General features: G+C 70.2%; 58 protein-coding genes, 1 tRNA gene and 1 pseudogene (2 of these 60 cut by a window edge). 29 read left to right on the forward strand and 31 right to left on the reverse strand.

Annotation, left to right across the window (positions count from 1 at the left end; all coding sequences use genetic code 11):
• The 3 genes from KV097_RS14625 to KV097_RS14635 all read left to right on the forward strand — a co-directional run.
• Positions 1–579: the 3' portion of an SDR family NAD(P)-dependent oxidoreductase gene (locus KV097_RS14625; protein WP_220343362.1), read on the forward strand. It extends 180 nt beyond the left edge of the window; the window shows 579 of its 759 coding nt (coding positions 181–759); its start codon lies off the left edge, out of view; it ends in the stop codon at positions 577–579.
• Positions 580–651: 72 nt separating this feature from the next.
• Positions 652–1,791 (forward strand): acyl-CoA dehydrogenase family protein, encoded by a 1,140-nt coding sequence (locus KV097_RS14630; RefSeq protein WP_220366282.1) that lies wholly within the window; start codon positions 652–654, stop codon positions 1,789–1,791.
• 7 nt (positions 1,792–1,798) lie between these two features.
• Positions 1,799–2,557 (forward strand): SDR family NAD(P)-dependent oxidoreductase, encoded by a 759-nt coding sequence (locus KV097_RS14635; RefSeq protein ID WP_220343360.1) that lies wholly within the window; start codon positions 1,799–1,801, stop codon positions 2,555–2,557.
• Here the strand turns inward: KV097_RS14635 and KV097_RS14640 are convergent.
• Positions 2,517–4,121, reverse strand: coding sequence for a DHA2 family efflux MFS transporter permease subunit (locus tag KV097_RS14640; RefSeq protein WP_220366283.1), 1,605 nt, complete (start codon positions 4,119–4,121; stop codon positions 2,517–2,519). The genes KV097_RS14635 and KV097_RS14640 overlap by 41 nt on opposite strands.
• A 224-nt stretch (positions 4,122–4,345) precedes the next feature.
• Here KV097_RS14640 and typA point away from each other — a divergent pair, with 224 nt between their 5' ends.
• On the forward strand, positions 4,346–6,220 hold the full coding sequence (gene typA, locus KV097_RS14645) for a translational GTPase TypA (RefSeq protein ID WP_220346038.1): 1,875 nt from the start codon (positions 4,346–4,348) through the stop codon (positions 6,218–6,220).
• A gap of 17 nt (positions 6,221–6,237) precedes the next feature.
• Here the strand turns inward: typA and KV097_RS19915 are convergent.
• Positions 6,238–7,082: pseudogene (locus KV097_RS19915) on the reverse strand (SDR family NAD(P)-dependent oxidoreductase).
• On the opposite strand from KV097_RS19915, the gene KV097_RS14655 reads away from it, so the two are divergent.
• Positions 7,013–7,558 (forward strand): MarR family winged helix-turn-helix transcriptional regulator, encoded by a 546-nt coding sequence (locus KV097_RS14655; protein WP_220366285.1) that lies wholly within the window; start codon positions 7,013–7,015, stop codon positions 7,556–7,558. The pseudogene KV097_RS19915 and the gene KV097_RS14655 overlap by 70 nt on opposite strands.
• Here the strand turns inward: KV097_RS14655 and KV097_RS14660 are convergent.
• The 4 genes from KV097_RS14660 to KV097_RS14675 form a co-directional block, all read right to left on the reverse strand.
• The gene (locus tag KV097_RS14660) at positions 7,555–8,184 is read right to left on the reverse strand and encodes an alpha-ketoglutarate-dependent dioxygenase AlkB (RefSeq protein ID WP_220366286.1); all 630 of its coding nucleotides are present in this window, start codon (positions 8,182–8,184) and stop codon (positions 7,555–7,557) included. The two genes, KV097_RS14655 and KV097_RS14660, sit on opposite strands and share 4 nt — an antisense overlap.
• Before the next feature lie 70 nt (positions 8,185–8,254).
• Complete coding sequence (locus KV097_RS14665) at positions 8,255–8,542, reverse strand: DUF2516 family protein (protein WP_220343354.1); 288 nt, start codon at positions 8,540–8,542, stop codon at positions 8,255–8,257.
• Positions 8,543–8,603: 61 nt separating this feature from the next.
• Positions 8,604–9,584 (reverse strand): hypothetical protein, encoded by a 981-nt coding sequence (locus KV097_RS14670; protein WP_220366287.1) that lies wholly within the window; start codon positions 9,582–9,584, stop codon positions 8,604–8,606.
• Complete coding sequence (locus tag KV097_RS14675) at positions 9,581–10,000, reverse strand: helix-turn-helix domain-containing protein (protein ID WP_220343352.1); 420 nt, start codon at positions 9,998–10,000, stop codon at positions 9,581–9,583. Before KV097_RS14675 ends, KV097_RS14670 begins: the two co-directional genes overlap by 4 nt.
• Positions 10,001–10,085: 85 nt before the next feature.
• On the opposite strand from KV097_RS14675, the gene cysC reads away from it, so the two are divergent.
• The 5 genes from cysC to KV097_RS14700 are packed head-to-tail and all read left to right on the forward strand — an operon-like array spanning position 10,086 to position 15,117.
• Positions 10,086–11,246 carry an adenylyl-sulfate kinase gene (cysC, locus tag KV097_RS14680; protein ID WP_220343351.1) on the forward strand — a complete coding sequence of 387 codons (1,161 nt, stop codon included), beginning with the start codon at positions 10,086–10,088 and terminating at the stop codon, positions 11,244–11,246.
• Positions 11,243–12,199 (forward strand): sulfite exporter TauE/SafE family protein, encoded by a 957-nt coding sequence (locus tag KV097_RS14685; RefSeq protein WP_220366288.1) that lies wholly within the window; start codon positions 11,243–11,245, stop codon positions 12,197–12,199. Before cysC ends, KV097_RS14685 begins: the two co-directional genes overlap by 4 nt.
• Positions 12,196–12,867, forward strand: coding sequence for a lysoplasmalogenase (locus KV097_RS14690; RefSeq protein ID WP_220366289.1), 672 nt, complete (start codon positions 12,196–12,198; stop codon positions 12,865–12,867). The genes KV097_RS14685 and KV097_RS14690 overlap by 4 nt, the downstream gene beginning before the upstream one ends.
• 49 nt (positions 12,868–12,916) lie before the next feature.
• A complete protein-coding gene (gene cysD, locus KV097_RS14695; RefSeq protein WP_220343348.1) occupies positions 12,917–13,828 on the forward strand; it encodes a sulfate adenylyltransferase subunit CysD in 912 nt (303 codons plus the stop codon).
• Positions 13,828–15,117, forward strand: coding sequence for a sulfate adenylyltransferase subunit 1 (locus KV097_RS14700; protein WP_255559655.1), 1,290 nt, complete (start codon positions 13,828–13,830; stop codon positions 15,115–15,117). Before cysD ends, KV097_RS14700 begins: the two co-directional genes overlap by 1 nt.
• Positions 15,118–15,203: 86 nt before the next feature.
• Here the strand turns inward: KV097_RS14700 and manA are convergent, their stop codons facing one another.
• The 5 genes from manA to KV097_RS14725 all read right to left on the reverse strand — a co-directional run bounded on the left by manA (position 15,204) and on the right by KV097_RS14725 (position 21,032).
• Positions 15,204–16,349 (reverse strand): mannose-6-phosphate isomerase, class I, encoded by a 1,146-nt coding sequence (gene manA, locus KV097_RS14705; protein ID WP_220366290.1) that lies wholly within the window; start codon positions 16,347–16,349, stop codon positions 15,204–15,206.
• Positions 16,350–16,352: 3 nt separating this feature from the next.
• Positions 16,353–18,128, reverse strand: a complete 1,776-nt coding sequence (locus tag KV097_RS14710; protein WP_220343346.1) for a DEAD/DEAH box helicase — start codon at positions 18,126–18,128, stop codon at positions 16,353–16,355.
• A gap of 82 nt (positions 18,129–18,210) precedes the next feature.
• Entirely contained in the window at positions 18,211–19,524 is a 1,314-nt protein-coding gene (locus KV097_RS14715) for a UDP-glucose/GDP-mannose dehydrogenase family protein (protein ID WP_220366291.1), read from the reverse strand.
• Positions 19,525–19,546: 22 nt separating this feature from the next.
• Complete coding sequence (locus KV097_RS14720; RefSeq protein WP_308289441.1) at positions 19,547–20,530, reverse strand: folate-binding protein; 984 nt, start codon at positions 20,528–20,530, stop codon at positions 19,547–19,549.
• On the reverse strand, positions 20,523–21,032 hold the full coding sequence (locus tag KV097_RS14725; RefSeq protein WP_220366293.1) for an FABP family protein: 510 nt from the start codon (positions 21,030–21,032) through the stop codon (positions 20,523–20,525). The genes KV097_RS14720 and KV097_RS14725 overlap by 8 nt, the downstream gene beginning before the upstream one ends.
• 47 nt (positions 21,033–21,079) lie before the next feature.
• Here KV097_RS14725 and dtd point away from each other — a divergent pair, with 47 nt between their 5' ends.
• Complete coding sequence (gene dtd / locus KV097_RS14730; protein WP_220343342.1) at positions 21,080–21,523, forward strand: D-aminoacyl-tRNA deacylase; 444 nt, start codon at positions 21,080–21,082, stop codon at positions 21,521–21,523.
• A gap of 97 nt (positions 21,524–21,620) precedes the next feature.
• Positions 21,621–22,736, forward strand: coding sequence for an LCP family protein (locus KV097_RS14735; protein ID WP_220366294.1), 1,116 nt, complete (start codon positions 21,621–21,623; stop codon positions 22,734–22,736).
• A gap of 85 nt (positions 22,737–22,821) precedes the next feature.
• Here the strand turns inward: KV097_RS14735 and KV097_RS14740 are convergent, their stop codons facing one another.
• The 6 genes from KV097_RS14740 to KV097_RS14765 all read right to left on the reverse strand — a co-directional run bounded on the left by KV097_RS14740 (position 22,822) and on the right by KV097_RS14765 (position 26,422).
• On the reverse strand, positions 22,822–23,127 hold the full coding sequence (locus tag KV097_RS14740; RefSeq protein ID WP_220343340.1) for a DUF1416 domain-containing protein: 306 nt from the start codon (positions 23,125–23,127) through the stop codon (positions 22,822–22,824).
• A 4-nt stretch (positions 23,128–23,131) separates the two neighbouring features.
• Positions 23,132–23,980, reverse strand: a complete 849-nt coding sequence (locus KV097_RS14745) for a sulfurtransferase (RefSeq protein WP_220343339.1) — start codon at positions 23,978–23,980, stop codon at positions 23,132–23,134.
• A gap of 56 nt (positions 23,981–24,036) precedes the next feature.
• The gene (locus KV097_RS14750) at positions 24,037–24,534 is read right to left on the reverse strand and encodes a DUF4395 domain-containing protein (RefSeq protein WP_220343338.1); all 498 of its coding nucleotides are present in this window, start codon (positions 24,532–24,534) and stop codon (positions 24,037–24,039) included.
• Positions 24,535–24,727: 193 nt separating this feature from the next.
• Positions 24,728–25,207, reverse strand: coding sequence for a thioredoxin family protein (locus tag KV097_RS14755; RefSeq protein WP_308289442.1), 480 nt, complete (start codon positions 25,205–25,207; stop codon positions 24,728–24,730).
• Between the two features lie 64 nt (positions 25,208–25,271).
• Positions 25,272–26,096: a hypothetical protein gene (locus tag KV097_RS14760; RefSeq protein WP_220366295.1), complete on the reverse strand. Its 825-nt coding sequence runs from the start codon at positions 26,094–26,096 to the stop codon at positions 25,272–25,274.
• Entirely contained in the window at positions 26,093–26,422 is a 330-nt protein-coding gene (locus tag KV097_RS14765) for a MoaD/ThiS family protein (RefSeq protein WP_220343335.1), read from the reverse strand. The genes KV097_RS14760 and KV097_RS14765 overlap by 4 nt, the downstream gene beginning before the upstream one ends.
• Positions 26,423–26,499: 77 nt before the next feature.
• On the opposite strand from KV097_RS14765, the gene KV097_RS14770 reads away from it, so the two are divergent.
• From KV097_RS14770 to KV097_RS14795, 6 genes are read left to right on the forward strand one after another with little or no spacing between them, the layout of a single operon-like run.
• Positions 26,500–27,276: a response regulator transcription factor gene (locus KV097_RS14770; RefSeq protein WP_220343334.1), complete on the forward strand. Its 777-nt coding sequence runs from the start codon at positions 26,500–26,502 to the stop codon at positions 27,274–27,276.
• A gap of 16 nt (positions 27,277–27,292) precedes the next feature.
• A complete protein-coding gene (locus KV097_RS14775; RefSeq protein ID WP_220366296.1) occupies positions 27,293–28,744 on the forward strand; it encodes a carboxyl transferase domain-containing protein in 1,452 nt (483 codons plus the stop codon).
• On the forward strand, positions 28,741–29,586 hold the full coding sequence (gene mshD / locus KV097_RS14780) for a mycothiol synthase (RefSeq protein ID WP_220366297.1): 846 nt from the start codon (positions 28,741–28,743) through the stop codon (positions 29,584–29,586). The genes KV097_RS14775 and mshD overlap by 4 nt, the downstream gene beginning before the upstream one ends.
• Positions 29,587–29,635: 49 nt before the next feature.
• The gene (locus KV097_RS14785) at positions 29,636–30,298 is read left to right on the forward strand and encodes a hypothetical protein (RefSeq protein ID WP_220366298.1); all 663 of its coding nucleotides are present in this window, start codon (positions 29,636–29,638) and stop codon (positions 30,296–30,298) included.
• A gap of 43 nt (positions 30,299–30,341) precedes the next feature.
• Positions 30,342–32,537, forward strand: a complete 2,196-nt coding sequence (locus KV097_RS14790) for an RNA degradosome polyphosphate kinase (RefSeq protein ID WP_220343330.1) — start codon at positions 30,342–30,344, stop codon at positions 32,535–32,537.
• Positions 32,534–33,451: an NUDIX hydrolase gene (locus KV097_RS14795; protein WP_220343329.1), complete on the forward strand. Its 918-nt coding sequence runs from the start codon at positions 32,534–32,536 to the stop codon at positions 33,449–33,451. The genes KV097_RS14790 and KV097_RS14795 overlap by 4 nt, the downstream gene beginning before the upstream one ends.
• Here KV097_RS14795 and KV097_RS14800 read toward each other — a convergent pair.
• Positions 33,360–34,622 carry an MFS transporter gene (locus KV097_RS14800; RefSeq protein ID WP_220366299.1) on the reverse strand — a complete coding sequence of 421 codons (1,263 nt, stop codon included), beginning with the start codon at positions 34,620–34,622 and terminating at the stop codon, positions 33,360–33,362. The genes KV097_RS14795 and KV097_RS14800 overlap by 92 nt on opposite strands.
• Before the next feature lie 61 nt (positions 34,623–34,683).
• Between KV097_RS14800 and KV097_RS14805 the strand changes: the two genes are divergently transcribed.
• The 5 genes from KV097_RS14805 (at position 34,684) to pstB (ending at position 39,338) form a co-directional block, all read left to right on the forward strand.
• Positions 34,684–35,070: a MerR family transcriptional regulator gene (locus KV097_RS14805; protein ID WP_220343327.1), complete on the forward strand. Its 387-nt coding sequence runs from the start codon at positions 34,684–34,686 to the stop codon at positions 35,068–35,070.
• A gap of 150 nt (positions 35,071–35,220) precedes the next feature.
• Positions 35,221–36,318, forward strand: coding sequence for a phosphate ABC transporter substrate-binding protein PstS (pstS, locus tag KV097_RS14810; protein ID WP_220366300.1), 1,098 nt, complete (start codon positions 35,221–35,223; stop codon positions 36,316–36,318).
• 85 nt (positions 36,319–36,403) lie between these two features.
• Positions 36,404–37,369, forward strand: a complete 966-nt coding sequence (pstC, locus tag KV097_RS14815; RefSeq protein WP_220366301.1) for a phosphate ABC transporter permease subunit PstC — start codon at positions 36,404–36,406, stop codon at positions 37,367–37,369.
• On the forward strand, positions 37,366–38,475 hold the full coding sequence (gene pstA / locus KV097_RS14820; RefSeq protein ID WP_220346020.1) for a phosphate ABC transporter permease PstA: 1,110 nt from the start codon (positions 37,366–37,368) through the stop codon (positions 38,473–38,475). Before pstC ends, pstA begins: the two co-directional genes overlap by 4 nt.
• A complete protein-coding gene (pstB, locus tag KV097_RS14825; RefSeq protein ID WP_255559656.1) occupies positions 38,472–39,338 on the forward strand; it encodes a phosphate ABC transporter ATP-binding protein PstB in 867 nt (288 codons plus the stop codon). The genes pstA and pstB overlap by 4 nt, the downstream gene beginning before the upstream one ends.
• 80 nt (positions 39,339–39,418) lie before the next feature.
• On the opposite strand, the gene KV097_RS14830 is transcribed toward pstB, so the two are convergent.
• The 5 genes from KV097_RS14830 to KV097_RS19820 form a co-directional block, all read right to left on the reverse strand.
• Positions 39,419–40,429: an inorganic phosphate transporter gene (locus KV097_RS14830; RefSeq protein WP_308289443.1), complete on the reverse strand. Its 1,011-nt coding sequence runs from the start codon at positions 40,427–40,429 to the stop codon at positions 39,419–39,421.
• 2 nt (positions 40,430–40,431) lie between these two features.
• A complete protein-coding gene (locus KV097_RS14835; RefSeq protein WP_220343323.1) occupies positions 40,432–41,049 on the reverse strand; it encodes a DUF47 domain-containing protein in 618 nt (205 codons plus the stop codon).
• Positions 41,050–41,176: 127 nt separating this feature from the next.
• Positions 41,177–41,344 carry a hypothetical protein gene (locus KV097_RS14840; protein ID WP_220343771.1) on the reverse strand — a complete coding sequence of 56 codons (168 nt, stop codon included), beginning with the start codon at positions 41,342–41,344 and terminating at the stop codon, positions 41,177–41,179.
• A gap of 136 nt (positions 41,345–41,480) precedes the next feature.
• A complete protein-coding gene (locus tag KV097_RS14845; protein ID WP_308289444.1) occupies positions 41,481–42,368 on the reverse strand; it encodes a serine hydrolase domain-containing protein in 888 nt (295 codons plus the stop codon).
• A 37-nt stretch (positions 42,369–42,405) separates the two neighbouring features.
• Complete coding sequence (locus KV097_RS19820) at positions 42,406–42,588, reverse strand: hypothetical protein (protein WP_220366303.1); 183 nt, start codon at positions 42,586–42,588, stop codon at positions 42,406–42,408.
• Positions 42,589–42,616: 28 nt separating this feature from the next.
• Here KV097_RS19820 and KV097_RS14855 point away from each other — a divergent pair, with 28 nt between their 5' ends.
• Positions 42,617–43,087 (forward strand): MarR family winged helix-turn-helix transcriptional regulator, encoded by a 471-nt coding sequence (locus KV097_RS14855; protein ID WP_308289445.1) that lies wholly within the window; start codon positions 42,617–42,619, stop codon positions 43,085–43,087.
• Positions 43,088–43,125: 38 nt separating this feature from the next.
• On the forward strand, positions 43,126–43,506 hold the full coding sequence (locus KV097_RS14860) for a DUF4440 domain-containing protein (RefSeq protein ID WP_220366304.1): 381 nt from the start codon (positions 43,126–43,128) through the stop codon (positions 43,504–43,506).
• A gap of 33 nt (positions 43,507–43,539) precedes the next feature.
• Here the strand turns inward: KV097_RS14860 and KV097_RS14865 are convergent.
• Positions 43,540–43,612: transfer RNA gene (locus KV097_RS14865), tRNA-Lys, on the reverse strand.
• A gap of 135 nt (positions 43,613–43,747) precedes the next feature.
• On the opposite strand from KV097_RS14865, the gene KV097_RS14870 reads away from it, so the two are divergent.
• From KV097_RS14870 to KV097_RS14880, 3 genes are read left to right on the forward strand one after another with little or no spacing between them, the layout of a single operon-like run.
• Positions 43,748–44,656, forward strand: a complete 909-nt coding sequence (locus tag KV097_RS14870; protein ID WP_220366305.1) for an ATP-grasp domain-containing protein — start codon at positions 43,748–43,750, stop codon at positions 44,654–44,656.
• A complete protein-coding gene (locus KV097_RS14875; RefSeq protein WP_220346017.1) occupies positions 44,653–45,933 on the forward strand; it encodes a glycosyltransferase family 2 protein in 1,281 nt (426 codons plus the stop codon). Before KV097_RS14870 ends, KV097_RS14875 begins: the two co-directional genes overlap by 4 nt.
• Complete coding sequence (locus KV097_RS14880) at positions 45,918–47,081, forward strand: hypothetical protein (protein WP_220346016.1); 1,164 nt, start codon at positions 45,918–45,920, stop codon at positions 47,079–47,081. Before KV097_RS14875 ends, KV097_RS14880 begins: the two co-directional genes overlap by 16 nt.
• Here the strand turns inward: KV097_RS14880 and KV097_RS14885 are convergent.
• Positions 47,032–48,819 (reverse strand): cell wall metabolism sensor histidine kinase WalK, encoded by a 1,788-nt coding sequence (locus tag KV097_RS14885; protein ID WP_220366306.1) that lies wholly within the window; start codon positions 48,817–48,819, stop codon positions 47,032–47,034. The two genes, KV097_RS14880 and KV097_RS14885, sit on opposite strands and share 50 nt — an antisense overlap.
• The gene (locus KV097_RS14890; protein ID WP_308289446.1) at positions 48,816–49,847 is read right to left on the reverse strand and encodes a PIG-L family deacetylase; all 1,032 of its coding nucleotides are present in this window, start codon (positions 49,845–49,847) and stop codon (positions 48,816–48,818) included. The genes KV097_RS14885 and KV097_RS14890 overlap by 4 nt, the downstream gene beginning before the upstream one ends.
• A 129-nt stretch (positions 49,848–49,976) precedes the next feature.
• Here KV097_RS14890 and KV097_RS14895 point away from each other — a divergent pair, with 129 nt between their 5' ends.
• Positions 49,977–51,203: an SGNH/GDSL hydrolase family protein gene (locus tag KV097_RS14895; RefSeq protein WP_220366307.1), complete on the forward strand. Its 1,227-nt coding sequence runs from the start codon at positions 49,977–49,979 to the stop codon at positions 51,201–51,203.
• 30 nt (positions 51,204–51,233) lie between these two features.
• On the opposite strand, the gene KV097_RS14900 is transcribed toward KV097_RS14895, so the two are convergent.
• The 5 genes from KV097_RS14900 to KV097_RS14920 form a co-directional block, all read right to left on the reverse strand.
• A complete protein-coding gene (locus tag KV097_RS14900; RefSeq protein WP_220343315.1) occupies positions 51,234–52,241 on the reverse strand; it encodes a sugar phosphate isomerase/epimerase in 1,008 nt (335 codons plus the stop codon).
• Positions 52,238–53,437, reverse strand: coding sequence for a Gfo/Idh/MocA family protein (locus KV097_RS14905; protein WP_220366308.1), 1,200 nt, complete (start codon positions 53,435–53,437; stop codon positions 52,238–52,240). The genes KV097_RS14900 and KV097_RS14905 overlap by 4 nt, the downstream gene beginning before the upstream one ends.
• Before the next feature lie 75 nt (positions 53,438–53,512).
• Positions 53,513–54,559 carry a substrate-binding domain-containing protein gene (locus KV097_RS14910; RefSeq protein ID WP_220366309.1) on the reverse strand — a complete coding sequence of 349 codons (1,047 nt, stop codon included), beginning with the start codon at positions 54,557–54,559 and terminating at the stop codon, positions 53,513–53,515.
• 18 nt (positions 54,560–54,577) lie between these two features.
• Positions 54,578–55,588 (reverse strand): ABC transporter permease, encoded by a 1,011-nt coding sequence (locus KV097_RS14915; protein ID WP_220346011.1) that lies wholly within the window; start codon positions 55,586–55,588, stop codon positions 54,578–54,580.
• Positions 55,585–56,216 carry the final stretch of a sugar ABC transporter ATP-binding protein gene (locus KV097_RS14920; protein WP_220366310.1) on the reverse strand. Its footprint extends 919 nt past the window's final position, so 632 of the gene's 1,551 nt are visible here — the last part of the coding sequence; its start codon lies beyond the right edge, outside the window — the gene reads right to left on this strand; its stop codon occupies positions 55,585–55,587. The genes KV097_RS14915 and KV097_RS14920 overlap by 4 nt, the downstream gene beginning before the upstream one ends.

A 56,216-nucleotide genomic window follows, 5' to 3' on the forward strand; every position in this document is an offset into this window, starting at 1 on the left:
GACGTCACCGACCAGGCGTCGGTCGACGCGCTGGCCGCAGCGGTCGGTCCCGAGCTGGCCGTCCTGGTCAACAACGCCGGTGGCGCCGTCGGCCAGGAGCCGATCGAACGGACCAGCCCCGAGGCGTGGCAGCAGATGTACGACTCCAACGTCATCGGCACGCTGCGGGTGACCAAGGCCCTCCTCCCCGCACTGCGCGCCAGCGGCGCGGGCACCGTCCTCAACGTCGGATCGATCGCCGGCCACCTCGCGTACGAAGGGGGCGCCGGATACACGGCGGCCAAGCACGGTGTCGCGATGATCACCGAGACGCTGCGTCTCGAGCTCAACGGCGAGCCGGTCCGGGTCACCGAGATCGCGCCGGGGATGGTGCACACCGACGAGTTCTCTCTCGTCCGCTTCGGCGGCGACCAGGCGCGGGCCGAGGCCGTCTACGAGGGGGTCGCGGAGCCCTTGACCGCCGACGACGTGGCCGACGCGATCAGCTGGATGGTCACGCGCCCGCAGCACGTCAACATCGACCTCATGGTCATCAAGCCGATCGCGCAGGCGGCGCCGTGGAAGGTCTCACGCACCTGAGCCGGTGACGCGAGGAGCCCCTCGTAGGCTTCTCGTACGCGCCAACGCCGTCGCGACCCCGAGAGAGGTGCCATGCCCGTCGAGCGACTGATGCCGAGCGAGGAGTCCGAGGACCTCATCGCTCTGACCCGAGCGATCGTCGACAAGGAGCTCCGTCCCCGGGTGGACCAGGCCGAGCGCACCGCGACCTTCCCCCGCGAGGTCTTCCGGACGCTCGGACAGGCCGGCCTGCTGGGCCTGCCGTACCCCGAGGAGTACGGCGGCAGCGGGCAGCCGTACGAGGTCTACCTGCAGGTGGTCGAGGAGATCGCCACCGCGTGGGCGTCGGTCGGTGTCGGGACCAGCGTGCACGCACTCTCGTGCTTCGGGCTGTTCACCGCGGGCACCGACGAGCAGAAGGCACGGTGGCTCCCGGACATGCTCGGCGGCGACCTGCTCGGCGCCTACTGCCTCTCAGAGGCGCACGCCGGCTCGGACCCGGCAGCGATGCGCACCCGCGCGGTGCGCCACGGCGACGAGTACGTCATCGACGGCGCGAAGGCGTGGACCACCCACGGGGGCGAGGCCGACTTCTACAAGGTCATGGCCCGGACCTCCGAGGGCGGTCGCGGGATCTCCTGCTTCCTCGTGCCCGCAGGCACGCCAGGGCTGTCGGTCGACAACCCCGAGGACAAGATGGGCCTCATGGGCTCGACCACCGCGACGATGCTCTTCGACGGAGTCCGCGTCCCGGTCGAGCGCCGCCTCGGCGCCGAGGGTCAGGGACTTCCGATCGCGCTGGCCGGGCTGGACTCGGGCCGCCTCGGGATCGCCGCGGTGGCGACCGGCGTTGCGCAGGGCGCGCTCGACGTCGCGCTGGCGTACGCGCGGGAGCGCGAGACCTTCGGCAAGCCGATCATCGAGCACCAGGGCCTGGCCTTCCTCCTCGCCGACATGGCGGCCGCCGTCGAGTCGGCCCGCGCGACGTACCTCGCCGCAGCGAGGCTCAAGGACGCTGGGCGCCCGTTCCGCACGCAGGCGTCGATCGCGAAGCTCGTCGCCACCGACAACGCGATGAAGGTGACCACCGACGCCGTCCAGGTGCTCGGCGGCGCCGGCTACACCAAGGACTTCCCCGTCGAGCGCTACATGCGCGAGGTCAAAGTCATGCAGATCTTCGAGGGGACCAACCAGATCCAGCGGCTCGTCATCGGCCGCGACCTCGCACGCTAGGAGAGACATGGACCTCGTCAACACCGCCGCCGTCGTCACCGGTGGAGCCTCGGGCCTCGGTGCCGCCACCGTGGCTGCCCTCGCTGAGCGCGGCGCCACGGTCTTTGCCCTGGACCTCGCGGGCTCGATCGAGAACGCCCCTGCGGTGGAGGGCGTCACGTACGTCGAGACCGACGTCACCGACCCCGCCTCGGTACGCAACGCGGTGACCGCCGCGACCTCCGGCGGCGCCCCGCTGCGGACGGTCGTGAGCTGCGCAGGGATCGGCCCCTCGGCGCGGATCCTCTCCAAGCGCGGCCCGCACGACCTCGACCTCTTCGCCAAGGTCGTCCAGGTCAACCTCGTCGGTTCCTTCAACGTGATGACCGTCGCCGCCGAGGCGATCGCGGCCACGGAGGCCGACGAGGACGGCCAGCGCGGGGTCATCGTCAACACCGCGTCGATCGCCGCGTACGACGGTCAGATCGGCCAGGCGGCGTACGCGGCGTCCAAGGGCGGCATCGTCGGGCTGACGTTGCCCGCCGCGCGTGACCTGGCGCAGTACGGGATCCGGGTCTGCACCGTCGCCCCGGGCATCGTCGACACCCCGATGCTCGCGACCGTGTCGGACGAGTTCCGCGCCGGTCTCGCCGCCGGCGTGCCGTTCCCGCAGCGGCTCGCGAGGCCGTCGGAGTTCGCCGACCTGGTGACGATGATCGTGGAGCACGACTATCTGAACGGCGAGGTCATTCGGATGGACGGAGCCCTGCGGATGGCTCCTCGCTGACCGCCGCCGAGTCCGCGGGGGTCTCCGCGCCCTCTGGGCCCACGGGGGTCTCCGCGGGACGACGCCGTGGCAGGAACGCCACCGGGATCAGCGCGAGCAGCAAGAGCACCCAGGCGACCCAGAAGGTCTGCGCGAACGCCTCACCGGCGTCGGCGAGGACCGCGTCCACGGCGGCCTGACCACCCAGTCGCGGGATGATCTCCGGGTTCTCCCAAGAACCCACCACGGCGTACCAGATGCGCTGTGTCGGCAGCCAGGCCGTCAGCAGGACCGACATCACGGCGACGCCGACCGAGCTCGCGATCTGCTGGTTGATGTTGATGAGTGTCGTCCCGCGCGCGACCTCCTGGTGGGAGAGCGTCTTGAGGGCCGAGGTGAACACCGGCATCATCGTCGCGCCCATGCCGAGACCCATCACGAACAGCGCGGCGATGATCTTCCAGTAGGCGGTCTCCGAGGTGATCTGAGTCAGCGGGAACAGCCCCACGAGGATTCCCAGGAACCCGAACGGGACGATCCGCCCCACCGGGATCCGGTCGACGAGCCGGCCGGCGATCGGCATCGTGAGCATCGCGCCGATGCCCTGCGGCGCGACCAGGAGACCGGCGTCGAGCGTCGACTCTCCGCGGACCTGCTGGAAGTAGGTCGGGACCAGGAGCAGGCTCCCGAAGAACGCCGCCACGAACAGGAACATCACGATCACCGAGATCGTGAGGTTGCGGTGCCTGAACAGCCGGAGGTCGAGCAGCGGGTGCTCGGGACGGAACGAGTGCCGGACGAAGGCCAGCATGAGAGCCGCGCCGACGAGCATCGGGATCCAGACCCGCGTGTCGGCGACCGTCCCCTTCTCCGGGATCGAGGAGACGCCGAACAGGAACAGCGCGAGCCCGGGCGACAGCAGCAGCATGCCGAGGAAGTCGAACGACTCCGAAGGCTCCGGCCGGTCTCCCGGCAGGGCGAACCACGCGTAGACGATCGTCGCGACGCCGATCGGCAGGTTGATCAGGAAGATCCAGTGCCAGCTCGCGTGCTCGATGAGCCAGCCGCCGACGATGGGGCCGAGGATCGGACCCAGCAGCATCGGGATGCCGAGGATCGCCATCAACCGACCCATGCGGTGCGGGCCGGCGGCACGGGTCAGGATCGTCATCCCGAGGGGCATGATCATGCCGCCGCCGAGGCCCTGGAGGACCCGGAAGGCGATCAGGGTGTTGATGTCCTGAGCAGCCGCGCAGAGCACCGAGCCCGCCGTGAAGAGGGCGATGGCGGCGATGAAGAGCCTCTTGGTGCCGAACCGGTCGGCCGCCCACCCGGTCAGCGGGATCACGGTCGCCAGAGCGAGGGTGTAGGCAGTGACGGTCCACGCGACGTGCGAGTACGCGAGCGGGTCGGCCGCCGAGCCGAACTCTTGCTGGAACGTCGGCAGGGCGACGTTGACCACCGTGATGTCGAGGATCGACATGATCACCCCGAGGATCACCACTCCGGCGATCTTGAGGACCGCGGCGTCGATGTTCTCCGGGTAGTCGGGCGTCTGCGAGGTCGAGCGCTGCGTGTCGGTCATGTGGTCTGCCTTCCGTGACAGGTTGGCACCCCCCGGTGTCGCACCGTCCACAGTGACCCCTGGCACCGACAGATGTCATCGGAATTTGCGGAGAGCGAACACGAGAGCCACGTCACACCGGGCCGGATGGAGCGACCGTTGTGCCCCTCTCGGTAAGATGGACGATGCTCCGCGCCGTGCGTACTGTCCGGCGCCTCTCCCACGCAAGGACCGAACGCCAGCGCATGCCCATTCGCTCTGACCTCCGCAACGTCGCCATCGTCGCGCACGTCGACCATGGCAAGACCACACTCGTCGACGCGATGCTCCAGCAGCAGGGAAGCTTCGACGAGCACCACCAGCTGGCAGAGCGCGCGATGGACTCCGGTGACCTCGAGCGCGAGAAGGGCATCACGATCCTCGCCAAGAACACCGCGGTGCAGTACGCCGGCCCTGGCGCGCCCGAGGGCGGCGTCACGATCAACATCATCGACACCCCGGGGCACGCCGACTTCGGCGGCGAGGTCGAGCGCGGGCTCTCCATGGTCGACGGCGTGGTGCTCCTCGTCGACGCGTCCGAGGGTCCCCTGCCGCAGACGCGCTTCGTGCTCCGCAAGGCGCTGCACGCCAAGATGCCGGTCGTCCTCGTCGTCAACAAGGTCGACCGTCCCGACGCCCGCATCAGCGAGGTCGTCGAGGAGGCGTACGAGCTGTTCATGGACCTGCTCGACGACTCGACCGATACCGAGGCGCTCGACTTCCCGGTCGTGTACGCGTCGGCGAAGGCCGGACGCGCCTCGCTCACCCAGCCCGCGGACGGCGGTCTGCCCGACAGCGAGGATCTTGCCCCGCTGTTCCAGACGATCCTCGACACCGTCCCCGCCCCGACCTACACCGAGGGCGCCCCTCTCCAGGCGCACGTCACCAACCTGGACGCCTCGCCGTTCCTCGGCCGTCTCGCGCTGATCCGCGTCCACGAGGGCACGCTGCGCAAGGGCACTCAGGTCGCGTGGTGCAAGCGCGACGGCTCCGTCGACCGGGTGAAGATCACCGAGCTGCTCCGGACCGAGGAGCTCGAGCGTGTCCCCGCCGAGGAGGCGAACCCCGGTGACATCGTCGCCGTCGCCGGTATCCCGGAGATCATGATCGGCGAGACGCTCGCCGATCCGGACGACCCGAAGCCGCTCCCCCTCATCCAGATCGACGAGCCGGCGATCTCGATGACGATCGGCACGAACACCTCACCGCTCGCCGGTCGCGAGAAGGGCACCAAGGTCACCGCTCGCCTCGTCAAGGACCGCCTCGAGCGTGAGCTGGTCGGCAACGTGTCGATCAAGGTGCTCCCGACCGAGCGCCCGGATGCCTGGGAGGTCCAGGGCCGTGGCGAGCTGGCGCTGGCGATCCTCGTGGAGCAGATGCGCCGCGAGGGTTTCGAGCTCACCGTGGGCAAGCCCGAGGTCGTCACCCGCATCGTGGACGGCAAGGTCCACGAGCCCGTCGAGCGGCTGACCATCGACTGCCCTGAGGAGTACCTCGGCACCGTCACGCAGCTCCTCGCCGTCCGCAAGGGCCGCATGGAGCAGATGACGAACCACGGCACCGGCTGGGTCCGCATGGAGTTCCTGGTCCCGGCGCGCGGCCTGATCGGCTTCCGTACGGAGTTCCTCACCGACACCCGCGGCACCGGCATCGCGCACCACGTCTTCGAGGGGTACGAGCCGTGGCTCGGCGAGATCTCGACGCGCCCGAGCGGATCGCTCGTCGCGGACCGCGCCGGTGCGGCCTCGGCGTACGCGATGACGAGCCTGCAGGAGCGCGGCGTGATGTTCGTCGACCCGACGACCGAGGTCTACGAGGGCATGATCGTCGGCGAGAACAGCCGCGAAGACGACATGGACGTGAACATCACCAAGGAGAAGAAGCAGACCAACGTCCGCTCCGCCACCTCCGACAACTTCGAGAAGCTGATCCCGCCGCGCAAGCTGTCGCTGGAGCAGAGCCTGGAGTTCTGCCGTGAGGACGAGTGCGTCGAGGTCACGCCGTCGAACGTCCGGATCCGCAAGGTGATCCTGGACGCCGGCGAGCGCGCCCGGTCGAAGCGCCGCGGCCCCAAGGGCTGAGGCTCTGACGCTCCACGTCAACGGGTGGTGAATGCACCCCCGTTGACGTGGACCGTCTGGCCCGTGATGTGGCGAGCGCCGGCCGAGGCGAGGAAGAGCACGGTCTCCGCGACGTCGGCGGGCAGCCCCGCACGCTTGTCGTGCGTGGCCTCGACGAGCGTCGTGCGGCGCTGCGGCGTGAGCCGGCCTTTGAAGTAGCCCGTGTCCTCGATGTAGCCCGGGGACACGGAGTTGACCGTGATGCCCCGCGGGCCACCTCCCGTGAAAGGCCTGCCGTCCATGCCTGGACGGCCGCCTTCGCGACCCCGTACGAGGTGCTGGCGTACTCCGCGCCGATCGACCCGACGTTGACGACCGCACCGCCTGGACGCATGTCGCCGAGGGCGGCGGTCGTCACGAGCACGGTGCTCAGCAGATTGGTGTCGAGGTTCGTCCGCCAAGTGTCGGCGACGTCGTCGAGCCTGGGGTGATCCACACCCTGCCGGTCGAAGTCGGCGTTGCCACCCGACATGTTCACCAGCACGTCGACCGAGCCGCCGACCTGACGGACGAGCGCCTCGACCTCCTCCGGCCGCGTGGGGTCGCAGACGACCGGACGAGCGCCTGACCTCTCGACCGAGGCGACGAGCCGCCCTTCGTCCCGCCCTGTGACGACGACCCGGTCACCGATCTCGACGCAGCGTCGCGCCAGCTCCTGTCCGATCCCTCCAGATCCCCCGGTGATCAGCACGTCTCGTGGCATCCGCTGTCCTTCCTCGCTATGTTTAGACCTAAACATAGCGAGGAGCAGCCATGAGCGAAACCGGGGAATCGCCCCTGGACGATGTGGGTCCACTGTCGGCGGAGGAGATCGCCCGAGCATGGGAGCGCGAGCTCCCTGGCGTCGCCACCTCGTCGATCCTCCTGCTCACCCCGCTCTGGCGGGTGGCCAAGCTGCTGGCCGACCAACGTCGACGGACGCTCCGAACCCTCGGCATGGACGCCGGCACCCTGGACCTCGTGAGCACGCTGCGACGGTCAGGGCCGCCGTACTCGCTCACGACGCGACAGCTCGGCGAGCAGTCCCTCGTCACGGCAGGGGCGATCTCGCAGCGAGTCGCACGCGCCGAGGAGGACGGACTCGTCGTCCGCGAGCCGTCGGCCGCGGCACGGCGGGCCGTCGCCGTCACACTCACGGCGGCCGGGCACGCCGAGGTGGAGCGCGTCGTCGTCTCGCTGCTGGCACACGAGGAACGCGTCCTCGAACGTCTCACGCCCGCTCAGCGCGCAGCCCTGGAGGACGGTCTCGCCTCCCTGCTCGACGACCTGCTCGGCGACGACCCCACCGAGCCCGCCTAACCGACGCCCCGTGGCCTGAGCTGGACGCTGATGCGCGGCCCGACGGGCTTCGACGTCTTGGGGATCGCGTGCTCCCAGGTGCGCTGACACGACCCACCCATCACCAGCAGGTCGCCCGACCCGAGGGTGAAGGACAAGGAGGTGCCGCCACCACGCGGTCGCAGCGCGAGCCTCCGGGGCGACCCGAGGGACAGGATCGCCACCACCGTGTCCTGCGTACGACTGCGACCGATGCGATCGCCATGCCAGGCGACGGAGTCGCGGCCGTCGCGATAGAGGCACAGCCCGGCCGTCGCGAAACGCCCCCCGAGCTCCGTCTCGTAGTGGTCGCCGAGCCGCTCGCGGGCCTCGTCGAGGGCCGGGTGCGGCCAGGCGCTGCGCTCACCGAACCACGCCAGGAGCCGAGGCACCGCGACGATGCGTTCGTACATCTCACGCTCGTCAGCACGCCACGAGACGGTGTCGTGGAGATGCGCGAAGAGGTCGTCGGCGCCGTCCACCCAGCGAGGGCGGACGTCGACCCAGGCGCCGTCCGCCAGGTCGTGGCGCACAACCTGACCCTTGAGCGGACCCAGCGTGGGCTCGTCGGCGGAGTCGAAGAGCGAGCCCTGGAACTGCACGGACATGGCCCCAGCGTACCGCCAACCGTCGAACACGTGTTCGACGGTGGCGTCGTACGGCGGGTCTCGCCGCCCCTCAGCGTCCGCTGACCTGCTGGAGCGCGGGACGCGCGTCGGCCAGATAGACGAGAGCCGCCACGATCCCGGCGAGGTTGAGGATGCCGATGGGCTGCCAGATCAGCAGGTTCGCCACGAGGGCCAGCGCGAGCAGGATGACCCAGAACGGCTTGGTCTGCTTGTCGGCCGCAACGAAGGCCTGCGGCGAGCGCGAGACCGCGTCGACAACGGCGAACCCCTTGGCCGCGATCATCAGCACGGTGATGATCAGCTCGACGAGGCTCTGGACGGCGAAGAGATCGAACACCCCCCGAGCGTAGCCCGTCGGAGCGCGTTGCCGTCAGCCGTGGACGCGCTCCGACGACACGTCAGCGACCGTCGCCGGCCGTCCCCGGGCCGGCCGGAGTCGACGGCGCCGCCCTCTTGACCGGCGTCTTCGTGGCAGCCGACGGCGTCGACGGCGCCTTCTTCGCCGTGGAGGACTTCTTGGCGGGGACCTTCTTCGTCGGGGAGGCCGTCGCGGGCGCGGCCGGCGCCGTCTCGGCTGCCGCCTTCTTGGCGGAGGCGGACTTCTTGGCCGTCGGTGCCTTCTTGACCGCCGGGGACTTCTTTGCGGCGGCCTTCGCGGCCGTCGTCGCGGTCGGTGTCGACGAGGCCTTCTTCGCGGTCGGCGTCGTCTTCTTCGCCGGGGACTTCTTTGCCGTGGGCGTCGTCTTCTTCGCCGCGGGCTTCTTGGCCGTCGGCGTCGTCGTCTTCGTCGCGGGCTTCTTCGCCACCGGAGTCTTCTTGGTTGTCGACGTCTTCTTGGTTGTCGACGTCTTCTTGGCCGCGGGAGCCTTCTTGACGGCCGGCGCCTTCGTGGCCGACGCCGCCGCAGCGGCGGCGGTCGGGGCGTCACTCGCCTTCGTGGCCATCGGCGTCTCGCTGGTCACCGTGGCCTTGGACGCACGCTCGGGCGCACCGTCGGTCTGCGCGCCCTTCTTGCCCAAGGGCGAGCCGGAGGCGACGTCGGCAGCCGCGTTGCGGGCCACAGCGGCCAGCATGACGACGAGCTCCTTGACGTCGTCGGCGATGTCCTCGAGCTTGTGCTCGATCCGGTCCTCGAGGTCGTCGAAGATCTCCTCGACGTCGACGTCCTTCAGGCGGCCCATCGTGTCGAAGTAGAGCGCGCCGGCCTGGCCCGGGAGGGCCCTGGCATCGGCCTCGATCCTCTTCTGCACGTCATCGAGGTCGAGCTCGCCGAGCTGCGCGAGGAGCGACGCCGCTGCGGACTGCGCCTGCCCGACGAAGGCCAGCGCCTGGAGGGGAAGGCCCATGACGGTCTTGGTGATGGTGTCCTGGATGCTCATGATGGGGTCTCCTGGGTCTTGGTTCGGTCGGTCCCGTCGTCTGGCGCGGCCGACGTCGTCGGCGAGTCGCCGACGAACGAGCGGTAGATCTCGAGCAGCGCTCGGCGCTGAGGCTCCTCGAGCCGAGGATCGGTCGCGATCGCCGCCTCGACACCTCCGCCGCTCACGGAGTCGTCGGGGTCGAGCAGCCCTGCCTGCACGTAAACCGACTCGGCCGAGATGGCGAGGGCCTTCGCGATCTGCTGGAGCACCTCGGCCGAGGGCCTGCGCAGTCCACGCTCGATCTGGCTCAGATACGGGTTCGAGACGCCGGTGAGGTCCGCGAGCTGCCGCAGCGACAGCTGCGCCTGGCGACGCTGCTCACGCAGGTAGCCGCCCAGGTCCTCCACGGTCTTGCCGACACTGATCCTTGCCACCCTTCCATCGTGCTTGCAAGAGCAAGCAGATGCAAATGCCCGGCGTCGATGATGGGTCCCGATGCCGCGTGAAACAATCGCCGTCGTGAGTGACGCGCAGTGGACCCCCGACGCACGGGAGCTCGCCGATCTCGAGCTCGTTCTGCTCGGTGCGTGGCCTGCCGACCGCCGGCTCGACGTCGCGGTCCCGGACGAGGTCCACGGACCCGTCGAGCTTCTCGATCCCGAAGGCCTTCCCCTGGCGACCTACGACCGGGAGTCGCGCACCGTTCGAGCCCTGGCCCGTCCGACCTACGGCGCCTTCCGCCGGCTGCACCTCGCTCCCGCCGACGTCCGTGCCGAGCACCCGCACGCGATCGCCGTCCTCGTCGAGCAGCCTCTGACCGTCGACGACGTCGAGGCGGTCGTCGACGCCGAGGAGCGGACCGGACGCCGCGCCGTGCTGATCGTCCGCACCGGCCCCGACCCGCGCCGTACGCTCACGGCACCCGCACTGGTGAGAGCCGCACTCGCCGCCCTCCCGGACCGTCCGGTCGTGGCGGTGGCGCTGGCCCGTCGGCCCGAGCCGACCGACGACGCCGACCTCACCGCCGCCGTCCTCCGCGCCTACGCCGACGAGGTGCTCGCCGTCACGGGCACAGGTCGGCTGACCGACCGGGTCGCTGCCATCGTCTCCGCCGACCAGCCGCCGTTGGACGAGCGAGGCCTCGTCGTCTTCTTCACCGGCCTCTCGGGCTCAGGCAAGTCGACGATCGCCCGGGCCCTGTACGACCTGGTTCTCGAGGACGGTCGTCGTACCGTCACCAGCCTCGACGGGGACGTCGTGCGCCACCACCTCAGCAAGGGTCTCGGCTTCTCCAAGCAGGACCGCGAGACCAACATCGCGCGCATCGGCTGGGTGGCTGCCGAGATCGCGCGCCACCGCGGCGTCGCGATCTGCTCACCGATCGCTCCGTTCGACGCCACGCGCAAGCAGGTACGTGCCATGGTCGAGGAGGCCGGTGGCTCGTTCGCGCTCGTCCACGTCGCGACACCGCTCGAGGAGTGCGAGCGTCGCGACCGCAAGGGCCTGTACGCCAAGGCCCGTGCCGGAGCCATCCCGGAGTTCACCGGCATCTCCTCCCCGTACGAGGTGCCGGACGACGCGCTCGTCTCGGTCGACACCACCGGCCGGACCGTCCCCGACGTCCTCGACGAGGTGGTGGGCGCGCTCGTCGCCGCCGGTCTGTGGGACGGCCGCGCATGACCGACATCCTCACCTACGGCGCGCTGTCGATCCTCGCGGTGAGCTTCGGGGTCGGCATCGTCGTCGGCCTCACCGGGATGGGCGGCGGAGCCCTGATGACGCCCGCGCTCATCTTCCTCGGGATCAACCCCACGGCGGCGGTCGCGAACGATCTCGTCGCCGCCTCCGTCAACAAGTCGGTCGGAGCCGCCGTGCACGCGCGCGAAGGCTCGCCCAACTGGAGGCTGGCCGGCTGGCTCATGCTCGGCTCGGTCCCCACGGCCGCCGCGGGCGCCTTCATCATCGAGGCGGTCGGGGGCGCGGGCGACCAGACGGCGTTCGTCAAGACGGCGATCGGCGCCGCGCTCGTCCTCACCGCGGCGACCTACACGCTGCGCTCCTTCCTCAACGTCCGGGCCGTCCGTCAGGGCCGCCCGGCGTCCACCGACGACCCCACGCTGCGGCCGGTCCCGACGGTGCTCGTCGGCGCCGTGGGCGGGCTCCTGGTCGGCGTGACCTCCGTCGGCTCCGGCTCGTTGATCATGGTCTCGCTGCTGCTGCTCTATCCGGCGCTCACCGCCGTACGCCTCGTCGGGACCGACCTGGTCCAGGCCGTGCCGCTGGTCCTCTCCGCCGCGATCACGCACGTCCTGATCACCGGGGTCGACCTCGAGGTGCTGGTGCCGCTGATCCTCGGAGGAACGCCCGGCACCTACATCGGCGCGCGCATCGCCAACCGCGTCCCCCAGGGCATCGTCCGCCGCGGCATCGTCGTCGTGCTGACCTTGACCGGCCTCACCCTGCTCGGCGTCGACCCGGTCGCGGTCGGTCTCATCGCTGCGGGGATGGTGATCCTCGGGCCGATCGCCTGGGCGCTGCTCCGTGACCGCATCGGCGTGCCCGAGGGCGTCGACCTCTTCGCCGAGAAGCGCGACGTCGACCGGGCTCGCCGTGCGGACGAGGAGACTCGATGATCCCGTACCTGGCGCTGAGCGCCGTCCATCTCGCCCTGGTGGCGGTCGACGACAGCCTGGCCACCTCGGTGACCAAGGCCCTGCTGATGCCGGCGCTCGCCCTCTGGGTCTACCGTGCCGGCGGTCCGCGGCTGCTCCTCGCGGCGCTCGCGTTCTCCTGGGTCGGAGATGTGGCGCTCGAGGTCGACGGGCTGTTCGTCCTCGGGATGGTGGGCTTCGGCGCCGCTCACGTCTGCTACGTGACCTGGTTCGTCCGCCAGGGCGCCCTGCGCGGCCTGCGACGGCGCTGGTGGGTCCCCATCGCGGGTCTCGTCGCGTGGTCGGCGGCGATCGGTGTTCTGTGGGGGCCGCTCGGCGAGGAGGAGCCGGCGCTGCGGATCCCGATCGTGGTCTACTCGCTGCTTCTCACCGCCACCGCCGTCACGGCCTTCGGCATCAGCCTCGCGGCCGGGCTGGGCGGTGCGCTGTTCCTTCTCTCGGACACCCTGATCGCCATGGGCCTCGCCGACGTCGCGCGGCCCGAGCCCGCCGGCGTCTGGATCATGCTGACCTACCTCGCGGGCCAGCTCTTGCTCGCCGTCGGTATCGTCCGTCACGACCGCCCGAAGGGCGTCCGCGGCCAGGATGCGGCGCCGTTCTCGGTGAGGGAGGAGCGGTCGGTAGGATGATTTCTTCGCTCCGCGATCGAAACCCCCAGGAACGACGGGAGAACCCCTGGTGACCCCCATGCATGACTACCGGCTGAGCCAGCTCGACCAGCTGGAGGCCGAGTCGATCCACATCTTCCGCGAGGTCGCGGCGGAGTTCGAGAAGCCCGTGCTGCTGTTCTCCGGCGGCAAGGACTCCATCGTGATGCTCCGTCTCGCCGAGAAGGCCTTCTACCCCGCCCGGATCCCGTTCCCCGTGATGCAGGTCGACACCGGGTTCGACTTCCCCGAGGTCCTGGAGACCCGTGACCACTGGGTCGAGCGGTTGTCCCTGCGGATGATCGTCGCCTCGGTCGATCAGGCCATCGCCGACGGCGTCGTCGTGGAGGACGGCAAGACCAGCCGCAACCGCCTCCAGATCGGCACGCTGCTCCACGCCATCGAGGAGAACGGCTTCACGGCCGCGTTCGGCGGTGGCCGCCGCGACGAGGAGAAGGCCCGCGCCAAGGAGCGCGTCTACTCCCACCGCGACGAGTTCGGCCAGTGGGACCCCAAGAACCAGCGTCCCGAGCTCTGGAGCCTCTACAACGGGCGCATCTCCGAGGGCGAGCACATGCGGATCTTCCCGCTGTCCAACTGGACCGAGCTCGACGTCTGGCACTACATCCACCGCGAGAAGATCGAGATCCCGTCGATCTACTTCTCGCACAAGCGCGAGGTCGTCGAGCGCGACGGCATGCTGCTGTCGGCCGGCGACCACCTCACGCTCAAGGGCAGCGAGGCCGCCGAGGAGCGCCTCGTACGCTTCCGCACGGTCGGCGACATGACGCTCACGGGCTGCGTGGAGTCGGCGGCCGCGACCACCGCCGAGATCATCGACGAGATCGCCATCGCCCGTGTGACCGAGCGCGGCGCGACGCGCGGCGACGACCGCTTCAGCGAGGCAGCCATGGAAGACCGCAAGAAGGAGGGCTACTTCTGATGGCCGCCACCGTCACCGAGACCCCCGAGACTTCCCTCCCCCGCATGGACCTCCTGCGTTTCGCCACCGCAGGCTCCGTCGACGACGGCAAGTCGACGCTGATCGGGCGCCTCCTTCTCGACTCCAAGGCGATCTTCGAGGACCAGCTCGAGGCGGTCGAGCGCACCTCGCAGGACAAGGGCTACGACTACACCGACCTCGCGCTGCTCACCGACGGCCTGCGCTCCGAGCGCGAGCAGGGCATCACGATCGACGTGGCCTACCGCTACTTCGCGACCCCGCGGCGCAAGTTCATCATCGCCGACACCCCGGGCCACGTTCAGTACACCCGCAACATGGTCACCGGCGCCTCGACCGCCGACCTCGGCCTGGTGCTCGTCGACGCCCGCACCGGCCTGACCGAGCAGAGCCGTCGTCACGCGGTCATCCTCTCGCTGCTTCGCGTCCCCCACCTGGTCCTCGCGGTCAACAAGATGGACCTCGTCGACTACGACCAGACCGTGTACGAGAAGATCCGCGACGAGTTCGACACGTTCGCGGCCAAGCTCGCGATCCCCGACCTGACGGTGATCCCGATCTCGGCGCTCCAGGGCGACAACGTCGTCAAGCGCAGCGACAAGATGCCCTGGTACCAGGGGACGTCGCTTCTCCACCACCTCGAGAACGTGCACGTGTCCTCCGACCGTGACCTCGTCGACACCCGGTTCCCCGTGCAGTACGTCGTGCGTCCCAAGTCCGACGAGTTCCACGACTACCGGGGCTACGCCGGCCAGGTCGCCGGCGGTGTGCTCAAGCCGGGCGACCAGGTCCAGGTGCTCCCGAGCGGGTTCACGACGACCATCGAGGCGATCGACCTCTTCGACCAGCCGGTCGCCGAGGCTTTCCCCCCGATGTCGGTGACGGTCCGTCTCTCCGACGACCTCGACGTGTCGCGAGGCGACATGATCTGCCGCCCGCAGAACGCTCCGACGCCCACGCAGGACATCGACGCGATGATCTGCTGGATGACCAACACCCCGCTGCGCCCGCGTCAGAAGCTCGCGATCAAGCACACGACCCGCAGCGCACGCGCCATGGTCAAGGAGGTCCAGTACCGCCTCGACATCAACACGCTGCACCGTGACCTGGAGACCGGAGAGCTCGGTCTCAACGAGATCGGCCGCGTCAAGCTGCGCACCACGGCACCGCTGTTCGCCGACCCGTACGAGAAGAACCGCACGACCGGTTCGTTCATCCTGATCGACGAGGCCACCGGCATCACCGTCGGTGCGGGGATGATCAACGGCTGACGGCGCGACCGCCGTACGGACGAAGGCCCGGCCAGGAGAGATCCTGGCCGGGCCTTCGTCGTGTCGCGGGGTGTCGTCCGATCAACTCACGGGGCGTACGCCTGCACGACGGTGCCCGTCCCCCGGACGCGCACGGCACCGGCGTCGTGCGGCACGAACGCCGACCGAGCGGGCGTCAGCGTCAGGGATCCGCTGGTGTCCTCGATGGTCACCGAGCCGTCGACGCAGAGCACGATGCGCGGACCCGTCCCCGGGAGCAGCACCTCTGCCGTGCCCTCGACCGTCGCCGCGGCGAGCACGAACTCGTCGACCTCGGGGGCGAAGACGCGAACGCCCGCCTCCTCCTTGGGGGTGAGGACGTGGGCCTCGGCCATGCCCATCCGCACGCAGTCGACGAGCGCCTGCGGCTCGATGTGCTTGGTCGTCAGCCCGGCACGGAGGACGTTGTCGGAGCTGGCCATCACCTCGACGCACGTCCCGCTGAGATAGGCGTGCAGCACGCCGACCTCGACGAACGCTGCCTCCCCCGGCTTGAGCTTGATCCGGTTGAGAAGGGCGGCGACGACCAGCCCCGGGTCACCGTCGTGGTGCTCGGAGAGCTCGCTGACGGTCTCGTAGACGCGCCGACGGTCGAGCCCGGCCGCGTACTTCTCGCGACACTCCACGACGAAGACGCTGAGCTCCTCGGCCGTGGGCCCCATCCACGGGGACAGCAGCCTGCCCACCATGCGGACGAGGCCGGGGAAGCCGGGGTCCGCCCGCAGCTCGTCGTGGAGGCGTCGTGCAAGCGGTGACTCCAACCCTTCGAGCACGTGCCACACCTCGGCGGTCGGGCGGAACGCGATCAGACCCTCGAACGGGGTCAGCGCATAGACCATCTCGGGCTTGTGGTGCGGGTCCTTGAAGACGCGGTGCGGAGCATCCAGCGCGACACCGCGCTCGTTCTCGCGGGCGAAACCTCGCTCGGCCATGACGGCCTCGGGATGGACCTGCAACGAGAGGGGCTTGTCGATCGCCAGGATCTTGAGGAGGTAGGGCAATGGATGCCCGGCGACCTCGCTCAGCGGCACGGTGGAGCCGCCCTCGAGCTCGACCGTCGACTGGCCGAGCGGGTGGGTGCCCATCCAGAGCTCCGCCCACGGACGCCCGTCGGCCGCCTCGCCCAGCATCGTCGGGAGGACGGTGGGCGATCCCCAGTCGTAGTGCTGGACGACGGTGCCGAGAGCGTGCATCGCCTACCCCTTGCGTCGTGGCGTCCTGGCCGAGCGTACTGGTCCCTTGCCCGCGCTGTCCCAGGATCGACCACCACCGCTGCGACGGCCCCCGCCGCTGCCACCGGCGTGGCCGCGTGCGCCTCGGTCGCGCTCGAGGTTGATCAGCTCTCCGCCGATGCGCGTCCGGCTCAGTGCGCTCTCCGCGCCGCTGGGCAGCGGGTCGGGCAGCTCCACCAGCGAGTGGTCGAAGCGGATCGAGATGTTGCCGAAGTCGGACCGGCCGAGTCCGCCCTCGTTGGCCAGCGCACCCATGATCGACTTCGGGGTGGCGCGCTGACGCTTGCCGACGGCGAGCCGGTAGACGGCCATGCCGTCCGGCGTCGGCCGCTGGGGTCGCTCCGGGCGCTCGCTGCGGTCGGCTCGGTCACGTCCTCGGTCGCGCTCGCTCAGGACGATGTCGTCCTTGGCGTCGAGCAGGAACGACCGTCCCTCGTGGGCGCGGACGGCGAGTGCCGCCGCGACGTCGAGCGGGTCCACTCCGGTGGACGCGGCGTACTTGCCCACGAGCCCGCGGAAGAGGTGCACGTCCTTGGTCGCGAGGGCGTCGGTGATCGCCTCCTCGAACTGCTCGACTCTGCGGGCGTTGACCTGCTCGGCGGTCGGGATGTCCATCGGCGTCACCGGCTGACCGGTGGTGCGCTCGATGACACCCAGGAGGCGACGCTCGCGCGGGGTGACGAAGAGGACGGCGTCACCGCTGCGGCCAGCACGACCCGTACGACCGATCCGGTGCACGTACGCCTCGGGGTCGTGCGGGATGTCGTAGTTGATGACGTGGCTCACGCGGTCGACGTCGAGGCCGCGGGCCGCGACGTCGGTCGCCACGAGGATGTCGAGCGAGCCGTTCTTGAGCGCGTTGACGGCACGTTCACGCTGCGCCTGCACCAGGTCGCCGTTGATGGCCTGCGCCGTGTGGCCGTACGCCCGCAGCTGCTCGGCGAGCTCCTCGGTCACCTGCTTGGTCCGGACGAAGACGATGACGCCCTCGTGCGGCTCGACCTCGAGGAAGCGGGCGAGAGCGTCCAGCTTGCGGAAGTGCGGGACCAGCAGCCAGCGCTGGCGCACGTTCTTGGCGGTGACCGTCTTGGCCTTGACCCTCACCTCGATGGGATCCTTGAGGTACTGGTTGGCCAGTCGGCGGATCGTCGACGGCATCGTGGCCGAGAACAGCGCCACCTGCTTCGTCGTGGGTGTGTCGCGCAGGATCCGCTCGACGTCCTCGGCGAAGCCCATCTTGAGCATCTCGTCGGCCTCGTCGAGGACGAGGTAGGAGATGGTCGTCAGGTCGAGGCGGCCGCGCTCGAGGTGGTCGATCACGCGACCGGGCGTGCCGACGACGACGTGCGCGCCCTTGCGGAGCGCGGCGAGCTGCTCGGTGTAGCCCGCCCCACCGTAGACGGGGACGACGTTGAGGCCGGGCAGGTGCTTGGCGTACGACGCGAACGCCTCGGAGACCTGGAGCGCCAGCTCACGGGTCGGGGCCAGCACGAGTGCCTGCGTGTCGCGTCGGGACACGTCGATGCCGGACAGGATCGGCAGCGCGAAGGCAGCGGTCTTGCCGGTGCCGGTCTGCGCCATGCCGATGATGTCGCGGCCGGCGAGCAGCGGGGGGATCGCCTCGGCCTGGATGGGGGACGGCGATTCGTAGCCGACGTCAGCAAGGGCGCGGACCAGCCGCTCGTCGTCGAGAAGGTCAGCAAAAGAAGGGTGCGCATCGAGTGGCGCGGATTCAGTCATAGCCAATCAAGTCTATGGGCCGGGCACGCCGGACCACGAATCGGGCGGGTGTGATATTGGACGTGCGTCGGGGCGCGGCTGACTACGGCCGGCCGAGACCCCGGTAGGTCCAGCCGGCCTCGCGCCACTGGATCGGGTCGAGCACGTTGCGTCCGTCCACCACGACGGCGCCGCGGACCTGCTTGGCCAGGGCTGCCGGGTCGAGCGCGACGTACTCGCGCCACTCGGTGAGCAGGAGGACGAGGTCGGCGCCGTCCACGGCCTCGTCGACCGACGGCACATAGGTCAGCTCGGGGTGCAGGCGGCGCGCGTTGTCGATCGCGTGGGGGTCGGTGACACGCACCTCGGCGCCGTGGACGTGCAGGCGCGCTGCCACGTCCAGCGCGGGCGAGTCGCGGACGTCGTCGCTGTTGGGCTTGAAGGCGGCACCGAGCACGGCGATCGTACGGCCGGTGACGGCGCCGTCGAGGACCTGGCGCGCGATCTCGACCACCCTGTCGCGGCGACGCAGGTTGATCGTGTCGACCTCGCGGAGGAAGGTCAGCGCCTCGTCGGCACCGAGCTCGCCAGCGCGAGCCATGAACGCACGGATGTCCTTCGGCAGGCAGCCGCCGCCGAACCCGATCCCGGCGTTGAGGAACTTGCGTCCGATGCGGTCGTCGTGGCCGATCGCGTCGGCCAGTGCGGTCACGTCGGCTCCGGCGACCTCGCACAGCTCGGCCATCGCGTTGATGAAGGAGATCTTGGTGGCCAGGAACGAGTTGGCGGCCACCTTCACCAGCTCGGCGGTCGGGTAGTCGGTGACGACCAGCGGCGCACCCTCGGCGAGCGGCGCGGCGTACACCTCGTCGAGGACGGCCCGCGCCCGCGCGCCGGCGGCGCCCTCCGGCAACCCGTAGACGATCCGGTCGGGGTGCAGCGTGTCCTCGACGGCGAAGCCCTCACGCAGGAACTCCGGGTTCCAGACGAGCGTGGCCTCGGGCTGCACCTGCGCGATCCGGGCGGCGATCCGGGCCGCCGTGCCCACCGGCACCGTGGACTTGCCGACGACCACGTCACCCGGTGCAAGGTGTGGCAGCAGGCCCTCGATCGCACTGTCGACCTGGCTGAGGTCGGCCGCGTTCTCGCCCGCGCTCTGGGGCGTGCCGACGCACACGAAATGGACCGTGCTCCCGGCGACGGCCGCAGGGTCGGTCGTGTAGCGGAGCCGGCCGGTGTCGCGCTGCTCGCTCAGGAGATCCTGGAGTCCGGGCTCGAAGAACGGCGCACGCCCGGCCGATAGGTCGTCGACGATACGGGTGGCGATGTCGACTCCGGTGACGTCATGACCCATCCGCGCCAGGCACGACGAGGTGACGGCGCCCAGGTAGGAGCAGCCGATGACCGAGATACGCATGCGGGGACCCTAGCAAGCGGTCTCAGAGCGCCGGACGCACGTGCAGGCCGATCTCGGGGTCGACCAGCGCCTCCTGCGCGGCGGGGACACCGTCGACGAGGAGCGTCTCCTCGACGGGCACGTTGCGCTTCACGACGGCGAGGGCGATCGGCCCGAGCTCGTGGTGACGCGCCGTCGACCCGACGAATCCGACCCGTCGCCCGTCCAGCTGGACCTCGGCGCCATGGGAGGGCAGGTGCTCGGCCGAGCCGTCGAGGTGCAGCAGGACCGCACGGCGGGGCGGGCGACCGAGGTTGTGGATCCGGGCGACCGTCTCCTGTCCGCGGTAGCAGCCCTTGTCGAGGTGCACCGCCTGCATGAGATCCGACGTGCCGGTGGCGGCGTCGTACTGCCACCCGTACTCGTTGGGGATCGACTTGTCGTCGGTGTCGAGCCCGGGGCGCGGCACACCGGCGGCGATCCGCAACGCCTCCCAGGCCCAGGTGCCGGCAGGTGTCCCGTACGTGTCAGGCGCCGACGCCAGCTCGGCCCGCGGGATCACGGCGTACCGGAGGCCGGACAGCCCGAGGACCGCGTGGGTGCCGGTGGCGAGCGTGACATCGACCCGCATCATGAACCGCATCGAGTCGAGGTACGCCGCCAGCGCAGTGCCGCGACCGGGCTCGGTGTGCGCCACGAAGGTCTCACCGTCGTCCACGCCGTGGAAGGCGTGCTCCACCCGGCCCTGGGGCGACAGGACGAGCGCCTGGGTGGGAGTGCCAGGCGACAGCCGGTCGAAGGCCTGGGTGGTCAGCGAGTGCAGCCAGCCGAGCCGGTCGGCGCCGGTGATCGTGAGGACGTCGCGGTGGGACAGGTCGACGAACGCCTGTCCGGACTCGAGGGCTCGCTGCTCGGGGCTGATCGCTCCGTAGTGGGCTGCGACGCCTCGGTCGACGCCGTCGCCCTCGACCGCGCCAGGCAGATCGAGGAGGGGACTGCGATAGGTCGGTGCGTCGACGTCAGACACGCTTGAGCTGCCCCCAGAGGTGGGACTGCATGGGTTGCCCCTGTGCCGCCATGTCGTAGGCATACATGAGGTCGCCCTCGACGAGCCCGTACATCCGCTGGCCGGCGGTGTACTCCTTGGCCGTCGGCGTACGGACGACCGCGTCGGTCTGCAGAGTCAGGCGAGGACCGTCCAGCTCGCCGAAGTAGATCTCGACGAAGCCCGTCGGGTGCGCGAGGAGCAGCTCGACCGGCCCCTTGGCCTTGTCGATCGGCCCCCCGGGACGGAGGAAGCCCGTCTCGAGCGCCCCCGGCCGGACGCGCTCGCCCGACTCGTCGGTGATCCACGTCTGGCTGAAGTAGTGGAGGAACGGACGGCCGTCGTGCGCGAACGCGACGTCCTGCTCGAAGGAGAACGACTCGATCGTCGGGTAGTCACCCCGGCCGTTGCCGTGCCACTGCCCGAGCAACCAGGCCAATCCGAGGATGTCGGGGTGCAGGTCCTCGGGAATCTCGAACGGCATGCCGCCAGTCTACGTGCGACCGGCAGCCCCTCCGTCACACTGTGCGGATGCGTGCGGTGATCCAGCGAGTCAGCTCTGCGTCGGTCCGGGTCGAGGGGAAGGTCGTGGGCGCGATCGAGCGCCCGGGGCTGGTCGTCCTCCTCGGTGTCACGCACGTCGACAGCCCCGACGACGCCGTCGCGCTGGCCGCCAAGACGTGGGGCCTGCGGATCCTCCGCGGGGAGCGCTCGGCCTCCGACCTCGCCGCTCCCCTCCTGGTCATCAGTCAGTTCACGCTGTACGCCGACGTCCGCAAGGGCCGGCGACCGTCGTGGGGAGATGCGGCGCCGGCGCCGGTCTCCGAGCCGCTCTACGAGGAATACTGCCGCGCGCTGCAGGAACTCGGGGCGCACGTCGAACGTGGAGTGTTCGGAGCGGACATGGCGGTGGAGATGATCAACGACGGCCCGGTGACGTTGATCCTCGACAGCGCCGAGATGCGCCGAAGATGAGACATCGCCTGGGCTGATGACCTTTCATGGGGCACAATGAGCGAGACCGCAGCCCCGGCCGTCCGCTTGGGCTGCGCTGTGCTGGACAGGGAGAGGGATGAGCGACTACGACGGCGCCGGGAAGCGACGCGGCGAGAAGCCGCGCGGTTGGCTGCGCCGGCACTGGATCGGCGCGTCCGTCGCCGCAGTGCTCTCCGTGGTGCTCGTCGGCGGCGCCACGTACGCGTACGGGTTGATGACCAACCTCGACAACATCGACACCGTCAAAGGGCAGGCCTCCATCAAGGAGGAGAACCGCCCCGACCCCGCCCCCGGCGAAGCCCTCAACATCCTCGTGCTCGGGGCCGACGCCGAGGCCGACGGCAACAAGAACAAGTCGTCGATCAAGGCCGACCTCGGCGCGGACGGGCGGTGGAAGGACGGCAGGATCCACCGCAGCGACACGATCATGGTCGCCCACATCTCCGCCGACCGTAAGAAGGTCTCGGTCATCTCGATCCCCCGCGACTCCTGGGTCACGATCTACGACGAGGAGGGTGAGCCGCGGGGCGAGAACAAGATCAACGCCGCGTTCGCCGACTACGGCCCGTCGGGCGCGATCGCGACGGTCGAGAACTTCACCGACCTGCGTCTGGACCACATGGTGATCATGGACTGGGACGGCTTCCAGGACATGACGGCAGCTGTCGGCGGTGTTCGGGTCTACATCCCCGAGACGTTCTACGACTCCTCCCAGAAGGTGGAGTGGAAGAAGGGCTGGCACAACCTCAAGGGCAAGCGGGCCCTCCAGTACGTGCGCACCCGCTACGGGCTCACCGACGGCGACTTCGGCCGCATCAAGCGCCAGCAGAACTTCATCCGTCTCCTCCTCAAGGAGATGATGAGCGGGACCAACGTCAGCAACCCGATCTCGCTCCAGAAGACGGTCGAGTCCGTCGCCGCGAACCTCACGATCGACGAGAACTTCACGACCTCCGACATCACCGGTCTTGCTTTGGCGCTGCGCGGCGTCAGCGTGGACGACGTCGACTTCCTCACCGTCCCCCTCGGATCGCCGTCGACACGCAACCTCGACAACGGCATGAACGTGGTCAACCTCGACGAGGAGAAGGGCGAGGAGCTCTGGCGCATGGTCCGCAACGACAAGGTCAAGAAATACCTTCGCCTCAACCCTGATGCCGCCAAGCTCGGCAGCGAGACCGAGGTCAGCTGAGCCAGCCGCCCGTACGAGGCAGCTCCCGACGTACGACGAAGCCCCCGCCCGAGATCCGGTGCGGGGGCTTCGTTGTGCCGTACTGTCAGGCCGCCTCGATCGTCACCTCGATGTCAACGGCGCTCCCACGCTGGGCCTTGACCTGGCGGTCGACCGAGCGCGCGCGCGGCGCGAGAGTGCGCAGCGTCCACTCGCCGGGAGCGGCGAAGAACCGGAACTGGCCGGTCTCCGACGTCGGGACCTCGGCGGTGAACTCGCCGGTGGCGTCGAGCAGCCGTACGTAGGCGTTGCCGACCGGCTCGCCGGACCTGGTGACGATGCCCTGGATCACGGACTCCTTCGCGAGGTCGACCCCCTCCAGGCTGGGGCCGCCGCGTGTCGCGCCGCACACGGGCTCAGGCCTCGCCGGGCTCGTCGCCGAGCGCGACGGGCACGCCGATCAGCGAGCCGTACTCGGTCCAGGAGCCGTCGTAGTTCTTCACGTTCGGGATCTCGAGGAGCTCCTGGAGCACGAACCACGTGTGCGACGAGCGCTCGCCGATGCGGCAGTAGGCGATGGTGTCCTTGCTGCGGTCGAGGCCGGCCTCGGCGTAGAGCGCCTCCAGCTCCTCGTTGCTCTTGAAGGTGCCGTCGTCGTTGGCTGCCTTGCTCCACGGGACGTTGCCGGCCGTGGGGATGTGGCCGCCGCGCTGGGCCTGCTCCTGCGGGAGGTGGGCAGGAGCGAGCAGGCGCCCGGCGAACTCGTCGGGGCTGCGCACGTCGATGAGGTTCTGGACGCCGATCGCGGCGACGACCTCGTCACGGAAGGCGCGGATGGAGGTGTCCTGCTCCGAGGCGGTGTAGGACGTCTTCTCGCGGGTCGGGATCTCCTTGACCAGCTCGCGGCTGTCGAGCTCCCACTTCTTGCGGCCCCCGTCGAGCAGCTTGACGTCCTGGTGGCCGTACAGCTTGAAGTACCAGTAGGCGTAGGCCGCGAACCAGTTGTTGTTGCCGCCGTAGAGCACGACAGTGTCGTCGTTGCTCACGCCACGCTCGGACAGGAGCGCCTCGAACTGCTCCTTGCTGACGAAGTCCCGACGGACCGGGTCCTGCAGGTCGGTCTTCCAGTCGAGCTTGATCGCTCCGGCGATGTGGCCCTTCTCGTAGGCCGTCGTGTCCTCGTCGACCTCGACGAGCACGACGTTCGGGTCGGACAGGTGCTCCTCGACCCAGTCGGCGGTGACGAGCGCGGTGTCGCGGCTCATGGGATACCTCCACGGTTGGTGTGACGCTGGATGGGTGGTGCTGATGAGTGGTGCAGTCAGGCCCGCTGCGGCGAGACCCGTCGGACGATGAGGTACATCTCGCAGCCGAGGCAGAAGCCGGTGACGGCGTTGAGCAACGCTGCGGCCAGCGCGAAGCCGACGGCGACCGCGGCGACCGGTGCGGCACCGACGAGCGAGGCGACGAGGGCGATCAGGGTGAAGACGAGCCCCACCGACTGGGCGAAGCGCGGCGGGCGGGCGTCCTCGGTCTCCGTCGGAGCGCCGATGCGGGGCCGTACGAGCCGCGCGAACAGCTGGGCGTACGGCGTGCCCGCCGGCCCCACGAGCACCCCGAGGGCGAAGACGAGGGCCTGGAACGCGATCAGCACCGTCGCGAGCGACGAGCCGATCGTCACCAGAGCGACCGCGAGGACGGCCGCGGTGATCGCGGCGGAGAAGCGTTGCCCCCGCGGGTCGACCACTCCGTGAAGACCGGCGTCGGGGCCGGCGGTGGGAGCAGCTCGACGCGGGGTGGTCGACGAGGTGTGAGACATGGAGACTCCAGGCGCAGAACGGTGCCGCACGGGCGGCGGACAGGTGGGTTCGTTCAGCGCATGCGACACAGCGCCGAGCGCACGCGGCAGTTGTCGACTGCCCGTCGCCTGGTCAGGTGTGTCGTGGGAGGCATGCCGCAAGAGTAGGCGGCGATCCCCCACCGGTCACTTTCCCGTCCAACAAATGAGACGGCTATCCATCATCCGAGACACGCGTCTTTGTGACGCTGTCGAGAACCGCCTCGATCTCAGTGACCCGTGGGACGCCGGAGGCGCGACCGACGACCGCGCCATCACGGTCGAGGACGAGCACCGTCGGAGTACGCAGGATGCCGAGGCGGCGTACGAGGTCGAGGTGAGACTCGGCGTCGACGTCGACGTAGGCCACGTCGTCGCGCCCGTCGGCCACCCGAGTCAGGAGCACCCGCGCGGCACGGCACGGAGCACAGAAGGCACTCGAGACCTGGACCAGCGTGGCAGCCTCTCCCAGTCCGGAACCGATGTCGGCAGCGGTGAGCACGGCAGGCTCGGCAAGGGCGGGAGCGCCATCGACCGGAGGCGTCGGTGCCACCGGCCCGGCGGCACGGACACGCCCATCGCGGCGGTGGCGGAACAGCGCGAAGGCGCCGGTGACGATGAGCACGACGACGAGGACGGAGACTCCGAGGGGCACGTTCCAAGAGTACGGACCACCCGTTTGAACCCGTCCTCCCTCGGGCGCCGGACCGGCCGTCCGATCAGATACCCGCCCAGACCAACGACGCGACGAACACGACCGGACCGGCCAGCGCGATCGGCGCGGTCACCTCCATCGCCCACCGCGCAGGAGGCAGCGGGCGCCACCGGCGACCCACCGCACCTCCGGCGAGCACCGCACCGGCGATCGCCAGCGCGGCGATCCCGCCCACCAGGGCGTGGGCACCCTCGAGAGAAGCGAGCACGATGCCGCTCAACGCACTCAGCGCGAGCGCCCAGACCTGGGTCACCGGTCGCATCCGAACCGACCGGTCGGCGAGGACCATGATCACGGTCACGACCGCCGCGACGACGATCGCCGGACGACCGACCGGTGACAGCGCCGCCGCCAGCCAGCCCGTCGCCATCAGGGCGATCGTGCCTGTGACGACGACCTCTCCGAGTGCGGTGACGACATCGGGTCGCGGAGGCGGACGACGGAGCTGACCGAGGATGGCCGCCAGCACCAGCACGGGGAAGGCGATCCCGACACCCGCGAGGGAGCCCCCAGCGACGGCCGCGCTCGCGGTCGCCACCGTTCCCGCCGCACCCGAGATCGTCGTGGGTGCGAGGGTGACGACCGCCGCGGCCAGACCCGCCAAGGCGATCGGCGCCACCTTCGGCGACCGCGCGGGGGCGCGGGTGACGCCGGCCGGCGGAGGGGACGCGGCCAGCACCAGCTGCACCAGGAGCACCGCACCCGCCACCACGACGGGTCCGGCGAAGTCGGCGAGCACCAGCAGAGCGACCAGCGCGCACGTGACCACCCAAGGCGCGAAAGCGGTCAGCCCGAGGGGCGAGCGTGCTTCCTCGCGAACGCGACTCACGTGCGGTCGGTCTCGGGCCGACCCGCGCCGCCGGCGAAGGGCGGGAGCAGCTCGAGTCGTCCGCCGGGCCCCACCGTGACGGTGGCCGGATCGGCACTCCCGAGGGGCTCTTCGCCGACCAGGACCGAGCAGATCTCCAGCACGCGCATGAAGCGCTCGTTGCCGGCGTGCAACGCCCTCACGGCGTCGAGGACCTCGGCCACGGTGCCGGGATCGACCTCGTCCACCTCGCGGCCAGCAGCGGCACGCGCAGCGGCCCAATAGCGGACGGTGACGCTCGAACTGCTCGCGGCGCCTCGGTTACCGGCTGTTGATGCATCCGACACGTCGTCTATTGTGAGGCAAGCAATGAAGCCCTGGGCAGAGCCCTGGGCTTTCTTTGTATCCGCAGAAGGGTTACGCGATGTCCACCTTGCTCCTGCTGACACCGAGTACGCAGTCCTCCATCGAAGTACTGCCTGCGCTGGCGCTCCTGCCCCACCACGTCAAGATCCTCCCGCCCGAGGCCAGCGCGCTGCTGGATGCGCCGTCGTGCGACGCCGTCCTCATCGACGGGCGCACCGACCTGGCCCAGGCCCGCGGGCTCACCCGTCTCCTCCGCACCACCGGCATGGACGCCCCGCTGGTGCTCATCGTCACCGAGGGTGGGCTCGCCGTCGTGGCCGCCGACTGGCGCATGGACGACGTCGTCCTCACCACCGCCGGCCCGGCCGAGGTCGAGGCCCGTCTGCGACTGGCGATCGGGCGGGTCGCAGCCGAGGCGGGCGGCGAGCCTGACTCGCACGTCATCCGCTCCGGCGGGCTGACCGTCGACGACGTGACCTACACCGCGCGTCTCGACGGCCGCTCGCTCGACCTCACGTTCAAGGAGTTCGAGCTCCTCAAGTTCCTCGCTCAGCACCCCGGTCGCGTCTTCACCCGGCAGCAGCTGCTCCAGGAGGTGTGGGGGTACGACTACTTCGGAGGGACCCGGACCGTCGACGTGCACGTGCGCCGGCTGCGCGCCAAGCTCGGCCCCGACAACGAGACACTGATCGGGACCGTGCGCAACGTCGGCTACCGCTTCGTAGCGCAGTCGCGCGACCGTCGCGACGCCGGCACGACCGCGAGCTCCGACGCCGGCTCGGGCGACGACGCCGAACGTCCACGAGCGGGAGCACGGCACACCACCGCCCGTTGACCGGAAAGGACGGAGCATGAGCGCACGCCGTACGGCGTCGGACCTGGTCGAGCTCGTCCTCGACGCCGACTCGTTCGCGTCGTGGGACTCTCCGATCGACATCGGCCGCTGGCCGGATGCCTATCAGCGTGAGCTCCTGCGGGCCGCCGAGCGCTCCGGGCGCGACGAGTCGGTGATCACCGGCCGGGCCACCGTGAGGGGTCGACCGGTCGCCGTCGTCGCGAGCGAGTTCCGCTTCCTCGCGGGCTCCATCGGCGAGGACGCGGCCCGCCGCATCGTCCACGCCGTACGCCGGGCGACCGAGGAACGCATCCCCGTCCTGGCCACCACCGCCTCGGGCGGCACGCGCATGCAGGAGGGGACGCCGGCCTTCCTCCACATGATCGACATCTCCCGCGCGATCATGGACCACAAGGCAGCGGGGCTCCCGTACCTCGTCCATCTCGGGCATCCCACGACCGGGGGCGTCTTCGCCTCGTGGGGCTCGCTGGGCCACGTCACCGTCGCCGAGCCCGGCGCTCTGGTCGGCTTCCTCGGCCCGAAGGTGTACGAGGTGCTCCACCACCGCCCGTTCCCCGAAGGCGTCCAGACCGCCGAGAACCTCGCGCACCACGGCATCCTCGACGCCGTCGTGACCGCGGAGGATCTCCCCGCACTGGTCGACCGCACGCTCGGGATCCTCGTCGACCCGCCACGACCGGCCGGCCTCCCGCGGAGGGAGCCGGTCGCGACCGGGAGCGGCGACACCTGGGCGGCCATCGAGCGCACCCGGGCACCGGGACGCCTCGGTGTCCGCGAGGTGCTGCGCGTCGGTGGTGAGGACACCATCCGCCTCCAGGGCACCGACGAGGGCGAGCGCGACAGCGCGATGATCGTCGCCCTGACCCGACTCGACGGAGAGCCGTGCGTGGTCGTCGGTCAGGACCGCCAGGCGCAGGCGCGGGCGCCGATGGGTCCCGGCGCGCTCCGCGAGGCCAGACGCGGGATGCGGCTGGCCGAGGAGCTCGGTCTCCCGCTCGTCTCGTTCATCGACACCCCAGGCGCTGACCTGTCCAAGGCCGCCGAGGAGGGTGCGATCGCCGGCGAGATCGCGCGCTGCATCGCGACGATGGCGACGATGACGGTGCCCACGGTCGCCGTCCTGCTGGGCGAGGGCTGCGGGGGCGGGGCGCTCGCACTCTTCCCCGCCGACGTCGTGGTCGCCACCCAGAGTGCGTGGCTCTCGCCGCTGCCACCAGAGGGCGCGTCCGCGATCGTCCACGGCGACGCCGACCACGCCGCGGAGATGGCGACGGCTCAGCGTGTGTCCGCCGCCGACCTCTTCACCGCAGGAAAGGTGCAGGTTCTCGTGCCCGAGCTCGATTCCGACAGCGGGGACGCCAAGAGCCTCGCCATCGCCGTCGCCGCCGAGGCGGCCACCCAGCTCCGGGTGCTCCGTGCAGGCTCCGGCACAGGACCACGCCGATGACCGCCGCGGTCGACCCCCGTGTCGCGCTCGCTGAGAGGGTGGCTGCCGCGGACGGCGTGTCCCCGCTCAACGAGGCGAGCCGGATAGCGATCGCCACCGGCGAGCCACCGCGCGTCGACCATGCGACCCGTGACGGTGACGACCTCGTCGGTGTCGCGTACGCCGCCGGGGACGCACCCGTCGAGGTGTTCGTGGATCCCCACCACCGTCGGCACGGCGTCGGTGGCGCGCTCCTCGACCGTCTTCTGAACGAGGGCGAGAGCCGCTTCTGGGCTCACGGAGACCTCCCACCAGCGCAGGCCCTCGCTCGCAGCCGCGGCCTGGGGGTCGTACGCACGCTCGTCGTCCTCGAGCGGACCACCGCCGATCCGCTGCCCGAGGAGCGCGGCATCGACGGGGTGACGATCCGGCCCTGGCGAGACGAGGACACCGCAGGACTGGTCGCCGTCAACGCTCGCGCCTTCGCGACGCACCCGGAGCAGGGTGCGATGGACGAGGCCGACTTCCGAGCGCGGGCCACCCTGCCGTGGTTCGACCCGGCCGGGCTGTTCGTCGCCGAGCGTGGCGGACGGGTCGTCGGCTTCCACTGGACCAAGGTGGACCCGCCGGCCATCGAGGGCGGCGAGGTCGGTGAGGTGTACGTCGTCGGCGTCGACCCGTCCGAGCAGGGGCACGGGCTCGGCAAGGCACTGACGCTCCGAGGACTCCACCACCTCACCGGGCTCGGACTGGCACGGATCGACCTCTACGTCGAGGGCGACAACACCCCTGCGCTCGCCACGTACCACGGGCTGGGCTTCACCGAGAGCGCTCGCGACGTCCTCTACGGTCGCAACCTCTGATCCGCGTCGTGCGGCCGCACCGCTTGGGGGCGAGTGCCAGGGTGGATGAATGACCGCGTCGCTGGAGCCCAGCGCCTCCTACCTCGTCCGCCGCGCCGGGCTGGTCGACGTGACCCATGCGGCCAGGCTCCTCGAAGTCTCCGCTCCCGCGCTGGACATCGACGGCGACGGCACCGTCGACAGGCCTCTGGATCCCCAGGTCGCGGCGGTCGTCACCCGGCTCGCCCTCAGCCATCTCGTGCTTCAGCAGGGCAAGCTGTGGGTGGCCGAGCGCGACGGCGTCCTCCAGGCCGCGACAGTCTGGATGCCGCGCCACGAGGTCCGTCTCGGAGCGGTCGGGCTCTCCGAGGGCCTTCGCGAGACCGTTCGGCTCGAGCTCGACGCCGCCACCGTCCACGCGGCGCTCGATCCCGGAGAGGACGTCCGCGAGGCGCTGGGCGCGGCGGAGACCACCATCGCCGACATGCTGAGCCGAGTCGCGCCGGACGTCGTGCTCACCACGCTGGCCGTCGTCCCCGACCTCGCCCCGCACGAGCGTGCCGACATCCTTCAGGCCTGCATCACGGCCGCGTTGGAGGAGACCGACGGCGTCGCCGCCGCGATGACGCTGCTCACCGAGCACGTCGCCGTCCTCGAGGCGTCGGGGTTCGTCCGCGTCGCCGAGGTGACGGTCGGCGCCGGTCACCGGCTGTGGGTCGGCACCAGCCGCTGATCCGCGTCACCCGCTCGTCGCTGGTGCGTGGCACGATGCGGGAATGGCCGAAGTCCTTCCCCCACCCGCCATCGTCGAGGAGCACCCGAGCTCGCCGGACTCGTTCGACGTGGACCCGCCGTTCGTCGACCACGGACCGGACCTGCCCGACGACCGGCTCAGCGATCGGGAGCTGTCGTGGCTGGCCTTCAACCAGCGGGTGCTCGAGCTGGCCGAGGACACGTCGGTGCCGCTGCTCGAGCGCGTACGCTTCACGGCGATCTTCTCGGGCAACCTCGACGAGTTCTTCATGGTCCGCATCGCCGGCCTCAAGCGACGGCTCGCGGCGGGCCTGGCATCACGGCGCGCCAGCGGCATGCAGCCCCGCGAGGTGTGGTCCGCGAGCCTGCAGCGCAGCCGCGAGCTGATGTCTCGGCAGGGCGCCCTCCTGACGGAGGAGCTCACGGAGCGGCTCGACGAGCGAGGGATCGCGCTCCTGCACTGGGACGACCTCGAGCCGGACGAGCGCGACGACGCCTCGCGCGTCTTCCGGGCCCGGGTCTTCCCGGTGCTGACCCCGCTGGCGGTCGATCCCGCCCATCCCTTCCCCTACATCTCGGGTCTCTCCCTCAACCTGGCCGTCGTCATGCGCAACCCGGTCACCGGCAAGTCGCACTTCGCCCGGGTCAAGGTGCCGCCGATCTTCGACCGCTGGGTGACGGTCGGTCCTGCCCGGTTCGTGGCGCTCGAGGAGGTCATCGCGGCACACCTCGACGCGCTGTTCCCCGGGATGGAGATCACCGGGCACCACGCGTTCCGCGTGACCCGCAACGAGGACCTCGAGGTGGAGGAGGACGACGCCGAGAACCTCCTCAAGGCGCTGGAGCAGGAGCTGCTTCGCCGGAAGTTCGGCCCTCCCGTGCGCCTCGAGGTCGAGGACACGATGGACGACCACGTGCTCGAGCTGCTCGTGACCGAGCTCGACATCAGCCCGGACGAGGTCTTCCGGCTCCCGGCTCCGCTCGACCTGGCCAGCCTGCACCAGATCGCCGACCTCGACCGGCCCGAGCTGCAGTTCGAGCCCTTCGTGCCCGCGACGCACCCCGATCTCGCCGAGGTCGAGACGTCCAGTCCCGTCGACATGTTCGCGGCGCTGCGCCAGCACGACGTGCTGATCCACCACCCGTACGACTCGTTCGCGACGAGCGTCCAGCGCTTCGTCGAGCAGGCCGCGGCGGACCCGCGCGTGCTCGCGATCAAGCAGACCCTCTATCGGACCTCCGGCGACTCCCCCATCATCGACTCGCTCATCGACGCCGCCCGGGCGGGCAAGCAGGTGCTGGTCCTCATCGAGATCAAGGCGCGCTTCGACGAGCAGGCCAACATCCGCTGGGCACGCAAGCTGGAGCGTGCCGGATGCCACGTCGTCTACGGCCTGCTGGGGCTCAAGACCCACTGCAAGCTGTGCCTGGTGGTGCGCGACGAGCCGGACGGGCTGCGCCGCTACGCGCACATCGGCACCGGCAACTACAACCCCAAGACGGCCCGCCTGTACGAGGACTACGGCCTGCTCACGACCGACACCGACATCGCCGACGATCTCACCGACCTCTTCAACAACCTGTCGGGCTACTCCCGGCGGGAGTCCTACCGCGAGCTGATGGTGGCTCCTGCCGGCGTGCGTTCCGGCATCGTGGACAGCATCGAGCGCGAGATCGAGCACCACCGGGCCGGACGCCCTGCCGGGATCAGGATCAAGGTCAACTCGATCGTCGACGAGGAGGTCATCGACGCGCTCTACCGGGCGTCGCGTGCGGGCGTCGGGGTGGAGATGGTCGTCCGGGGCATCTGTGCCCTGCGGCCCGGTGTCCCGGGGATGAGCGACAACATCGTCGTGCGGAGCATCCTCGGGCGCTTCCTCGAGCACAGCCGGCTGTTGTGGTTCACCAACGGCGGCGACCCGCAGGTCTGGATCGGCTCGTCCGACCTGATGCACCGCAACCTCGACCGCCGTGTCGAGGTGCTCGTACGACTCGACCGGCCCGAGCACATCGCCGAGATCGGCAACGTCCTCGACCTGTCCATGGACCCGGGGACCGACGCGTGGAACCTCGGCCCCGACGGCACCTGGAGCCGCGCCACCTCGCCTGACGGTCCGCTGCGTGACCTGCAGCAGACGCTGATCGAGCGCACTCGCGCCCGCCGAGCCCGAGCGCGTGCGGAGGCGAAGGCCAGGGCTACGGCCGGCGGTCTGGTGTGAGCCGCCCCGTGCGCATGTCCGCCGGCGCCGTCGTGTGGCGGCCGGCCGGCTCCCGTCCCAAGGACGGGCTCGAGATCCTCCTCGTCCACCGCGCGCGCCACGACGACTGGAGCATCCCCAAGGGGACCGTCGAGCGCGGCGAGCTCCGACCCACGACGGCGGTCCGCGAGGTCGAGGAGGAGACCGGCGTCCTGGCGCGGTTGGGTGTGCCGTTGATGGAGCTCGAGTACGAGTTCGCCAAGGGCCGGCTCAAGAACGTCGCCTACTGGTCGGCGACTCCGGTCAGCGGAGACGCCGACACTTACGTGCCCAACAAGGAGATCGACGGCGTCGCCTGGGTCACGCTCGACAAGGCGCCGAAGCGGCTCTCGTACGACACCGACCGGGCGGTGCTCGAGGCCTTCGGTGAGCGCGTCGGGTCCGACGCCCACCGGACGCGGACGCTGGTGGTGGTCCGCCACGCGCAGGCCCGCTCGCGCAGCCGCTGGCGCAAGGAGCCCCTCGTCCGCCCGTTGACCGCGGCAGGCAGGCGTGAGGCCGGACGGCTCCGGCCCGTCCTGTCGGCGTACGGCGTGCACCACCTGCACTCGAGCGGTGCCCTTCGCTGTGTGCAGACGCTCGAGCCCTACGCCGACGCCACTCACCGTCCCATCACCGTCGACCACCGACTCGACGAACCGCGCGACGGCGGCCCGGCGAAGCAGCGGCCGGTGACGGAAGCGATGGCCGAGGACGTCGAGCACGGGCGCCCTGTCGCGGCCTGCGGCCACCGGACGGTGATCCCGCGCATGCTCAAGGCGGTCGGGGTCGACGCCGACGCGCTCAGCGCGGGGCCTCTGCCTCTTGCGGGGCTGGTGGTCGTCCACCATCGCCGCGGCGAGGTGCTGGCGACCGAGCGCCACGTGCTGCGCTGATCACGAGGCCGGTGGCGGCGACGCCGACGGCGAGGGCCGCGACCGGGGCGAGGGCGTCGACCCCGCGGTTCTCCAGCAGCCACGCTCCGGAGGCAGCACCGGCGGCGATCCCGAGGTTGAGCGCGGTGACGACGACCGCCCCCGCGGCGCCGCGTGCCGCCGGTGAGGCGATCCGCATCACGGTCGACTGGAAGACCGGCGGGAACAGCCCGATCATCGTTCCCCAGACCCCGACGACCACCAGGGCGACCACGGTGCTCGTGTCGAGCGCCGTGATCGCGAGCACGGTGATCGCGAAGGCGATCGCGGTCCCCGGGAGAGCCGCCGTCGGGAACCGGTCCGACAGTGGCCCGGCGATCGCGAGCCCCAGCGCCCCTGTGGCGCCGAACAGCGCGAGCACGCCGCCGAGGGCCGCGGAGTCCATGCCCGCGACGCGCGTCACGAGGGGACCGACGTAGGTGAACACCTGGAAGTGACCGACGAGCACCAGCGCGCCCAAGGTCGCGGTGACGGTCACGCGGACGAGCGAGCGGTCGCGACCTGCGGGCACGGCGCCCGCGGGCACGGGTTTCCTGCCCGGGGCGGCACCTGGAGGAAGCACCGTCACGAGTGCGAGCGAAGCGACGACGAGGAGGACACCCGCGCCCACGAGCACCGCCCGCCAGCCGACGAGCTCGGCGGCCGCCGTACCGAGCGGCACGCCGACGACGCCCGCTGCGGTCGGTCCGACGAGGACGACCGACACCGCCTTCCCGATGTGCCGCTCGTCGACGAGCGACGCGGCGTACGGCACGAGCAGAGCCCACAGCAGGCCGTGCGCACCCGCGGCCACGACCCGGGCGACGACCAGCGGCCCGTACGCGGGAGCCGTCGCCGCAAGGAGAGCCGCGCCGGCACTGACCAGCACCGCGCCGAGCATCACCCCGCGGCGAGGGAGCCTGCGGGTGAGTCGCTCGAGGGGGAGGCTGAGGGCCGCGACGGTGAGAGCCCAGGCCGTGACGAGCAGTCCGATCCGGCCCCGCGAGACCCCGAGGTCATGAGCCATCGAGGGCAGCAGTCCGGCAGGGAGCAGCTCGATGGTGACGGTCGCAAAGCCCGCGCCGGCGAGGGTGAGCAGCGCCGCCCAGGTCTTGCGGGTCATGTCCGGAACATGTGTCGTCGTCTGTGTCATGCTCGGACCGTAAACCTTGACATTTATGTCAAGGTCAAGCCCGACGATGAAGGGGATCACGATGCGCGTGGGAGAGCTCGCCGAGCTGACAGGGGTGGCCCCCCGGATGCTGCGCTACTACGAGGAGCAGGGCCTCCTCGTCCCGCCGCGCCAGGACAACGGATACCGGTCGTACGGAGAGGAGCACGTCGAACGCGTCAGGTCCATCCGCAGCCTGATCGCCTCCGGCCTCCCCACCCGGCTCGTGCGGGTCGTCCTCGACGTCGAGGCGCTCGCCGACGACGAGCTCTCGCCTTCCTGCACCCGACAGGTCGCCGAGATGCTCCATGCCGAGATGCGCTCGCTGGAGGACAAGATCGCCTGCCTGACCAAGAGCCGGGACACCGTGGAGCGCTATCTGCAGCGCACGCGGCACGGCGACCTCGCGGGCGTCGCAGAGCCCGCCTGACGCCGACGGCCGCCGGACGGCGCCCGAACTCGTCAGGCAGCGTTCACCTGCGGTTCACCTCCGTCCGCCTGCCGCTTCACCTCTGCTGCCTAACGTCACCAGCGACACCACAAGTCTGGACATGACGTTTCCCAGAGAGGGAAGAACACCGTGAACCGCACCAAGCTCCGCGCCGCTGCGCCCCTGGCGCTCGCCGCGACCGTGGCCCTGGGCCTCTCCGCCTGCGGGGCGGGCAACGAGGCCGGGGCCGACGACTCCGCCACCACCAGCGAGCTCAGCGGCACGCTCAACGGTGCCGGCGCCAGCTCGCAGGAAGCGGCCGTCGCCTCGTGGAAGCAGGGCTTCCAGACCGCGAACCCCGACGTGACCGTCAACTACGACCCCGCGGGTTCAGGGGCCGGCCGGGAGCAGTTCCTCGCCGGCGGAACCGACTTCGCCGGGTCCGACGCGTACCTCGACGACGAGGAGCTCGCGGCCGCGGAGAAGCGCTGCAGCTCCGACGTGGTCGAGGTCCCGACCTACGTCAGCCCGATCGCGGTCATCTACAACCTGCCGGGCGTCGACGGCCTCAAGCTCTCACCCGACACGCTCGGCAAGATCTTCGCGGGCACCGTCACCACGTGGGACGACGCGGCCATCAAGGCCGACAACCCCGATGCCGACCTGCCCTCGTCGACGATCACGCCGGTCCACCGCTCCGACGACTCGGGCACCACCGAGAACTTCACCGCCTACCTGGCGGCGGCGGGCCCTCAGGGTTGGACCGCAGGCGAGGTCGAGACCTGGCCGCTCAAGGGCGGAGAGGGTGCGCAGGGCACCTCCGGAGTCGTGGCCGCCGTCCAGGGCGGCGAGGGCACGATCGGCTACGCCGACGCGAGCCAGGCCGGTGACCTCGGCGTCGCCTCGCTGAAGGTGGGCGAGGAGTACGTCGGTCCCAGCCCGGAGGCCGCCGCCAAGGTCCTGGATGCCTCGAAGCAGAAGGAGGGCCGCGGCGACACGCACATCGTGATGGACATCGACCACACCACCACCGAGTCCGGGGTCTATCCGGCGGTCCTGCTCTCGTATCAGATCGCGTGCCTCGAGTACGACGACGAGGCCAAGGCCGACCTCGTCAAGGGCTGGCTGTCGTACGTGGCGAGCTCCGACGGCCAGAAGGCCGCCGCCGAGGGCGCCGGCTCAGCGCCGCTCACGAGCGCGCTCGAGGAGCGCATGACCGGCATCGTCGACGGAATCTCGGCGAAGTGACTCTCCTGCGGGTGGCCGCCCGAGCCGGGGGGTCGGGCGGCCACCCGCAGGACGCTCGCCATCGTGACCACCAGAGGACCAGTCCGTGAGCGAAACCTCCACCCCGTCCCCGTCGCGGGACACCACCGACACCGGGCCGGCTTCCGGCCGGGTCGGCGACCGCGTGTTCCTCGGGATCTCCCGTGGCGCCGCCCTGACGATCCTGGCCATCCTCGCCGGCGTCGCGATCTTCCTGACCGCCGAGGGGATCCCGGGGATCACCGCATCGCCCGACGAGGTCAAGAGTGGCGAGTCGTTCCCGTCGTTCGTGCTCCCCCTGGTCTTCGGAACCCTGTGGAGCGCAACGCTCGCGCTGGTCATCGCAGTCCCCCTCGCCGTCGCGGTCGCGCTGTTCGTCACCTACTACGTCCCTCGCCGGCTCGGGCAGGCCCTCGGGTACGTCATCGACCTGCTCGCCGCCGTACCCTCCGTCGTCTTCGGCCTGTGGGGCATGCGGGTCCTCGCCGGACAGCTCGTCGGCCCGTACGAGTGGCTCGAGAGGACCCTGGGTTTCCTGCCCTTCTTCGCCGGGCCGGCATCGGCCACGGGGCGGACGATCCTCACCGCGGCGGTCGTCCTGGCCGTGATGATCCTGCCGATCGTGACCGCGATCGCCCGGGAGGTCTTCCGCCAGACACCGGTCCTCCTGGAGGAGGCGGCGCTCGCGCTCGGCGCGACCCGCTGGGAGATGATCCGTACCGTCGTCCTGCCTCACGGCCGCTCCGGCATGATCGGCGGCGCGATGCTCGGACTCGGCCGCGCTCTGGGCGAGACGATGGCGGTCGCGATGGTCCTCTCGGCCTCCGGTGTCATCACCCTCGACCTCATCAGCTCGACGAACCCGAGCACGATCCCCGCCAACATCGCGCTCCAGTTCAACGAGGCCTCCGGTCTGACGGTGAACGCGCTGATCGCCTCCGGCCTGGTGCTGTTCGTCATCACCTTCGCCGTCAACTTCGCCGCCCGCGCCGTCGTGAACCGGCGCAAGGAGTTCTCGGGAGCACACGCATGAGCACGAGGAACCGCAGCGGAGACACGCTCGCACCTCCACCCGCACCGCAGCGGGACGAGGCAGCCCTCGCGCTGCGCGGCTGGCACCAGCCACGGCTCCCGCGCGGAGCCGGCTGGTACGCCGCGGCGCTGGCGGTCGTCGTCGCCTCCGCCCTGCAGGCCGGCCTCGGCCTCCCGCTCCTCCCCTCGCTGCTGACCGGCTGGGCGGTGCTCGGGATCGGGCTGCCCTCGCTCTCTCGTGCGGTCGAGGGTCGCCGCAAGGCGGTCGACCGGCTGGTGTCCATCATGGTCTCGAGCGCCTTCGTGCTGGCCATGGTGCCCCTGGTCTCGATCCTGTGGACCGTCGTGAAGAACGGGCTGCCGGTCCTGTCCTCGGAGTTCTTCACCTACTCGATGCGCAACGTCGTCGGCGAGGGCGGCGGCATCTACCACGCGGTCTGGGGCACGGTGCTCATCACCGCCGCCGCAGCGGTGATGTCGGTCCCGCTCGGGCTGCTGACCGCGATCTTCCTCGTCGAGTACGGCGGTGACGGTCGGCTCGCGAAGGTGGTCCGCTTCCTCGTGGACGTGATGACCGGCATCCCGTCGATCGTCGCGGGTCTGTTCGCCTACGCATTGTTCGTGGTGTTCTTCGGACCCGGTGTCCGGATGGGGATCGCCGGCGCCGTCGCGCTCACCGTGCTGATGACCCCGGTCGTCGTCAGGTCGTCGGAGGAGATGCTCCAGCTCGTCCCGCACGAGCTCCGGGAGGCGGCCTACGCGCTCGGAGTGCCGAGATGGCGCACGATCGTCAAGGTCGTCCTGCCGACCTCGATGGCCGGCCTCGTCACCGGGGTCACGCTGGCCGTCGCCCGCGTGATCGGCGAGACGGCACCGCTCCTCATCACCGTCGGCATCACCGACTCGTCGAACTTCACCCTGTTCGACGGGCGCATGGCGACGCTCCCGGTGTTCACCTACAGCTCCATCATGAGCCCCGGCGTCCCGCCGGAGCCCTCCATCGCTCGGGCCTGGGGTGCCGCACTCGTGCTGATGCTGATCGTGATGGTGCTCAACCTCGTGGCCCGACTCGTGACCTACTTCTTCTCCCCGAAGGGCAAGCGATGAGCATGCGATCAGTACTCCGTGACTCCGTCCCGACGCCGGTTCCGACTCCGGCCGTCACCGCCGCGGGCGGTGGATCCCGTCGGCCGGCGATCGGCATCGACGTCGAGGACCTCGACATCTACTACGGCGACGTCCAGGCGGTGCGCGGGGTGACACTGGCGATCCCGGCCCAGTCGGTGACCGCCGTGATCGGCCCGTCGGGCTGCGGCAAGTCGACGTTCCTGCGGTCGTTGAACCGCATGCACGAGGTCGCACCCGGCGCCCGGGTCGACGGCACCGTCCGGGTGGACGGGCGCGACCTGTACGCCGCCGGCGTCGACCCGGTGCTCGTGCGCCGGGAGATCGGGATGGTCTTCCAGCGACCGAACCCGTTCCCGACGATGTCGATCCGTGACAACGTGCTGGCCGGCGTACGCCTCAACGGCGGACGGCTCAAGAAGGACGCCGCCGAGGCGGTCGTCGAGCGGTCGCTGCGCGGCGCGAACCTCTGGGACGAGGTCAAGGACCGGCTCAACCGCCCCGGCGCCGGGCTCTCCGGCGGACAGCAGCAGCGGCTCTGCATCGCCCGCGCGATCGCGGTCGAGCCGCAGGTGCTCCTCATGGACGAGCCGTGCTCCGCCCTCGACCCGATCTCCACCAGCGCCATCGAGGACCTGATCGGGCAGCTCAAGAGCGAGTACACGATCGTCATCGTCACGCACAACATGCAGCAGGCGGCGCGGGTGTCGGACGAGACCGCCTTCTTCAACCTCGCGGGGGTGGGTGAGCCGGGTCAGCTCGTCGAGTCGGGAGCGACGACGAAGATCTTCTCCAACCCCGACAACCCGTCGACCGAGGCCTACATCACGGGGCGCTTCGGCTGACGGATGGCGTGCACGCGACAGCGCCCCTCCGACGTGACGTCGGAGGGGCGCTGTCGTTGGACGGCGGTGGTGGGAGGCCGCTAGGGCAGGAACAGGCTGCCGACGCCGTACGTCGCGGCCGCGACGGCGGCGGCCGCCGGGATCGTGACGATCCAGGCCAGCACGATGCCGCGGGCGACGCCCCACCGGACGGCGCTGAACCGCTTGGTCGCGCCGGCACCCATGATCGACGACGTGATCGTGTGGGTGGTCGAGACCGGCGCGTGCAGGCCGATCGCCATCACGTAGAGCACCGCTGCGGCGGTGGCCTCCGCCGCGAAACCGCGAGCGGGGTCGAGGTGGATGATGCGGCGCCCGAGCGTACGCATGATCCGCCAGCCACCGGAGTAGGTACCGAGCGAGATCGCCGTGGCAGCCCCGACCTTGACCCACAACGGGATCCCGTCGTCGGCAGCCGCGTAGTCGCCGGCCAGCAGCGCGAGGAACATGACGCCCATCGTCTTCTGCGCGTCCTGCAGCCCGTGCCCGAGCGCCATCGCCGCCGCGGAGACGGTCTGCGCGAACCGGAAGCCCCGCATGGTGCGGTGCGGGTTGCGGTTCCGGAAGATCCACATGATCGACAGCATCAGCAGGAAGGCGCCGGTGAAGCCGACCACAGGTGAGATCACCATCGGGATCGCGACCTTGTCGACCACCGTGGCCCACTCGACCGTGCTCGCCGAGGCGATGCCCGCTCCGACGAGACCACCGATCAGCGCGTGCGACGAGGACGACGGAAGTCCGAAGTACCAGGTGATGAGGTTCCAGACGATAGCGCCGACGAGCGCGGACAGGACGACGGTGAGGCCGTGGTTGCCCTGCCCCTCCACGCCGTCGGCGATGATGCTGCCGACCGTGTCGGCGACCTCGGTCCCGAGGAACGCTCCGATGAAGTTCATGATGGCGGCCATCACCAGGGCGACACGCGGCGTCAGTGCCCGGGTGGAGACCGATGTCGCGATGGCGTTGGCCGCGTCGTGGAAGCCGTTGGTGTAGTCGAAGATCAGCGCGACGCTGATCACGAGGATCACCATGACCAGGGTGAGGTCCACCCTCAGGACTCCTTGACGGCGATCTGCTCGACCGTGTTGGCCACGGACTCCAGGGCGTCGACGGCGTCCTCGAGGGACTCGACCACGTCCTTGAGCTTGAGAACCTCGAGCGCCTTGTACTCGCCGGAGAAGAGCTTGGCGAGGATGCGGCGGTAGTCGCGGTCCGCCTGGTTCTCGAGTCGGTTGATCTCGATCCAGTACTCGGACAAGTCCGTCATGGTCCGCAGTCGCGGCATCGCCTCGGCGGTCAGCTCGCACCCGCGCTGGATGACCTCGACCATCGACGCCATCCGGGACGGAAGGGAGTCGAGCTCGTAGAGGACCACGAGGTCGCCCGCCTCTTCGATGAAGTCCATGACGTCGTCGAGGCTGCTCGCGAGCTTGTAGATGTCCTCGCGGTCGAAGGGAGTGACGAACGTCTGGTTGACGCGGTTGATGATCGCGTGGGTGGTGTCATCCGCGGCGTGCTCGACGTCGCCGAGCTGCTTGGCGACCGCATCACGGTCTGCGGTGACGTCCAACATCTGCGCCAGCAGGTTGCTGCCGTCCACGAGGTGGCCGGCAAGCTCAGTGAAGAGGTCGTAAAACGACGTTTCGGTCGGTCGGATTCGCAACCGCACGACAATGCTCCCGTCAGGGGGTGGGTGGGCCGGATCAATGGTAGAACCTTGCCCCTACTCCCGCGCACCTCGCCCCGCGTCCTCATCCATCTCCCGGTCAGCAGCAGACCCGGGCCGAGCAGGTCGATCAGGCGCAGCGGCGGCGGGGCCGGACCCCGAGGATCTCGTCGACCGCCTGCTGGCTCAACGGCCCCGCGGCCTCCGACGCGGCAATCATCAGATTGCTCGTCATCTCGATCTCGTCGAGCACATCCTGGTCGCGAAGCCGGACGTCCAACGGCTCAGGTGTAGCCACTACGGCCTCCTCGCAGAACTAGAACGGCAGTACGACTTAGGCTAAGGGCATCCCGACGGGTTCGTCGGATGATCGCCAAATCCACAGAAAGTCTACGGACCGGGTACGGCGAGACGTGGAATCGAAACGGTGCCGGTCAGGCATCGAGCACAGCGGCCACGAGGTCGACGTTCTCTGGCGCACCTCCGCCGCTGCCCGCGAGGAACCGACGGCGGGTGTAGCTGTAAGCGATACCGCGTCGGGGGTCGGCGAACGCCTGAGCGCCGACGGCCCCGCTGTGTCCGAAGCTGTCTCGCCCGAGGCGGGGGTACCGCACGGCCTGCGCTTCGAACCCGAGCAGAAAGTGGTCCTGCTCGCCGGTGACGAGATCGACGCCGGCACTGTGCGGCTTGGTGAACTCGCCCAAGGTCTCCGGCCTCAGCAGCGGCGGACGATCGTCGACCTCGCTGATGGCTGCCGCGTACATCCGGGCGAGCCCGCGGGCGTTGCCGACGCTGCCTGCTGAGGACGGGCCGAGGGCGCGCACGGCACGGGTGTTGGCGAGCTCGACGAGATCGGTGGGGGAGTTGAAAGCGATGCCGGTGAGACTGTGCGGGTCAGGCAACGGCTGCTGCTCGATCGCCGGCAGCACCGGCAGGTGGCGCGACTCGAGCTCGAGCGGCAGGCCGAGGAAGAAGTCCAGTCCGTACGGCTCGCGGACGCGTTCCCGGTACAGCTCTTGGATCGACTGTCCAGTTGCCCGACGCACGACCTCGCCGACGAGCGCGCCGAGGACGAACGCGTGGTAGCCGTATGCCGTCCCAGGTTTCCAGTACGGCGCTTGGCCGGCCAGCCGCTCAGCGAGGAGGCGGTCGTCGGCCAGCTCCTCGCTGGTGAGTCCTCCGTCGACACCGATGAGACCAGCGCGATGGGTCAGCAGCTCGCGAAGGGTGATGTCGACCCCCAGCTCGGGCCAGTAGTCGCCCACTCGACGGTCCAGCTCGAGGACGGCGTCCTGCACGAGCATCGCGACGATGAGATGCACCGCACCCTTGCCCGAGGAGAACAAAGCCAGCAACGAGTCACCAGACAGCCCTGTCCAGATCGACGACCTGCCGCCCGTCCTTGTAGACCGCGAGCTGAGCCTCCAGGCCGGGCTCGCGGACGGCGACGATCTCGAACGCATCCCGCACTTGGCCGAAGCCCGGAGCCGCCGTCCCTTCGATCACCGGCACGACGGTATAGTCACCGAAACGAACAGTCACGATAGGTGACTACCTGAGGTGAGGCGGCGTGACACGACGGAGTGAGCTCAAGGAAGCCAGCCCGGACCTGGGCATCTTGTCCAGCCGCCTGCTGTTCGCGGTCCAGGACGAGCTCTTCGAGAACCTCGCGGTTCAAGGCCACCCCGAGCTCCGCCCCCGCCACGGCGCCGTCCTCGCCTACCTCGACGAGGAAGGCAGTCGCGCGACCGAGCTGGCGCACCGTTCCGGCCAGCACAAGCAGGTCGTAGGAAAGCTCGTCGACGAGCTCGAGGCCCTCGGCTATGTCGAGCGTCGGCCAGACCCGACAGATCGTCGAGCCAAGCTCGTCGTGCCGACAGCACGGGGCCTCGACGAGATGACCCGCTCGGACGCGATCCTCGCGTCCATCGATGCGCGGCTTGCGGCGACGGTCGGAGCCGACGCGTACGAGACGTTCAAGCACACCTTCGAGCAGGTGACCACCGACCAACGTGCTCGATCGCGTCTTCGTGGAGAGTAGGTGGAGAGACCCACTCAGCGGCGCCTACCATCCACGACATGACGTCGCACAGCTCGCCCCAGCCCGTGGATCGCGTGCTCGAGCTGGAGCGAGAGCTCCAGACGCCGGCCTGCCGAGCCGACGAGGCTCGACTCAGGGAGCTCCTTGCCGCCGACTTTCTGGAGATCGGGGCATCCGGTCGTCGTTGGGATCTCCACAGCACCCTGGCCATGCTGCGCGACGAGAGTGTCGAGGGCGATCGTGCCGACATCAGGCTCACCGGTCTCACCGCCCGGACACTGGCCCCCGGCATCATCCAGGTCTTCTGGGAGTCCGAGAGGGGCGGGCAACGCGCGCGCCGTACGTCGATCTGGTGCGAGCGTGCGGGCGGATGGCAGCAGGTCTATCACCAGGGCACCCCCGTCAGGCACCAGGTCTGATCTGCAGGGGTGCAGATCAGACCCGGTTCTGGGTGGGCCCCCAGGGGATCGAACCCTGAACCCGCGGATTAAAAGTCCGCTGCTCTGCCGATTGAGCTAGAGGCCCGAAGGATCAGAAGGGCCCGCGTGCTGCCACTCGCCAGGGCTGATCCTTGGGGCAAGTATGGCCCACTCACGTTGTCCGGGCGGCCGTGGTCTGGCAGGAAGGGCGGCACCGGCTGCCCGGTGGCAGACTCGGGACATGCCCACCGTCCTCGTCTCCGGCGCCGGCGGTCCGGCAGGGTCCTCGCTCGGCCAGCAGCTCGCCGGTCGTCTCGTCCGCGGCGAGGAGACGGTCTCCGTCGGTGTCGACCTGACGGCCCTCGACGGTACGGCGTTCTCGCGTACGGCGGCCGTGGCGCGCGCCGACGATCCCGCGTACGCACCGACCATGCGCTCGATCGTCGAGCAGGTCCGTCCCGACCTCGTGATCCCGACCGTGCAGGACGAGCTCCCGCAGGTCTCGGTGCTGCGCGACGTCCTCGCCGCCGCTGCGGCGCCCGGCGCCTCGGTGGTGGTCGCCGGAGCGCTCGCGTCCGCGCTGGCCGCGGACAAGCTCCTCACGATGTGGACCCTTGCGGCCGCCGGGGTTCCGGTCCCCGCCCACGCCGCCGCCTCGGAGCTCGACGACACCGCGGCAGCCGTCGCCTGGGCGGGCGGGCCGGTCGTGGTCAAGCCCCGCGTGTCGCGGGGCGGGCGCGGGGTCACCGTCGTCGAGAACCCGTCCGACCTGGACTGGTCCGACGCCGGCGCGGGCTGGATCGTCCAGGGCTTCGTCGACGGCCCCGAGTACGCGCCACAGGTCTACCGGTCGCCGCTGACCGGACGGTCGACCGTCGTCGTGCTCGAGAAGACCCTCCTCAAGGAAGGGCGGGTGGGCAACGCCGCCGGTGCGATCCGCGCCCCAGACGGTCAGGCGACCGAGGTCGCCGCGGTCGCCGTCGCCGCGGTCGAGGCTCTCGACCTCGTCGGGCCCGTGGACATGGACGTACGTCTCGACTCGACCGGCTCGCCGTACGTCCTCGAGGTGAACGGGAGGTTCGGGGCACTCTCCGCCCACGCACCCGAGCTGCTCGACCTCGTCCTCGACGAGTGGCTCCGTCCGCCGTGACCGCCGTTCTCGAGGGGATCGCCGTTGTCGTGGCCCTGACGGTCCTCGCAACCGGGGCCGTCCGCCTCGCCCTCGTCCCCTTCGCCGTGGTGTTCGAGCTGCGCCGCCCCGGACACGACGACACCGTGCCGCTCGTGGGGACGACGATCTTCGAGGAGCCGCCGTTCGTCAGCGTGATCGTGCCGGCCTACAACGAGGGGGTCGTCCTCGACAACTGCCTGCGCTCGATCGCACGCAGCACCTACGACCGCTACGAGATCATCTGCGTCGACGACGGGTCGACCGACGACACGTTCACGAGGGCCACGGCCGTCGCGGCCGACGTCCCGCAGCTGACCGCGCTGACCCAGGCCAACCGGGGCAAAGGGGCCGCCCTCAACACCGGGATCGCGCACTCGAAGGGATCCGTGCTCCTTCTGGTGGACGCCGACGGCCTCTTCCAGCCGCACACCATCGACCGGATGCTCAAGGGATTCCGAGACGACCGCGTCGGCGCCGTCTGCGGCAACGACCGGCCCGTGAACCTCGACCGGGTTCAGACCAGGTTCCTCGCGCTCATCAGCCACCTCGGGACGGGCCTCATGCGTCGCAGTCTCGACGAGCTGCACTGCCTCCCGATCGTCTCGGGCAACATCGGGGCGTACCGACGAGAGGTGCTCGACAAGGTCGGGGCCGTCCGTGAGGACACCGTCGGCGAGGACCTCGAGTTGACGTGGCGGGTGTACGGCGCCGGCTACCGCGTCGCATTCGCCCCCCACGCCCTCCTCTACGCAGAGTCGCCGTCGACACCCCGCGCCCTGTGGCGACAACGGGTCCGGTGGGCGCGCGGCCTCCTGCAGGTCACTCGACTGCACTGGCGCATGATCGCCAACCTTCGATTCGGGGCGTTCGGGGCCTACCTGCTGTTCAACACCGTCACGCAGATCGTCGTGCCGTTCCTGCAGGTCCTCGGTGTTCTCGTCATCGCTGCACCGGCGCTGACCGGCGAGATCGCCACCCCGCCGACGGAGCTGTGGGACCTGTTGATCCTCGTCGGCCTGCCCGGCTCCGTCGCGCTGCTGATCCTCGCTGTCGCTCTCGACCGCACACCGCGTGATCTCGAGTACGGGTGGACACTCCTGGCCTGGCCTCTCTACTCCAGCGTGATGACGCTGGTGATGATCCGCGCTGTCTGGCTCGAGCTGAAGGGGGCCGAGAACCGATGGAACAAGCTCGAACGCACGGGGACGGTGTCGGTGGCCGGCCTCGTCGACGACCCTCCTTGGACCTCCTCCTGACCAGCCTCGTCGTGATCGGCACAGTGGTCGCGCTGTTCGTCACACGCCCCTGGTCCGATGACGACTCCTCACCCCGGTCGCCGCTGCGGGCGGCCAGCGCCCCTGAGGAGACCCGCTCGATCAGCATCGACTTCGGCATCGTCACTGATCCGGACACCGACTGGGACGAGGTCTCGGAGCGGCTGGCCTCGGTCGACGCGACGACGGTGGAGGTCAACGCCGGTCGGGTCGAGTTCACGGCGTTCGACTGGGCTGCTCACCCGGAGGCAGCGGCCGAAGCGGGGACCGACCACGTCGCCGTCGCCGCGCGCGGACTGCGCGAGTCCCCCGAAGGAGGAACGCGTCAGCTGAACCTCATCGTCGACGCGTTCGTCCCGAAGTGGATCCAGGAGGACCCCTCGATCGCGGGAGTCGGTGCGGACGGGAAGCGGTCACGCTATGCGGCCTCGGCCTGGCAGCTGGCCAGGGGTGAGGTCGGCGACCGCCTGGTGGACTACGTCGAGGCGCTCGCCGAGCGGTACGACCCGCCGTTGATCGAGATCACGGAGCTGCTGATCTTCGACACGTTCGGCGCCGACGATCTCGCGCTCTACCGTGAGATGACCGGCCAGGCGGACTGGCCCCGTACGTCGACCGGTGCCCTCGACACCTCGGCGCCCGAGCTGGGGCGCTGGCGGTCCCAGGTCCTTGCCGGCCTGTTGAGCCGGATGCGAACGGCGCTCGACCGCGTCCAGGAGGACGGCGCTCCCATCGAGCTCGGCCTGGACGTACGGGTCAACTGGGACGACCCCGCTGCCGGCCGGCCCGACAGCGGACAGGACTACGAGATCCTGATCGCCGAGGTGCCTGAGCTGCGCCTCCAGCTGTGGACCTACATCGGCAGGCCCGCGCGGCCCGCCGGCGACATCGAGACCCTGACCGCGGCGTTGCGGGCAGCGGGCTACGGCATGTCGCGGCTCATGCCCTCCATCGGGTTGTGGACCGCGGGGCCGCAGGTGCCCCTTCCCCAGACCATCAGCGCCGACAGGCTCGGTGAGGCGGTGCGGTCGGCCGTGACCAACGGGATCACGGCGGTGAACGTCACTCCCTACTCTCTGATCACTCCTGAGCAGTGGGAGGCCCTGGCGCAGGCGTGGGCGGGGGGCTGACGTCCGGCAGGTCGACCGTGATCGACGTCCCCACGCCCGGTGCACTCTCGATCGACATCGTCCCGCCGTGGGCGTCGACGATCGCCTTCACGATCGACAGGCCGAGGCCGAGACCGCGGACACGCAGACGTCGTGCGGTGTCGGCGCGGTAGAAGCGCTCCGTCACGTGAGCGACGTCGCCAGCGCTCATGCCCGGGCCGTCGTCGGCAACCGTGAGCCGCACCCCCGTCTCACCGGAGCCCGTCCTGAGCGGGCGGAGCGTCACCCGGACCGTCGCGCCGCGCTCGGAGGCCTTGACGGCGTTGCTGACGAGGTTCTCGACGACCTGGCCGAGCCGCTCGGCATCGGACAGGAGGGGGACTGCGGCCGGTGCGTCGACCGTGAGGACGATACCTGCCGCGTCCGCGGCAGGAAGGAGGTTCGCGACCGAGCGCTGAACGACCTGTACGGCATCTGTCGGCCCGGCGTCGAGCGCGAAGGTCCCGGCGACCATGCGCACGCTGACCAGCAGGTCCTCGACGAGCCGCAGGAGGCGCTGCGCGTTCCGCTCGATCACGGCGACGGATCGGCTCTGGTCGGGCGTGAGCTCGCCTTCGTCGGACCGCAGGATCTCGACGTAGCCCATGATCGACGCGAGCGGGGTGCGGAGCTCGTGGCTGACCAGCCCGATGAACTCGTCCTGAAGCCGCTCGGCCTCCCGGCGCTGGGTGAGATCCGTCGCGATGATCAGGTAGCCGTACGGTCGACCGTCGTCGGAATGCGGGCGTCGCGTCACCGTGACGTCTGCTGGCACGGTCGTGCCGTCGGGGCGGGCCAGGACCCAGTCACGGTGCTCCGGGCGTCCTTCTGCCGCCTCTCCGAGGACCACATGCAGCAGGTCGGCAGAGGTCGTACCGTACCCGCGCTCGACCGCCGCGGAGCGCAGCTCGTCGGCCTGGAAGATCTCCGTCACCGGGGCCCCGAGGAGAGTGGCCTCAGCGCTGCCGAACAGGCGTCGCGCTCCCGGGTTGGCGAAGACGATCGTGCCGTGCTCGTCCAGGGCGATGATCGCCTGCTCCGTGGCGGCCTCGATCACGCTCGCGAGGAGCGCACGGGACTCCTCGAGTCGCTGGGTGAGGGCCTCGAGACGGTCGCGGTTCGCCTCGAGGCGACTCAACGTCACGTCCTGCTCGCGTCGCAGCGCTTCCAGGGCGGCGGTCCGCTCTCGGAGCTGCCGTGTGGTGGACGACAACCAGGCGGCCACCACGAACGTGCACCCTGTCACGACGAGGACATGGAGCCCCGGCGAAGCCCCGCGATAGGCCACGAGGCCGGTGAACGCCCCGAACGCCGTCAGTCCCATGGCAGCCACGATGGCGATGACGACTCCGCGCGACCCAGGCTGGATCGCCAGGTTGGCGACCGGCACGAAGTAGAGCACGACCGTGACCAGCTCAAGACTCTGAGTCACCCCGTACTGGAACAGGGTCAACGAGACGAGCTGCACGAGGGGGAAGACGTAGTTCCACGGGCTCGGCCAGTGGTGCCGCCGACCGTAACCCGCGACGAGCTGCGTCGACAGGACCAGCGTCGCCGAAATGACGACGAGGAGGGGGGCGTCGAACGGGCGACGCTGCAGCGCGGCGTCCAGCAGCACGGCAAGGTAGAGCAGGGTGAACGGCAGCTCGCGGGATGCGACCGTCACCGGCTCGAGCCCGAGGCGCCCGAACCACTTCCGGCTGCTCGCGGACGGGCTCACCCGTGCTCCTGACCGTGTTCGGAGGTGACGAACTCGGCGGCACGCACGGTCTCCAGCGGCTCCACCTCACGGGCAGGGCTGAAGCGCGACCAGTAACGAGCGGTCGCACGCACGAGGTCCGGCGCCATGTAGTCGCGGTGGCTCTGCGACGCGTACGCCGCCAGCATGCGCAGCTTGGTCTCGACGAAGCCCTCGACGTCGATGAAGCGATTCGGTCTGAAGTCGACGGTGCTCGACGGGCTCTCGAAGCACCAGAGGCCGGGCACCGACCGCGCCGCCACCTCGACGGCCTGGAACACCGCGCGGTGGTCGAGATGCCGGTCGTGGGGGCCGTGGGTGTAGACACGCTGCGGCTCCACGTCCGCCACGACCTCCTCGATCGCGGCGGTCACCCCGCTGGCCGGCTCGATGCGGGTGTCCGCGAACGGGAGGTGGACGAGGCGCGCACCGATCACGGCGGCGGCGTCGGCGGCCTCCCTGCGACGGACGGCGGTGTCCCCTCCCACCCCACCGCGAGACAACGTGAGGATGACGACCTGGTCCCCGGCGGCCGCGTGTGCGGCGAGCGTGGCCCCGACCCCGATCTCGACGTCGTCGGGATGGGCGCCGACGGCGAGCACGGTGATGTGTGACCGAGTGCGGGCCTCTCTGCTCTCGGAGGCGAGCTCCTGGGCTCGTGAGGCGAGGTCCGCGGGCGCGATCGGCTTGACCAGGAACTCGTCCGCGTCGTTGCGCAGCGCCTCGACGGCGTAGGAGACGACGCCGTGCGCGGTGAGGATGATGACGGGGACGCCAGGGGCGAGCTCACGCACCATGGGCAGGATGTCGAGACCCGAGCGACCGGGGAGCTCGATGTCGCTCACCACCACGTCGAACGATCCCACCTGGAGCGCGGCGAGCGCCTCGTCCGCGTCGCCCGCGACCACCACCTCCATCTCGGCGAACCGCTGAAGCGCGATGCGAGCAAACTCGGCCGCATCGGGCTCGTCCTCGATCACCAGTGCGCGCAGCGGGTTGTCGACGTCCACGAGGCCCCCTCGATGGTCCCGGTCTGTCAGCAAACCTAGACCGAGGGCAACGCCTGCGCGAGCGGCGGCGAGGCCCCTGAGCGCCTAGGCTGCCTCCGTTGTCCGGCAGAGGGAGACCACGTCATGTCCATGCTCCGCAGAGCCGTCGTCGTACCGCTCGCCGCGGCCCTCTCCGTCGCCGGCCTGGCTTCGGTCGGGTCGCCGGCCGAGGCCGCTGACCCTGCCCCCACCTACTACGTCTCGCTCGGTGACTCGCTGGCCACCGGATACCAGCCCGACACCGGGACGGACGAGCCGGCGGTCGCGTACACGAGCCGCCTCTACGAGGTCCTCGCAGCTCGCGAGCCCGGTCTCGTGCACATCAGACTCGGATGCAGCGGCGAGACGACGAAGTCGTTCGTCGACGGCCTCCCCGACCTGCGCAGCACACCCTGCGACTACTCCGGGTACGACGCCACCAGCCAGCTCGAGGCGGCGACGAGCTTCCTCGCCGCGCACCGCGGGAAGGTGACGTACGTGTCGCTCGGGATCGGAGCCAACGACATCCATCCGTGCGTGCCCTCCAGCGGCGCGATCGACGCCGGCGCCCTCGAGTGCCTCACCACGGGGATCACGCGGGTCGGGACGAACGTCGCGCTCATCGATGCCGCGCTCCGCGAGGCCGGGGGCAGCACGCCGCGCTACGTCGGCATGACCTACTACAACCCGTTCCTCGCGGCCTACGTCAACGGCAACAAGCCCCTCGCGACGATCTCCGTGCCCGTCGCGAGCCAGCTCAACGCGGCGATCAGCGGCGCCAACGCCGCCCACGGGTTCGTGACCGCCGACGTCGCGGGGGCTTTCTCCTCCGCCGAGGGCAGGACGATCACGTTGCCGCCGCCCTTCGGAGACGTGCCACTCAACGTCGCCCGTGTCTGCCAGTGGACCTGGATGTGCACCCCGTACACCGACATCCACGCCAACGACACCGGTCACCAGGTGATCGCCCGGGCCTTCGTCGCGGCGCTGGCTCCCTCGACCGCTCCGCCGCGGCCGCCCGTCGTCCGGCCGCCGGCGAAGGTCACCACCCGCACGCAGGCGCGGGTGATCGGCAAGCACCGCATCTCTCGCACCAAGCGCGCCCGGATCCGGGTCCGCGTGGTGGCTGCTGACGGCCGCAGGCTGGGCGGCCGACTCGTCGTACGAGACGGGAAGCGCAGGCTCAAGGTCGTCAGGATCGGTGCGAGCGGCCGGCGCGTCGTCCGCCTTCCTCGGCTGAGGAGGGCCGGCAAGCACCGCATCACCGTCACCTACAAGGGCTCGTCGACGACGCGGGCCAGCCGCTCGAAGCCGGTACGGATCACCGTACGGCGCTGACCCGGCGCCGACGTGCGGACGACACCGCGTTCAGTCCCGAGTGCTGAACGCGGCGTCGAACGCGGCCTCGGGGGCGTCGAAGAGGTTGCGCTTGACGAACGCGAGGGCCTCCGGAGCCCCGAGGAGCCGATCCATGCCCGCGTCCTCCCACTCGATCGAGACCGGGCCGTCGTAGCCGATCGTGTTGAGCATCCGGAAGCACGCCTCCCACGGGACGTCGCCGCGACCGGTCGACACGAAGTCCCAGCCGCGCCGCGGATCGGCCCACGGGAGGTGCGATCCGAGACGGCCGTTGCGTCCGTTGCCGACCTGCTTCTTCGCGTCCTTGCAGTCGACGTGATAGATCCGGTCCTTGAAGTCCCACAGGAACCCGAGCGGGTCGAGGTCCTGCCAGACGAAGTGCGACGGGTCCCAGTTGAGTCCGAACGCCTCGCGGTGTCCGATCGCCTCGAGCGTGCGGACGGTGGTCCAGTAGTCGTACGCGATCTCGCTCGGGTGCACCTCGTGGGCGAAGCGGACACCCTCGGCGTCGAACACGTCGAGGATCGGGGTCCACCGGTTCGCGAAGTCGTCGTACCCGGCGTCGACGAGCGCCGCCGAGGCAGGCGGGAACATCGCGACGTACTTCCAGATCGACGACCCGGTGAACCCGACGACCGTGTCGACACCGAGCATCCGCGCAGCGCGAGCGGTGTTCTTCATCTCCTCGGCCGCACGCTGACGGACCCCTTCGGCATCGCCGTCGCCCCAGATCCGGTCGGGCAGCATGTCCCGGTGCCGCTGGTCGATCGGGTCGTCGCAGACCGCCTGGCCCTTGAGGTGGTTGGAGATCGCGTAGACCTTCAGCCCGTACTTGTCGAGGAGGTCGAGCTTGGCCTGGACGTAGCCGTCCTCCTCCACCGCCGCCCACGGGTCGAAGTGATCGCCCCAGCAGGCGATCTCGAGGCCGTCGTAGCCCCACCCCGACGCCAGCCTGGCGACCTCCTCGAACGGCAGGTCGGCCCACTGGCCGGTGAAGAGCGTGATCGGTCGCGTCATGGTGCCTCTCCTTCGTGCGGAACCTTCTGCTGACGAGAGTCGTCCTCGGAGCTGGCCTCCACGGCAGCCAGCACACGCTGCACCGCGAGCCCGTCGGCGAACGAGGGCTGCGGCTGCTCACCGGCGGCGATGGCCTTGACGAGGTCGACGACCTGATGGGTGAAGCCGTGCTCGTAGCCGAGCCCGTGACCTGCCGGCCACCAGGCGGCGACGTACGGGTGGGTGGGTTCGGTGACGACGATCCTCCGGAAGCCGGCTGTCTCGGCGGAGTCGGAGGCGTCGTACAGGTGGAGGACGTTCATCTCCTCGAAGTCGAACGCGAGCGCTCCACCGGACCCGCTGACCTCGATCCGGAACGCGTTCTTGCGGCCGGTGGCGAAGCGGGTCGCCTCGAAGACGCCGAGCGCACCGTTGTCGAAGCGGGCGGTGAACGCGGTCGCGTCGTCGACGGTGACGGGGCCGCGTTCGGCCGCGGCGCTCCCGGTGCCTCCCAGCGTGCCGTGGTCACCCGCGACCGGACGCGTGTCCACGAAGGTCTGAAGGACCCCGCTGACGGCGCTGATCCGTGCCCCGGTCACGAACTGGGCCGCGTCGACGATGTGCGCACCGATGTCGCCGAGCGCGCCCGAGCCGGCGAGCGACTTGTCGAGCCGCCAGGTGAGCGGGCTGTCGGGGTCGACCAGCCAGTCCTGGAGGTACTGCGCGCGGATGTGGCGGATGGTGCCCAGGCGCCCCTCCTCGACGAGCCGCCGGGCGAGCGACAACGCCGGCGTACGGCGATAGGTGAAGCCGACCATCGCGAACACCCCGTCCTGCGCGGCCTCCGCGGCGACGCCCGCCATCAGCTCGGCCTCGTCGACGGTGTTGGCCAGCGGCTTCTCGCACAGCACGTGCTTGCCGGCGCGGAGCGCCGCGACGGCAATCTCGGCGTGCGTGCTGCCGGGTGTGCAGACGTCGACGACGTCGATGTCGTCGCGCTCGACCAGCGCGTGCCAGTCGGTCTCGACCGACTCCCATCCGAAGCGGTCGGCGACCGCCCGGGCGGCTGCCGCGTCACGCCCGCACAGGGCGCGCAGACGCGGCGTGAGCGGGAGGTCGAAGAAGGCCGGAGCGGTGCGCCAGGCCTGCGAGTGCGCGGCGCCCATGAAGGCGTAGCCGACCTGGCCGACGCGAAGCTCACGGGGCGTTTCTGTCATGGGGTTCCTTCGTCCGAGGGGTGGTGCGAGGAGCCGTGGTGCGCCCGGCGAGGGCGCAGGGCGCACCACCGTCGGTCAGGACTCGAACGCCGAGTCCATGTAGTCGTCGACGTTGTCCTTCGTCACGATCGGGGCCGCCAGCTGGATGACGCGCGGCACCTCCACCTCGGCGAGGTCCGACATCGAGCGGCCCTGCGCGATGAGTCGTGCCAGCTTGATGCCGTCGGCACCCTGGGTCGACGGATAGATGACGGTCGCCCTGAGGACCGTATCGTCAGCCTCGATCGACCGCATCACGTTCGCCGAGCCGGCCCCGCCGACCATGACGAACTCGTCCCGCCCGGCGTTGTCGATCGCCGCCAGCACGCCGACGCCCTGGTCGTCGTCGTGGTTCCACAGGAAGTCGATCTTGGGTGCGGCCTGGAGCAGGTTCGCGGCGGCGCGCTCACCGGACTCGACGGTGAACTCCGCCGCGACCCGGTTGGAGACCTTCAGACCGCAGTCCTTCAACGCGTCAGCGAACCCGCGCGAACGGTCCTGGGTCAACGGCAGGGAGTCGATGCCGGCGATCTCTGCGACCACCGCGTCCTTCTTGCCGCCGGCCTCCTCGCAGATGTAGCGACCAGCCGAGACCCCCATGCCGTAGTTGTCGCCGAGAACGGTCGAACGCGCTGCGTTCGGCGAGTCGAACTCGCGGTCGACGTTGACCACCGGGATCCCCGCCTCCATCGCCCGCGTGGCAACGTCGGTCATCGCCGCACCGTCGAACGGGAGGAGGACGATCGCGTCGACCTTGTCGTTGATGAAGGTCTCGACCTGGGAGATCTGCAGGTTGACGTCGTTGGTGCCCTCGGCGTTGATCAGCTCGACGTCGTCGAACGCCTCCGCCTGCTTCACGGCTGCGGAGGTGATCGCCCCCATCCAACCGTGGTCGGCCGCGGGGGCCGAGAAACCGATGCGCACGGTGTCGCCGGTCTCGGCGTTGTCGCCGGCTCCGGCGTTGGCGACGCTCTCGGTGTCGTCGTCGCCGGAGCTGTTGGTGCAGGCGGTCAAGGTCAGCGACGTTGCGGCGAACACGCCGGCGATCGCCAGCAGCCGTCGGCGCGGGGTGGTGGTGGACATGCCGTCTCCTCGGTGGGGTTAGGTGCTGCGGTTCGCCAGCCGCTGCTGGAGCAGCACAGCGACGACGATGATCACGCCCTTGGCGACGGCCTGGACGGACGTCGACAGGTTGTTGAGCGTGAAGACGTTGGTGAGCGTGGTGAAGATGAGGACGCCGAGCAGCGTGCCGACCACCGTGCCGCGGCCGCCGCTGAGGAGCGTCCCTCCGATGACGACCGCCGCGATGGCGTCGAGCTCCCACATGAGTCCGTGGGTGGAGGACCCGGTCTGCGTCCGTGACATGAGCATCACGGCGGACACGCCACAGGTGGCGCCGAGCAGGGCGTAGAGGTAGACGGTGTGCCTCTGGACCTTGATACCGGCCAGGCGTGCGGCCTCGACGTTGCCGCCCACGGCGAACGTGCGGCGCCCGAACGTCGTGCGGTTGAGGAGGAACCAGCCGAGCACCACGATCACCGCGAAGACGTAGACGATCACCGGCACACCCAGCGGCCGGGCTCCGAGCGCGTCGCGGAACGCCTCGTCGCGGACGATCTGGGTCTTGCGGTCGGCGATGATCTCGGCGAGCCCTCGAGCGCTCGCCAGCATCGCGAGGGTGGCGATGAATGGCACGATCTTGCCGTAGGCGATGAGCACTCCGTTGATGACGCCGCACGCGATGCCCACGCCGACCGCCGTCGTGACGATGACGATCCAGCCGACGTCCTCGGCCATCGCCTGGGTGCCGGTGGTCGACGCCCACACCGAGGCCAGGGCGACGATCGCACCCACGGAGAGGTCGATGCCTCCGCCGGTGATGACGAAGGTCATCCCGATCGCGACCACGCCGATCGCGGAGGCGAGGCTGAGGACGGTGATGATGTTGTTGGTGCTCGCGAAGCGGTCGCCCGCCGTGACGAGGCCGACGACGCAGAGCGCGACCAGGGCGACCACGAGGCCGAGGTTGCGGGCGATCCCGAGGGACCGTGTCCGCGTCTCGGGAGCAGCCGCGGTCTCCTGCGTGCTCCCGGTCACCGATGAGGTACTCACGCGGCGTCACCTTTCGATTCGTTGCCGGTCGGTTCGTTGCCGGTCGGTTCGTTGCCGGAGAGGATGCGGTCGAGCACGGCGTGGGCGTCGAGATCGTCCGCCGGACCGGCGTGCACGATGCGGCCGTCGGCCACGACCATGACCCTGTCCGAGAGCCCGAGGACCTCGTCGATGTCGCTGGAGACGACGATCACGGCGACCCCGTCGTCGGCGAGCCGGCGGATCAAGCCGTAGATCTCGCTGCGTGCGCCGACGTCCACACCCCTGGTCGGCTCGTCCAGCAGGAGGACGCGGCACGATCGCAGCAGCCACCGGGCGAGGACGACCTTCTGCTGGTTGCCGCCCGAGAGTGTCCTGGTGACGCGGTCCGGGTCGTCGGGGCGCAGGTCGACCGAACGCGCGGCAGCGTGCGCCGCCGTACGCTCCGCGGACTCACGCGTGACCCCCAGCCGGGAGAAGCGCGGGAGGGTGCCGAGGGAGATGTTGCGGTAGACCGCCTCGTCGAGCACCAGCCCCTGCGACTTGCGCTCCTCGGGACAGAGCCCGAGGCCCGCACCGACCGCGACATCGACCGACCCGGGACGCAGGCGCCGTCCGTCGACGGTGACCGAGCCACGCTGAGCTCGCC

The organism is Mumia sp. zg.B17 (assembly GCF_019550915.1).
In the GTDB taxonomy this organism is placed as follows: Bacteria; Actinomycetota; Actinomycetes; order Propionibacteriales; family Nocardioidaceae; genus Mumia.

Excerpts from the sequence above, each read along its gene's own strand:
- KV097_RS14715 (WP_220366291.1), bottom strand. The coding sequence starts at position 19,524 with ATGCGTATCTCGGTCATCGGCTGCTCCTACCTGGGCGCCGTCACCTCG.
- dtd (WP_220343342.1), top strand. The coding sequence starts at position 21,080 with ATGCGTGCGGTGATCCAGCGAGTCAGCTCTGCGTCGGTCCGGGTCGAG.
- KV097_RS14750 (WP_220343338.1), bottom strand. The coding sequence starts at position 24,534 with ATGTCTCACACCTCGTCGACCACCCCGCGTCGAGCTGCTCCCACCGCC.
- mshD (WP_220366297.1), top strand. The coding sequence starts at position 28,741 with ATGACCGCCGCGGTCGACCCCCGTGTCGCGCTCGCTGAGAGGGTGGCT.
- manA (WP_220366290.1), bottom strand. The coding sequence starts at position 16,349 with ATGCACGCTCTCGGCACCGTCGTCCAGCACTACGACTGGGGATCGCCC.
- KV097_RS14710 (WP_220343346.1), bottom strand. The coding sequence starts at position 18,128 with ATGACTGAATCCGCGCCACTCGATGCGCACCCTTCTTTTGCTGACCTT.
- KV097_RS14660 (WP_220366286.1), bottom strand. The coding sequence starts at position 8,184 with ATGTCCGTGCAGTTCCAGGGCTCGCTCTTCGACTCCGCCGACGAGCCC.
- KV097_RS14735 (WP_220366294.1), top strand. The coding sequence starts at position 21,621 with ATGAGCGACTACGACGGCGCCGGGAAGCGACGCGGCGAGAAGCCGCGC.
- KV097_RS14655 (WP_220366285.1), top strand. The coding sequence starts at position 7,013 with ATGAGCGAAACCGGGGAATCGCCCCTGGACGATGTGGGTCCACTGTCG.
- KV097_RS14670 (WP_220366287.1), bottom strand. The coding sequence starts at position 9,584 with ATGAGCATCCAGGACACCATCACCAAGACCGTCATGGGCCTTCCCCTC.
- KV097_RS14635 (WP_220343360.1), top strand. The coding sequence starts at position 1,799 with ATGGACCTCGTCAACACCGCCGCCGTCGTCACCGGTGGAGCCTCGGGC.
- KV097_RS14770 (WP_220343334.1), top strand. The coding sequence starts at position 26,500 with ATGTCCACCTTGCTCCTGCTGACACCGAGTACGCAGTCCTCCATCGAA.
- pstB (WP_255559656.1), top strand. The coding sequence starts at position 38,472 with ATGAGCATGCGATCAGTACTCCGTGACTCCGTCCCGACGCCGGTTCCG.
- KV097_RS14860 (WP_220366304.1), top strand. The coding sequence starts at position 43,126 with ATGACGTCGCACAGCTCGCCCCAGCCCGTGGATCGCGTGCTCGAGCTG.
- KV097_RS14745 (WP_220343339.1), bottom strand. The coding sequence starts at position 23,980 with ATGAGCCGCGACACCGCGCTCGTCACCGCCGACTGGGTCGAGGAGCAC.
- KV097_RS14775 (WP_220366296.1), top strand. The coding sequence starts at position 27,293 with ATGAGCGCACGCCGTACGGCGTCGGACCTGGTCGAGCTCGTCCTCGAC.
- KV097_RS14900 (WP_220343315.1), bottom strand. The coding sequence starts at position 52,241 with ATGACGCGACCGATCACGCTCTTCACCGGCCAGTGGGCCGACCTGCCG.
- KV097_RS14910 (WP_220366309.1), bottom strand. The coding sequence starts at position 54,559 with ATGTCCACCACCACCCCGCGCCGACGGCTGCTGGCGATCGCCGGCGTG.
- KV097_RS14630 (WP_220366282.1), top strand. The coding sequence starts at position 652 with ATGCCCGTCGAGCGACTGATGCCGAGCGAGGAGTCCGAGGACCTCATC.
- typA (WP_220346038.1), top strand. The coding sequence starts at position 4,346 with ATGCCCATTCGCTCTGACCTCCGCAACGTCGCCATCGTCGCGCACGTC.
- KV097_RS14895 (WP_220366307.1), top strand. The coding sequence starts at position 49,977 with ATGCTCCGCAGAGCCGTCGTCGTACCGCTCGCCGCGGCCCTCTCCGTC.
- KV097_RS14690 (WP_220366289.1), top strand. The coding sequence starts at position 12,196 with ATGATCCCGTACCTGGCGCTGAGCGCCGTCCATCTCGCCCTGGTGGCG.
- KV097_RS14790 (WP_220343330.1), top strand. The coding sequence starts at position 30,342 with ATGGCCGAAGTCCTTCCCCCACCCGCCATCGTCGAGGAGCACCCGAGC.
- KV097_RS14785 (WP_220366298.1), top strand. The coding sequence starts at position 29,636 with ATGACCGCGTCGCTGGAGCCCAGCGCCTCCTACCTCGTCCGCCGCGCC.
- KV097_RS14800 (WP_220366299.1), bottom strand. The coding sequence starts at position 34,622 with ATGACACAGACGACGACACATGTTCCGGACATGACCCGCAAGACCTGG.
- KV097_RS14870 (WP_220366305.1), top strand. The coding sequence starts at position 43,748 with ATGCCCACCGTCCTCGTCTCCGGCGCCGGCGGTCCGGCAGGGTCCTCG.
- KV097_RS14725 (WP_220366293.1), bottom strand. The coding sequence starts at position 21,032 with ATGCCGTTCGAGATTCCCGAGGACCTGCACCCCGACATCCTCGGATTG.
- pstA (WP_220346020.1), top strand. The coding sequence starts at position 37,366 with ATGAGCACGAGGAACCGCAGCGGAGACACGCTCGCACCTCCACCCGCA.
- KV097_RS14640 (WP_220366283.1), bottom strand. The coding sequence starts at position 4,121 with ATGACCGACACGCAGCGCTCGACCTCGCAGACGCCCGACTACCCGGAG.
- KV097_RS14805 (WP_220343327.1), top strand. The coding sequence starts at position 34,684 with ATGCGCGTGGGAGAGCTCGCCGAGCTGACAGGGGTGGCCCCCCGGATG.
- KV097_RS14685 (WP_220366288.1), top strand. The coding sequence starts at position 11,243 with ATGACCGACATCCTCACCTACGGCGCGCTGTCGATCCTCGCGGTGAGC.
- KV097_RS14905 (WP_220366308.1), bottom strand. The coding sequence starts at position 53,437 with ATGACAGAAACGCCCCGTGAGCTTCGCGTCGGCCAGGTCGGCTACGCC.
- KV097_RS14700 (WP_255559655.1), top strand. The coding sequence starts at position 13,828 with ATGGCCGCCACCGTCACCGAGACCCCCGAGACTTCCCTCCCCCGCATG.